Origin of the sequence: Brevundimonas sp. UBA7506 (genome assembly GCF_002479495.1) — a bacterium.
Taxonomy (GTDB): Bacteria; Pseudomonadota; Alphaproteobacteria; order Caulobacterales; family Caulobacteraceae; genus Brevundimonas.
In genome coordinates this window covers 103,773-160,293 of sequence record NZ_DLNQ01000005.1, presented here as the reverse complement: position 1 = coordinate 160,293, position 56,521 = coordinate 103,773, and the positions used below count along the sequence as shown (strand labels likewise).

Here is a 56,521-nt window from a genome sequence, read left to right as displayed (position 1 = left end):
AGCCAATGTTCGCGGATCTGGATCAGGGCGGCATCGCCATCGCCCACAATGGCAACCTGACGAATTTCAAATACCTGCACGCGCAGTTGGTCTCTGAAGGCGCCATCTTCCAGTCCACGTCGGACTCTGAGGCCATCCTTCACCTGATCGCCCGCAGCCGTAAGGCCAAGATCGTCGACCGGTTCATCGACGCCCTGGGCCGGATCGAAGGCGGCTACGCCCTGGTCGCCCAGACCCGCTACAAGATGATCGGCGCGCGCGACCCGCTGGGCATCCGCCCGCTGGTGCTGGGCAAGGTGGGTGAGGCCTGGGTGCTGGCCTCCGAGACCTGCGCGCTAGACACCATCGGCGCCACCTTCATCCGCGACATCGAACACGGCGAAGTCGTCGTGATCGACGAGGACGGCCTGACCTCGATCAAGCCCTTCCCCGCCCGCGCCGCCCGTCCCTGCCTGTTCGAGTATGTCTATTTCGCCCGCCCCGACAGCGTGGTGAACGGCCGCTCGGTCTACAACGTCCGCAAGGAAATGGGCCGTCGTCTGGCGCGCGAGTTCGAGGTCGAGGCAGACATTGTCGTGCCTGTGCCGGACTCGGGCGTGCCTGCCGCTCTCGGCTACGCGCAAGAAAGCGGCATTCCGTACGAAGTGGGCATCATCCGCAGCCACTATCTGGGCCGCACCTTCATCCAACCCAGCCAGGGCGCCCGGCAAAAGGGCGTGCGAATGAAGCACAGCCCCAACCGTTCGGCGCTGGAAGGCAAGCGTGTGGTCCTGATCGACGACTCGATCGTTCGCGGCACCACCTCGCTGAAGCTGGTTCGCGCCGTGCGCGCGGCCGGCGCCAAGGAGGTCCACCTGCGCTCGGCCAGCCCGCAGATCCTCTTCCCCGACTTCTACGGCATCGACATGCCCGAGCGGACGCAACTGATGGCCGCGACCCACACCATGGACGAGATGCGCGCCATCCTGGAGGTCGATTCGCTCGGCTTCCTGTCTATCGACGGCCTCTACGACGCTCTGGGCGCCGGGCCGCGTGACGCCGCCAATCCACAGTTCACGGACCACTATTTCACCGGCGACTATCCCACCCGCCTGCTGGACCGCGAAATCGAAGAAGGCGGCCGCGATGCGAAGGGCGGGCAACTTTCCCTGCTGGTGACCGCTTAAGGCGGTATGATCCAACTCGGCTACTTCACCCTCGACACCCCTGACATCGAAAGGGCTCGCGCCTTCTACGCGGGCCTGTTCGACTGGACCTTCGACGAAGCCGCCTCGCACCCGGCCTATGCCCATGTGAAGGACTCGGACCCGGCCTTTGGAATCACCAAGAGCGAGCACCGGGCCTTTTCGCATCTCTACTTCCGCGTGGACGACATTCACGCCGCCTGCGACCGCGTCCGGGCGCTGGGTGGACACGCGGCCATGCCGGCCGAGAGCCCGTCGGGCCTGTCCGCCATCGCCAGTGACGATCAGGGCGTCAGCTTCAGCCTGTGGCAACCGGCGCCGGGATACTGAAGCGAGGCTGAGCCTTTCGCCCGACGTCGGGGCGCGCTATCAGCGGGCCATGTCCGAACACGCTTCCCTCCCCCTCGCCAACCGCATCGCCCTGGTCGTCGGGGCCTCGCGCGGCATCGGTTACGAGACCGCCCTGGCTCTGGCCAAGGCCGGCGCCCACGTCGTGGCCGCCGCGCGTACCCAAGGCGGTCTGGAAGAGCTGGACGACGCCATCTTCGCCGCCACCGGCCAGCACGCCACCCTGGTCCCGTTCGACCTGGTGGACGGCGGCGCCATCGACCGCCTGGGCGGCGCCCTGTTCGAACGTTTCGGCAAGCTAGACATCTGGGTTCAGGCCGCCGCGACCATGGGCCCGTCGGGTCTTACGCCGGTCGCCCACGCCGAACCGCGCGAGTTCGCCAAGGTCGAGAAGATCAATTTCACTGGCGTCTATCGCCTGATCCGCTCGCTGGAACCGCTGCTGCGCGCCTCGGACGCCGGGCGCGCCATCTATCTGACCACCAGCGTCGCTGCTGACCCGCGCGCCTTCTGGGGCATGTACGCCGCCACCAAGGCCGGGGCCGAGAACCTGGTGAAATGCTGGGCCGACGAAGTCGAAAGCACGCCCATCCGCGTCGCCGTGGTCGATCCGAGCCGTATGCGCACCCAGTTGCGCGCCCAGGCCTTCCCGGGCGAAGATCCCGAAGTCCTGCCCCATCCTTCGGAGATCGGCCCCCTGATGGTCCAACTGGCCCGCCCCGACCTCACCCCGCCCCTGACCATCAGCTTCAAGGATTGGAAGCTGGGCCGGTCGGCGGACGCCCTGGTCTAGGCTCGTCCATGTCGATCCAGTCGCCGGGGGGGCGACTATCAGGACCGACGAGGCCAAACCTTCGATTGACGCCTGATGCGACGTCGCGTCCCGCCCCCGTGGCGCGCGCGACCCCCTATAGCGACATCCTGGCCTTTCTGGCCTCGGTGCTGATCGTTCTGATCTATTCCCAGGCCTGGGCTGCGCCGATGACCGGCTATGGTCTGAGGTCGGCCGACTTCCTGCGCAACGGCTTCTACCCCGCCTACGCCCTGGCGGTCGGACTGTTTCTGATCCGACCCGGCACGGCGCTGAGGGCGCTTGCTTGCTCTCCCCTGCTGATCCTGCTGTTGCTGTTGACGACCGCCTCGGTGGCCTGGTCGATCATGCCGGACGTGACGCTGCGCCGGGTGTTCGCCCTTGTGTTCACCACCTTGGGCGGCGTGGCGCTGGCGGCGCGCTGGCGCTGGGCCACGCTGACCGAGATTCTCGCCTCGGCCATGGCCGTGATGATGGTCGCCTCCCTCTTCCTCGGCGCCCTGCTGCCTGACTGGGGCCGAATGCATGAACTTTTCCCGGGGGCCTGGCGCGGCCTTTGGCTGGAAAAGAACGCCCTCGGCGAGAACATGGGGCTGGCCGCCATCTGCATGACCGCCGCCGCAGTCATGGTCCCGCAGCGACGTCGGCTGTGGCTGGTCTGCGCCGCCATCGCCTCGGCCCTGGTGCTCCTGTCGACCTCCAAGACGGGACTGGTTGTGCTGGTGCTGTCCTTCGCCAGCATGGGCTTCGTCGCCCTTGTTCAGGCCGGGCCCAAGCGCGCTATCGTCGGCACGTGGCTGGCTGTCGTGGTCGTTTGCGCCGCCCTCCTGATCGTCGCCACGCGCAGCGATTTGATCTTCGACCTGCTCGGCAAGGACGCCACCCTGACCGGCCGCACGGAGATCTGGAGCGGCATCATGCACCAGATGCAACAGCGACCGTGGACCGGTTTCGGCTACGGCGTGGTCTGGGACGACGCCTCGCCCGGGGGGGCCAAGGCCTGGATCGCCCACGAAGCCAGGTTCAGCGCCGCCCATGCCCACAGCGGCTGGCTGGAAGTTTATCTGGCCCTGGGCATACCCGGCGTCATCCTGCTTGCGGCCTGGATGATCGAGATGTGGGGTCGGGCCCTGTGGGCGGCCTACGCCCGGCCATCGGGCTGGCTGCTGATGCCGATGATGACGGCCTACACGCTGACCATGCTGACCGAGAGCATCACCATGAACTGGCACAACATCCGGTGGGTGCTGTTCGTGGCCCTGGCGCTAAAGGCGGTCATCGGCGATCAGGACTCCCCCGCCCGCGTCGTCCCGGCGAACACGCGGACGCGCAGGACACGACAAGGGTCCGCCTGACCGTCGAAGCATCTCGACCCGTCTACGCCGTTGAGCCACGAAAAAGAAAAAGGGCGAGCCGTCGTCGCTGACCGCTCGCCCTAATTTTTCCCAGACTGCGCGCCCTACTTCTTGGGCGCGTGCTTCTGACCGGTGCGGATGCGGCCAGAGCGCGAGACCTGTCGGGCGCCGCCACGCGCGCCCTTCTGGACCGCGATGCTCTGGCCAGCCTTCTTGCTGGCGCCGGCTTTCAAACCGCCCAAGGCCTTCACCTTGGGCTTGATGCCCGACTTCTTCTGCTCCAGCGCCTTGCCGGGAAGATTGGACAGGGCCTCCGCGGCCTTCTCGGCCTTCAGCACCTTGCGCGGCGCGGTCTTGGCCGTGCCCTTGTAGCGCTCGGGACCGGACTTGGCGCCGCCCTCGGCATAGGGGTTGGCCGAGCCGGACTTGACCGTCAGCCGGATCGGCGTGCCGGGCAGATCGAAGCTCTCGCGCAGGCTGTTCACCAGATAGCGCTTGTAGTGCTCGGGCATGTCGCCGGCGCGGCTGGCCATCAGCACGAAGGTCGGCGGACGGGCCTTGGTCTGGGCCATGTATTTCGGCTTCACGCGCTTGCCGTCGACGGCGGGCGGCGGGTGCCTCTGGGTGGCCATGGACAGCCAGGTGTTGAGGTCCTTGGTCTTGACCTTCACCGACCAGGTTTCATAGGCCTTGATGACGGCCGGCATCAGCCGATCCACGCCGCGTCCATTGTGCGACGACAGGGCCACGAAGGGCGAGCCCTTCAATTGCGGCAGCTTGTCCTCGGCCAGGCGCTTCAGCTCGGCCATCCTGGACTGGGGCTCTTCTTCCAGATCCCACTTCGACGCCACATAGACCAGGGCGCGGCCTTCGCGCTCGACCAGGTCGGCCAGTTGCAGGTCCTGGGTGTCGAAGGCGTCGTCCTTGTCCATCACCAGCACGACAACCTCGGCGAAGGTGATGGCGCGGATGGTGTCGGCAACCGACAGCTTCTCCAGCTTCTCCTGGACGCGGGCCTTGCGGCGCATCCCGGCGGTATCGACGAAGCGGATCGCCTTGCCTTCGTATTCCCAGTCGACTGAAATGGAGTCGCGGGTGATGCCGGCCTCGGGACCGGTCAGCAGGCGGTCTTCACCCAGCAGACGATTGATCAGCGTCGACTTGCCCGCGTTCGGGCGGCCGATGATGGCGATGCGGATCGGCTTGTCGGTCTCTTCCTCTTCCTCGATGAAGACATCTTCGGAAGCGACCACAAGGGCCTGATACAGGTCGGCCATGCCCTCGCCGTGTTCGGCCGAAATGGCGACCGGCTCACCGAAGCCCAGGCTGTGGGCCTCGCCCACGCCGCCCGAGCTTTCGCGGCTCTCGGACTTGTTCGCCAGCAGGATGACCGGCTTGTGCACCTTGCGCAGACGGTCCGCGAAGATGCGGTCCAGTTGGGTCACGCCCTCGCGGGCGTCCATGGTGAACAGGATGACGTCGGCGTCCTCGATGGCCGCCTCCGTCTGTTCGCGCATGCGCGCTTCAAGGCTTTCGTCGGTGACGTCTTCGTAGCCGGCCGTGTCGATCAGCGTCAGGTCCATGTCGCCGATATTGCCGTCGGCGTAGCGACGGTCACGGGTCACGCCCGGGCGGTCATCGACCAGCGCCAAACGCTTGCCGACGAGTCGGTTGAACAGTGTCGACTTGCCCACGTTGGGCCGGCCGACGATGGCGACTTTTAGAGCCATGTCGGCTTTCTAACTCAAATTCAGAAAAAAGATCAGCGGATGCTGACCAGTTCGCCCTTGTCCGTCAGGACATAAAGGGCGCCGTTGTAGGCGGCCGGAGCGATATAGGCCGCCGCGCCCAGCCGGACGCTGGACTGCTGCGCGCCGGTTTTCGGATCAAAGGCCACGGCCTCGCCGTCCGAATTGACCAGCACCAGACGGTTCGAGGCCAGGATCGGACCCGACCAGGTCGGACGCACGGTGCGTTTGCCGAAGCCCAGGACGCCGCCTTCCTTGCGGACGCGGCCCTCGTTCAGGTCGCGGGTCCAGTAGACTTGACCGGTATCCCGGTTGACCACGGTCAGTTCGCCCGTCTTGGACACGACATAGACGACGTCGCCAACCGGCAGAGGGGCATTGACGCCGGCGACCGGCAGCGACCACTTGGCCTGACCCGAGCGGATGTCCATCGACTGCAGGACGCCCGACTGGCTGATAGCGTAGACGAAGCCGCGGCTGACGACCGGACGACCGGCGATGTCGCGAATTTCCGACAGGGCGCTGGTGCGGCTGGTGCGTGACAGGACTTCCTGCCAGACGGGCTGGCCGTTCGACGCTCGCAGCGCCACCAGTTCACCCGAGGAGAAGGGCGCCAGGACCGTGTCGCCGCTGACCGCCGGGCTGGAGGCGCGCATGATGCGGGCCGGCTCGGTGATGCCGCGATAGGACCAGTCCTGCTGGCCCGTATTCACATTGAAGGCGATCAGCTGGTTGTCGACGTCGATGACGAAGACGCGCTGACCCTGGACCGTCGGGGCGCCGTGGATCGGCAGATCGACCTTCGACGTCCAGACCACCGCCCCCGTCGCGGCGTCCAGCGCCGTCATGGAGCGATAGCCCGAGGAGACAAAGACCTTGCCGCCGCCGACGGCCACGCCGCCGCCGAAACCGCCGCCGCCTGCACCGCCGCCGAAGCCGATGCCCAGGAAGCGCGAACCACGGTCGGCCTCATCGACCTTGACGTCGGCCTTCCACAGGACCGCGCCCGTACCGGCGTCGACGGCGGTCACGCCGGCTTCGCCGTCCAGAACAAAGATCTTGCCGTTGTCGGCCACGACCGGAGCCATGACCTGACGCGTCTTGCTGGAGCCGGCGCCGATGTTGCGCTTCCAGGCGACGGTGAACTCGGGCGCGGCGATGACGTGTTCGACCGCGTTTTCGGCGTTTCCGCCCGGCTGGGTCCAGGCCGTGGCGGCCTGCGGACCCGGCAGGAAGAAGTCACGACCCGACAGAGCCGCCGAGGGCGCGAGTTGCTGTTCGAACTCCAGGATCGAGATGCGCTGACCTTCGGTCGCCTTGGCGGTGTCTTCCTTTTGTCCGCCCAGACCGAACGGCAAGGCGCTGCGCACCGTGCCGCAGGAAGCGACGGTCATGGCCAGACCGCACAGCAGGGCGACTTTCAGCGTTCGGTTCATGCGGGGCGTCCTGAAAGCGTCGATTACGGGCGAGCGGCGGCGGGCGCCGCTTCGGCAGGCGAGGCGGCCGGGGCCGCAGCCTGGGCTTGAGCCGGAGCGGCGGTCGGCGTCGGCAGGGCGACAGCGGCGCGAACGATGGCGGCCAGGCCAGCGGCCGTGCCGGCGTCCACCGCCTGTACGCCCGCCTGGGCGCGCTGGCGGATGTCGTCCGGCACGTTCTGACCCAGTTGCAGCTGAACGAAGATCTGACGCGCTTCGGCGGTCTTGCCATGCTGCAACAGGGCCATGGCCTGGGCTTCCTGCGCGAAGGCGTGCAGCGGGCGCTTGTCGTTCGCCAGAGGCTCCAGACGCTTCTGGATATCGGCCAGCGGAGCGGTGTCCATCAGCAGGAAGACAGCCTTGATCGCGGCGGCGTCGGCGATGATCGGATCGCCGGCGGCCTTGGCGGCGTCGTCGAACAGCTTGACTGCATCCTCGGTCTTGTTGGCCGAAACGGCGATTCCAGCCTGCTGCATCAGGGCCAAGGCCTTGTAGGCGCCGTTGCCCGACTTGGCGGCTTCGGCGAAGGCAGCGTCAGCGCCCGACGGATTATTGGCCTGCAGGGCGATCATGCCGCGATCATAGGCGGCCGAGGCCTTGTCGGCCTGATTCGTCACATAGCTCTGCCAGCCCCACCAGCCCAGGGCGGCGACCAGGGCGACCGCCAGCAGACCTGCGCCGATCGGCAGCCAGGTGCGGGCCATACGCTTGTATCGATCGGAGCGAAGCTCCTCCTCGACCTGTTCGAAGACATCAACCACGAAACGTCGCCCCAAAAACCGCTGCCAAGACTGGTCGCTAAACCGGCGCGACCCTAGAGGGTCGTCGTCCTGCCCGCAACGCAGGCGTTTGCGCCGCGACCTGAAATTTCAGCAGTAGGTCGCGACTTCGGCAGGAAAACGGCGCTCAGATTTCCTGCGACAGCTTCACGACCCCGGCCGCAAGCAGCGCGACCAGAACCCCGGCCGTGGCCCAGAACATCTGCATTCCGCCCATGGAGCTCATATCCACCCCGGCCAGACCGACCCGATCCAGCAAGGACTGGAGGGCCTGAGCGCCATCCACGCCCGCCATGCTCAATCCCTGAACGACAGGCTGCGCGCCCGTCGACGCGGACGCCGACGACTCGGTGAAGTTGAAATTGACGTTCAGAACCTCGCGCACGGCGATGACGCCGCCGACCAGTCCTGCGATCGACAGGGCCGCGGTCCGGAAACGCGAGGATTTATTCAGCTTCGCCGCCAGGGCGGCCTCGAACTGGGCCGAATCGGCAAAGGCCGGAGCCTTGGCGAACAGGCGCTCGATGGCAGGGTCGAACTCATCAACCGACATGGGACGCGCTCCCGTGAGCAACCGGTTCCGGTTGGAGCCGGGCCCGAAGTTTATCCAGACCACGCTTGACATGAGATTTCACCGTTCCAAGCGGCAAATTAATGGCGGCCGCGATTTCGGGATGGGACAGGCCCGCCCCGTGGCACAGGGAGACGCACAGGCGCTCCGGTTCAGTCAGCCCCTTCATCGCCTCGTCCAGATCCATTCGCCCGGCGCTGTCGACATGAGGCGCGACCTCGTCGTTCTCGACCTCGGCCACGTAGCGGGCGTCCTTCGAGCGACGCTTCAGATACAGACGGGCGGCGATCCGCTTGATCCAGGCGCCGAAGGTCCCCTCGCCCCTGAACTCGGCGCACTTCTCGAACGCCAACAGAAAGGCGTCCTGGGCCACGTCGTCGGCCAGGGCGGGCTGCGCCCCCATCCGCCGCAGCAGGCCGCGCACCGCCGGACCGTGGCGACGCACCAGCTCCCCGAACTCGCGACGCCCGCCCGCCGCCGACAGGGCGGCGAGCTCGACATCGTGCAGATCGCGTAAAGGCTTGGCCATGACGGTCTCCCCTCTCGACCCGCCTCAACCCTTGTTCTTGTTGAAGATGCTCAGAATGATGAAGGCCAGACCGATCATGCCGGGCACCGCGGCGCTGCCGGCGATCGGATAGAAGGCGTCCATCTCGGCGAAGCTGACCATGTAGCCAAAGAGGGCGACGCCCAGGCTGACCGCCAGCAGGATGACGCCGACCCGCAGGTCGCGCGCCGCCGAAGCCGGGGGCTTGATGTTGTCCTTGCTCAGCGAGTCGATGACTTCCGGCGGCAGCGGCTGGCCCTTTTCGATGGCCGAGCGCAAAGTCGCCTGCATCTCCTTGCGCTCCTTGCTCTTCAGCCAGCTCGGCACGATCACGATCGCACCGATCATGATGAAGAATGCAACGGGAATGAACTCTTCCATGGGTTTCGCCCCTTCTTGAACAGTGGAGCCGAGCGTGACGCTGCGGCCTTCTGATAACAAGAGGTGATGAGCGCGCCGATCAGATGCAGGATCGCGCATGAACTCTTTGTAAGGTGGCGCTGACGTCACCACAGCGTGACTCGACAGCGGCTCAAGGGCGGTCAACGGTGGCTGTGCGGCGTCGTTCGCGCGTGCAGTGGCCTTGATCCTTCCTCCTGAACCTGAGGTGTCCGCCATGCTGCCCCAACTGTCTGCGCTGGGCTGGTTTCATACGCTCGGCAGCTTGCCCGCCGTCCCCATCGGCCTGATCCTGCTGCTGATGCATGGACGGATCGACCCCGCCACGCGGTGGGGCAAGGCCTATCTGGCTTTCATGTTCATCGGCGCCATCTCGGCCATTTTCGTCATCAAGACCCCGCCGGGCGCGGCCGTCGCGGCGCTCAGCCTGATCTCGCTGACGGTCGGAGCGACGGTGGGCTTCATCAAGCCCCTGGCCCACTATCGCTGGTCGATCGAAACCATCGCGCTCAGCGTCTCCTACTTCACCCTGCTGCTGCCCAGCGTCACCGAGACCCTGACCCGACTGCCGGCCGGCGATCCGGTCGCCTCCGGCGTCGAGGACCCGCTGGTGGTCGGTTTCCAGCTGACCCTGCTGGTCCTGCTGATCCTGGGCGTGACCCTGCAGCTTCTGTCCCGCCGTCGTCGCCTGTCGGCGACGGCCCTTGCCTGAAGGAAACCGCGTGACCCGTATCGTTTATCGCATCGTCCCCCACGACGGCGGCTGGGCCTACAAGCTGGGCGACAGCTTCTCCGAGACCTTCGCCACCCATGACGCCGCGCGCGCCGCCGCTGTCGCCGTCTCGCGCGAGCAGCAGGTGCCGGACCGCACTTCGTGGATCGAGTTCGAGGATACGTCGGGCCAGTGGATCACCGAGCGCGCCGACGGCCACGACCGCCCGGAAACCGCAGTCGAGGATTAGGCGGAAAATGCCTCGGCGTAGCGTTCGGGCTTGAAGCCGACCAGGGTCCGCCCGTCGCCCAGGTCCAGCACCGGTCGCCTGATCATCGACGGCTGGGCCAGCATCAGGGCGACCGCCTTGTCGGCGTTCAGGTCGACCTTGTCCGCATCCGACAGCTTGCGGAAGGTGGTCCCGGCGCGGTTCAGCACCGTCTCCCAACCATGCTCGGCGATCCAGCGCTCCAGATCGGCCTTGTTCGCTCCCGCGGCCTTGTAGTCATGGAAGGCGTAGTCCACGCCCTGCCCGTCCAGCCAGACACGCGCCTTCTTCATCGTGTCGCAGGCCTTGATGCCGTACAGGGTGATGGTCATGGGGCGCTCCCTCGCTTGCTGAGGGCCGCGATCTGGCATCGGGAAGCGGAGGGGTCAAATTCCAGTTTCTCGCTTGCGCTCGAAGATTCTAGGCATGCTCGCGCTTTCACCGCATGGTGACGCCATGCGCTCGATACTCATTTCGGTTCTCATGGTTCTGGCGATGTGCGGAGATGCGTTTGCGCAAGTCCGCATGGAGGCTCGTCGAGCCTGGACCGACCCTGACCTTGGCGGCGCCATAGTCGAGGGAATCGGCAAGGGGAATGATCTCTGGCTTCGCGGGGCGTCTAAAAAGGTCGTGCGATTTGACAGACGGACCGGCGAACGCGTGGTTGCCGCTAGCGACGCCATCGATGTGATGGCCGATGGCCCGCACCTCTGGGCGCTTGTCGCCCTGAACGCGAATGAAAGCCTAGTGCGAGACCTTCTGGATACTGATCTGCCTGAGCGGCGCGTCTATTTCGAAGGAAGTCCCATCTCTTTGTTCTCGACGCCCGAAGGCCCCGGCGTCCTGACAACAACGACGGTGCTGATTCCGTCAGGTCAGGGCTTCACCCGTCTGCGTCTCGCCGCATCTCTCGAACCCTACGCACAGGTCTCGCCCCTGACGGGAAACGTGCTGTTCGTCGGTTATAACAAGGGCGAATGGGGTGGTGGCCTGCGTCGCGTCGATGTGTCTACCGGCACGGTCTCCATCGTGAAAGAAACGAGCGACCAACTGTGCGGAGGACGGCTGAATCCCGAGTGCGCCCCGATTGTCGGCATCATCCCTGACGCCGCGAACGCGGGCTGCGTATTGGTTGGGGCCAGCTTGGCGCACCTGAATGGACGGTACGGCGAAGTCCTGCGGGTTTGCGACGACAAGATCACGCCGGTCTTCAGCGCCCCGCTGCCCGTCGTGCCGAACTCTCTAATCAATCGCTCCGGCCAGACCTGGCCCTTCACAGGCTTGGTGGAGACTTTCAATGGCTGGGTCGCGGTGGGGCAAGAGCGCTTTGCTCGCGCGCGAGGAGCAGCCGCGACAATGGGAGAGGTTCCCATTCTTCGGCCCTGGGCAGGCCTTCAGATTTCCGATCCAGTGGACGGCATCATTTTTGTCGAGGCGGCCTGTTGCTGGGGCTCGGACACGTCCGTTCAATATCAGGTCGTGGCGATACCTCTCGATCAGTAGTGAAGAGCCCCCAATGAAGCTCTACGCCCATCCCTTCTCGTCCTACTGCCAGAAGGCGCTGATCGCGCTGTATGAGAACGACACGCCGTTCGCGTTCCGGCTGCTGGAGGGCGAAGCCGCCTTCGCGGAGTTGACGGCGCTGTGGCCGGTGCGGAAGTTTCCGGTCTTGCAGGACGGCGACCGCACGGTCGTCGAGGCGACGGCCATCGTCGAGCATCTGGCCGTCCATCATCCCGGCCCGGTGCGGCTGATCCCCGACGATCCGGCCGCCGCCGTCGAGGTGCGGATGATGGACCGGGTGTTCGACCACTATGTCTCGAGCCCGCAGCAGAAGCTGGTGGCCGACGCCCTGCGGCCCGAGGGCGACCGCGATCCCTATGGCGTGGCCGAGGCGAAGCGGATGCTGGAAACAACCTACGCCTGGCTGGACGAACGGCTGGCGGGGCGGGAATGGGCCAGCGATCACGGCTTCAGCCTGGCCGACTGCGCCGCCGCGCCCGCGCTCTTCTACGCCGACTGGTCGCACCCCATCGACGAGCGGTTCGCGACGCTGAAATCCTATCGCGCCCGGCTGCTGGCGCGGCCGTCGATGGCGCGGGCGGTGGACGAGGCCCGGTCCTATCGCGCCTACTTCCCGCTCGGCGCGCCTGATCGCGACTAGGCCGCCTTCTGGCTCCACAGGTCCAGATCGGCCTCGCGCCCGATCAGGGCCAGGCCCGAGGCGATGGATTCGAACTCGCCGCCGGTCTCGATGCGGTCGGCGCCGAAGCGGCGGATGAAGATGTCGCGCACCGCCGGGACGAAGGAGGTGCCTCCGGTCAGGAAGACGCGGTCGATCTGCGTCCCGTCCAGACCCGACTGGACCATAGCCTCGTCGACGGCGGCCTCCATGGCCTGAAGCTCAGGCGCGATCCAGCCTTCGAAGTCGGTGCGCTTCACCGGCTTTTCGATCCGCACTGATCCGGCGACGAAGGAGAAGACCGCCTCCTCGTCGCGCGACAGGGCCTCTTTCAGGCCCGAGACGGCGCGGTAGAGGGCATAGCCGTGGTTGTCGTCCAGCACCTCGATCAGGCGCTCGATCTTCTCGGGTTCCAGCGCCGTCGTGGCCAGGCCGCGAATGTCGCGCATGTCCTTGGACGCCCGCAGCAAGGCCAGCTGATCCCAGCGCGCGAAGGCGCTGTAGTATCGCTGCGGGATCGGCAGGCGGTTGTCGAAGGCCCGGTACAGGCTGCCCTTGCCCAGTTCCGGCGAGACCAGTTGGTCGATGATCCGATAGTCGAAGGCGTCGCCCGCCACGCCCACGCCCGAGCGCGCCAACGGCGTGGACTTCAAGGCGCCGTCGGCTCGTTCGAACCGCACGATGGAGAAGTCGCTGGTGCCGCCGCCGAAGTCGGCGACCAGGACATTGGCGTCCTGTTTCAGCTCGCGCGCAAAGAAGAAGGCCGCGCCGACGGGCTCGTAGGCGTAGCGGATGTCGGTGAAGCCCAGACGGGCGAAGGCCGCCTCATACCGCTCCAGCGCCAGGGCCTCGTTGGGATTGCCGCCGGCGAAGGTCACGGGCCGGCCGACGATGATGCGCGGCGGCAGGTCGTCCATCGCCCCGCCCGCGTGGTGCTTCAGCCGCAGCAGGAATGCCGACAGCAGGTCCTCGAAGCGATAGCGGCGGTTGTCGATCCGCGTCTCGGTGAAGGCGGCGCTGGCGGCGAAGGTCTTGAACGACTGGATGAAGCGGGTCTCCAGCGGGTCCTCGACGTAGGATTCGATGGCCCAGGGACCGGCCTCGATCACGCGCTCGGGCGAGCCGCCGTCGCGCGCCTCGTGCAGTTGGAAGCTCAAGGCCGAGCGGAAGGCGAACAGATCCTTCTCCTCGACCTGGAACCGCACCAGGGTCGCCGGGCCGTCGCCGTGGGTCAGCGACACCACCGTATTGGTCGTGCCGAAGTCGATGCCGATGGTGGCGGGCGTCGCGGACGTCATGGGGAGAACCTGCGGGGAGAAAGGCCGGGGTTCCTAGACCCCTGCCCGCTGACGTCAAGGGCGAGTGCACCGAGCGTGGAAATGGAGGCCCGCCTGCGCCACAGTGCCGGGATGCGCGATTCGTCCTCCTCGCCCCCCAGCTTCTATGAGTTCTTCGCCGGCGGCGGCATGGTCCGCGCCGGTCTGGGGCCTGCCTGGACCTGCCTGTTCGCCAATGATTTCGACGCCAAGAAGGGCTTCTCCTATCAAGCCAACTGGGGCACGGGCGGCGAACTGACGGTCGGCGACATCCGCGCGCTGGAGGCCGCGCAACTGCCGGAGACCGCCGACATGATGTGGGGCTCCTTCCCCTGTCAGGACCTGTCGCTGGCCGGCGCCGGGGCGGGCCTGAAGGGCGAGCGGTCCGGCACCTTCTACGCCTTCTGGGATCTGATCCACGGCCTGATCAAGGACGACCGCGCCCCGCGCATGGTGGCGGTCGAGAACGTCTGCGGCGCCCTGACCTCGCACGGCGGCAAGGATTTCGAGGCCATCTGCCAGACCTTCGCCAGGGCGGGCTATCGCTATGGCGCCCTGGTCATCAACGCCGATCTGTTCGTGCCGCAGTCGCGCCCGCGCCTGTTCGTCATCGGCGTGCGTGCCGACGTCGAGGTCGCGCCCGACCTGCTGTCGCCGGAGCCCATCGAGCCCTTCCACACCCGCGCCCTGCGTCGCGCGGTGGGGAACCTGCCTGATGACGTGCGTGACCACCTGCTGTGGTGGAACGTGCCGACGCCCGAGCGCCGCATCACCACCTTCGCCGACATCATCGAGGACCGCCCCACCAGCGTGGCCTGGCACACCCAGGCGGAGACCCGGAAGCTGCTCGACATGATGTCCCCGGTCCACCTGGCCAAGGTCGCCGCCGCCAAGCGCGCCGGGCGCCGCATGGTCGGGGGCGTCTATCGCCGGACCCGCGTGGACGAGACCGGCGCCAAGGTCCAGCGCGCCGAGGTCCGCTTCGACGACGTGGCTGGCTGTCTGCGCACCCCCTCGGGCGGGTCCAGCCGTCAGGTCATCCTGGTGGTCGAGGGGCGTCGCATCCGCTCGCGTCTGATCTCGGCCCGCGAGACCGCGCGGCTGATGGGGCTGAAGGAGAGCTATGTCCTGCCCCGGCAATACAGCGACGCCTATCACCTGACCGGCGACGGGGTCGCGGCCCCGGTCGTGCGCCATCTGGCCGAGCATGTGTTCGAGCCGCTGGTTCACGGCGTGATCGCCGTCGTCGGTGACGTTCGAGCCGCCTGACGGGCCCCGCCGTCTCGGACCTGACCGCCTGAGGCGCTTCGCCGCCTTCCGGTCCGCCCCGCGTCCAATCCTGTCCACACACCGAGCTTCCGGCGCCCGAGCGCCTGACCGTCGCCGCATTTCCGTCGAAATGCGGACGGAACCGCATGGCCGCACCGTTGGTTAACAGGTTCTTAATGTGCCGCTTACGCTTTCGGGAATTCCCGCTCCGGATGAATGCAGTCGTAGATCTTCTCGGAACAGATTAAAGACGCCTGATCACTTAGGATCGTAAGAGATGGTTGAAAATCGTCATTTCTACAATCGTAACGAGACCTTTTACAAATACGACAAAGCAACAATCATTGTTGCTGGTGGAGCAGGTTTCCTTGGATCGCATCTCTGTGCGCGATTAATCGAAAATGGTCACACAGTGATCTGCATAGACAACTTCCATACGGGAAGACCGCAGAACGTCGAACACTTGGAATCATCGGGTCGATTCACCCTGATCCATCACGACATCAACGACCCTGTTCCGGACGATCTGCCTGCCGTTGATCAAATATATAATCTGGCCTGCCCGGCGTCTCCTGTTCACTATCAGTATGATCGCGTCAAAACGGCCCTGACTTGCTCGCTCGGCACGCTCAATCTTCTGAACAGGGCCGCGACTGATCACGCGCGCTTCTTCCAGGCCTCGACGTCAGAGATCTACGGCGACCCCGAAGTTCATCCACAGACCGAAAACTACAGGGGCAACGTCAATACGGTCGGCCCCCGGTCCTGCTATGATGAGGGCAAGCGCTTCGCCGAAACCCTGGTCACGGACTTCGGCGCCCAGCACGGGCTGACGACGCGGATCGTGCGCATCTTCAACACCTATGGCCCGCGGATGCACCCCGACGACGGGCGAGTGGTGTCGAACTTCATCGTCCAGGCCCTGCTGGGCGAGGACATCACCATCTACGGCAGCGGCGAGCAGACCCGCTCCTTCTGCTTCGTCGATGATCTGGTCGAGGGCTTCGTGCGCCTAATGAACGCGGACGCCGACATCGACGGCCCCATCAACATCGGCAACCCCAACGAGACCACGGTCAATGAACTGGCCGAGCAGATCCTGGCCATGGCGGGATCCAGCTCCAGGATCGTCTATCACCCCCTGCCGGTGGACGACCCTCGTCGACGCAAGCCGGACATTTCACGCGCCCTGGCGCGCCTGAACTGGTCGCCGCAGGTGCCCCTGCATGACGGCCTGTCCAGGACCATCGCCTACTTCATGGACGAGATGAGAAACAGCGGCCGCAGCCCGACAAGCGCGTTCGCCTCCTGACGCACCCTAAGAGAAACGCACGAAACGACTGGAACGACACTCCAACACGGAAATCCTGGGCGGGCCTTTCGATGCAAAACTACAACGTTCCGACGATCCTGATCTGGCTGTTCGCCATATCCCAACTGCTTTACCTGGGCTGCTTCCTGCTCGAGATGTATTTCCGCGCCCTGCGCGTCAATCGCGTGGACATGGACGCCCCCATGCCTGCCGAAGCGAGAATGCCGTTCATCGTCCTGCTCTATCCGGTTCTGCGCGAACTCGAGCGCACGATGGAGACCACCTTCACCGCCCTGGCCAAGCTGGACTATCCGCGGGATCGGTATCGCGTCGTGGCCATCCCCAACGCTGACGACACAGAGACCATCGCCAGTCTGAGGCGGCTGACGGCGGCCTACCCCTTCGTCGAAATCCTTGAGGTTCCGCCGACGAGCGACCCGCGTTGGGATCCTGTCTGGAACGCCTGGGACGCCAACCCCAAGGCCTACTGGTGGCATCGCGGCAAGCGCTCCGGGGTCAAGGATCTGCCGCCCAAGAAGACCCGACAACTGATCTACGCCCTCTATCAGGTCGCCGAGACCTATCGGGACAAGGCGAACCTGACCCTCAACTACATCGACGCCGACAGCTGTCCGCCGGCCGACCACTTCAAGGCCGCCGCCATCGGCCTTCAGACCTATGACGTGCTTCAGGCCCGCAACGTCGCCGGCAATCTGACGGCCAGCCTGCCCGCCGCCTTCCACGCCTTCGACCACATGACCTGGGACGGGGCCAAGTACGGCCACCTGTCGGACCCCAAGCAGCCCTTCTGGGTCCTGGGCAAGGGACTGTTCTTCAAGGTCGATGACCTGATCGCCCTTGGCGGCTTCCACCCCTGGATCACCATCGAGGACCCCGAGGTCGGCGAGCGCTTCTGGAAGAACGGCAAGACGCTCGGCATCATCGACAACTCCCTGATCGAAGAGGTGCCAGAAACCTTCGGTGAAGGCATCACGCAGCGGAAACGCTGGGTCGCCGGCTTCTTCCAGAGCCTCGGCACGCCCTTGAAGGAGATGGACTTCACCTTCGGCGAGCGCCTGCGCGCCTGGACCAACTTCCTGCCCTGCATGTCCCTGTGGGTGAACACCCTGGGCATCCCGCTGGGGATCTGGGCCGCGTGGCGCTTCTTCAATGGCGACAACTTCCTGCCCCTGTGGCTGGTGATCCTGTCGATCTTCAACATCATCGCCTTCACCGTCTTGATCGTCGGCCTCTACATGCGGACCTGGACGCGGACCGGGCTGGTGCTCGAGCGCACGACCGACCGCATTGGCTATCTGCTGATGGTCAACCCGGTGTTCGTGATGATCTGGTGGTGCGTCTGGATCATTCCGCTGACGCTCGGCTTCGTCATGTACCTGAAGGACAGCGGCCAGGTCTGGCAACGCACCGAGAAGGTCGACGCCAACAACACGCTCGTCCGGTCCAAGCTGGACCAGTACGGCGTCCTTCGCCACGACCATTGAGCGGATCGATCATGGACAAGCATATCCTGATCACGGGCGGCGCCGGCTTCATCGGTTCGCACCTGACGGACGCCATGCTGGCGCGCGGGTATCGCGTCAGCGTGCTCGACAACCTGTCGCCCCAGGTCCACGCAGACGGCGAGATGGATGCGGACGGCTGGCCCACCTACCTCGATCCGCGCGCCCGCCGCATCAAGGGCGACCTGCTGGACGAGGGCGTGTTCGAGGCCGCGCTTGACGGCGTCACCCACCTGGCCCACCTGGCGGCCTCGGTCGGGGTCGGCCAGAGCATGACCAATATCGTCGACTACACCCGCAACAACGTCATGACCGCAGCCGTCATGCTGGAGGTGCTGTCGCAAAGGCCGCACACGATCCAGCGCATGGCCGTGGCCTCGTCGATGTCCATCTATGGCGAGGGCGACTACATCCGCCCCTCGACCAACACCCACGTCACCGCCGATGTCCGCCCGCACGCCCAGCTTGAGGCGCGACAGTGGGAAGTCATGATCGACGGCGAGGAACTGGAACCCGTCCCCACGGCCGAAGACAAGCTGCTGCAGCCCAACTCCATCTACGCCGTGAACAAACGCGACCACGAAGAGATGTTCCTCTCGGTCGGGCGGGCGCTTCAGATCCCCACAGTGGCCCTGCGCCTGTTCAACGCCTACGGCTCGCGTCAGGCCCTGAGCAACCCCTACACCGGGGTCGCCGCCATCTTCATCGCGCGCCTGCTCAACGACCAGCCGCCCCTGGTGTTCGAGGATGGACGGCAGATGCGCGACTTTGTTCACGTCCAGGACGTGGCCCGCGCCTTCGCGACTGTCCTCGACAGCGATCGCCAGACCTGGGACGTGTTCAACGTCGGCAGCGGAACCCCGATCTCGGTGAATGAAATCGCCGGCGTTCTGGCCCGCCTTCTGGGCAAGAACATCGCGCCCGAAGTGCTGAACAAGTATCGCGTCGGCGACATCCGCCACTGCTTCGGCGACATCTCCAGGATCGAGCAAGCCTACGGCTTCAAGCCTGAGCGGGACATGGAAACCGGGATGGCGGAACTGATCGACTGGGTCTCGCACACCAAGCCCCCGGTCGACCGCAGCGCCGAGAGTCTGGCTGAACTGGCGCGAGGAAAACTGGTCGTCTGAAAGTATTAACCAAAATGATCGAGCTTAGCTGAAGCGCCTTCCTCTGCGCCGCCGAGAACGCGACGCGCCGATACTATCGTCAGGGAAAGTTCATGACCGCCCATCGCCGTCGTTTCGCATCGAAAACCCTCTTCGCAGCGGCCCTGCTCATCCTCGGCGCAGCCGGCTGGGCCGGAAGCGCCGCGGCGCAGAGCGATGTGACGATCTTCGCCGGCGGCAAGCTGGACGTGGCGGATTCGGCCTATGCAGGCGCGACGGTCGGCCTGCCGGGCTCTGTCGACGGCAAGGGCTGGGCGGTGCGCGGGGCTGTCTATACCGGCGGCTATGACTATCGCAGCGGACCGACCACCATCGACGCGGACTTCACCGGCGGACAGGCGGAACTGATCTATCGCTACGGCTCCGGCCCGACCTGGGGCAGCGTCGGCGTCGGCTATCGCTATGTCGACACCGACCTCAGCCCGGCAGACCCCGGCAATCAACGCGACGGCGGCGAGGGCGAGGTCATGGTCAGCCTGGACGGCGGGCATGTGGCCGGCCCCTGGCGGGTTGATTGGTACGGCTCCTACGGTTTCCAGCTCGACGACTACGACGCCCTGGTCAGCCTGACCCATACGGTCGGCGCCTCGGGCCGCCTGCGCGCGGGCCTGGAAATCGCCACCGACGGGGATTCCAACTACAGCGCCTATCACGTCGGCCCCGTTCTGGGCGTCAAGATTGGCGAAGAGGCCGAGTTCCAGATCTCGGCCGGGCTGAGCGACGGGGATGACCGCGACTCCGACGGCTATGTTCGCGTCGGCTTCTACCGCAGCTTCTGATCCCTGACGATCAACCGGACATCGACAAGCTTAGCCTTAGAATAGGTCGCCAAACGGCGACTGCATTTCCGCCCTAAAACCACCCCTCGGCAATCGTTAACCCGGCGTTATCCCCGGGGAGCTTAACGATCACGCTTACTCTTCTCCGCTTCTTGAGAAGGCTAGGCGTAGTATGCTGACGCTTCCGTCACGACGATCTGTATTGGCTGGTCTTGCGCTGACGCCGGCGCTCGCCGTTGCGCCGCATGGCGCATGGGCTGAGGGAGAAGGCGCCGCCCTGCCCGACGCCTCCAGCGCCCTGCCCTCCCTGTCTCACGCCGCCCGCAGCGGCGGCCGCTACTATGGCGCCGCCGCCCGCGCCGACCATCTGCGCCAGGACAAGGCCCTGCGCGCCGCCATTCTGCGCGACTGCGAGGTGCTGACTCCCGAGATCCACCTCAAGTGGAACTCGCTGGAGTGGCGCAAGGGCCAGTTCCACTTCGTCCCCGTCGATGATCTGCTGACCTTCGCCGACGACAACGGCCTGCGCGTGCGCGGCCATACCCTGCTGTGGGATCAGAGCACGCCGGACTGGGCCAAGCACGAGATGCTGGAACGCCGAGACTGGCGGCTGATGTCCGAGCACTTTTCGCGCGTGCTGGGCCGTTACGGCTCGCGTATCGAAGAATGGGACGTGATCAACGAGCCCATCGACACCCAGGCCGGCGCCCGCACCCTGCGCCGCAACACCTTCTTCCGCGCCTTCGGCCCAACCTATATCGAGCGCGCGATGGAAGAGGCGCGGACCCATGCGCCCAAGGCCCATCTGGTCATCAACGACTACGGCTTCGAGTATGGCAATCCCGTCGACAAGGCCCGCCGCCAGGCTTTCGTCGCCCTCGCCCGTCGCCTGCGTGCGGCGAACGTTCCGCTGGACGGCGTGGGGGTTCAAGCCCACCTCGACCTGTCCAAGGGGCCGATCGACACGGTCGGCCTGCAGGAAATGGCCAAGGCCATGATCGACCTTGGCCTCGACATCACGGTGACCGAGCTGGACGTCAAGGAGTCGGAAGCCGCCGCCCCGACCACCGCACGTGATCAGAAGGTCGCGGACGAAACCCGCCGCTACCTCGACGTCATGCTGGCGTTCCCCGAGGTGCGCGGCGTGGTGACCTGGGGCCTGACCGACAAGTTCTCCTGGCTGACCGAACAGGTGGACGCCCACGTGCGCGCTGCACACGGCGTCAACCGCGGCCTGCCCTATGACGACGCCTACAGCCCCAAGCCCATGTACTGGGCCCTGAACGAGTCCCTGGGCGCCAGCGCCTGACCTCTGATGTCAGAACTCGTCATTTCTCCTGGCGAGCGCCACCGCTGGACAAGCTGCAAGTTTTTGCGGCAGGAACACGCACCCTTTCTGTCTGGCTGGCGTTAGGGAAGCGAAGCCGGGGGCAAGGTTGCGTACACTCGCCAAAACAATTGATCTGGTCGCCGCTTTCGACGCCTCGCCCAACCCCTATATGCTGCTGGACGCCCAGCTGCGCTATGCGGGAATGAACCAGGCCTATCTCGACGTGACCCATCGGCGGCGCGAGGACCTGCTGGGTCAACCCGTGATGCAGGAATACGACGCCGGACCGGGCAAGGAAGCGACGGAAAACGCTCGTCAGCTTCTGACCTCCTTCCAAAAGGTGCTGGCGTCGGGCCAACCCGATCATCTGGCTGTGCTTCACTATCCCATCCCGGTGCCGCAGGCTGACGGGACGACGATTTATGACGATCGGTACTGGAGCTGCACCCACACGCCGATCAAGGACGCCGAGGGTCGCGTCACCCACATCCTGCAGCACACCAGCGACATCACCGAACTGGAGCGGCTGCGCCGTCAGGTCGGGCGCCTGAGGCCCGAAGAACCGACCTCTGCTCTGGACAGCCTGATCGGCGGCGGGATGTTCCGCCGCGCCATGAGCGTGCAAGCGGACAATCGCCGGCTGGAGACCGAGCGGCGACAACTGCTCGACATGTTCATGCAGACGCCGGGGTTCGTGGCGGTGTTGAACGGCCCGGAGCACGTGATCCAGCTGCACAACGGCGCCTATGGCCAGTTGATCGGCCATCGCGACGTGGTCGGGAAGCCCATCCGCGAAGCCCTGCCCGAACTGGCGGGCCAGGGCTATTACGACTTTCTCGACGAGGTGCTGGCGACCGGCGAGCCGTTCCACGGCCGCCAAAGCCCGATGCAATTGCAGCAAACGCCCGACGCCGCCCTGGCCACCCGGTATTTGAACTTCATCTATCAGCCGATCCGCGACAACGGCGGCGAGATCGTGGGAGTCTTCGTCCAGGGCCATGACGTCACCGACACCGTCCTGGCCGCCGAACGCCAGAAGCTGATGATCGATGAGCTGAACCATCGGGTGAAGAACACCCTGGCCACGGTCCAATCGATCGCCATGCAGACCGCGCGCTCGCACGAGGATCCGCGTTCGTTCGCAGAGACCTTCCAGTCGCGCATCCTGTCGCTGTCGCACACCCACGACCTGCTGACCCGCAGCCACTGGGAAGGCGCCGATCTGCGCGAGGTGCTGGAGCACGAAACGACGGCCCACGGCCTGCATCGCCTGACGCTGAACGGCCCCAATGTCGCGCTGGACCCCGCCATGGCGGTGTCTCTGGGCATGATCTTCCACGAACTGGCGACCAACGCCGCCAAGTATGGCGCCCTGTCGCCGGGTGAAGGCCGGGTGCTGGTCGACTGGTCGGTCGCGGACCAGACCAATCCGCATCTCGGCATCGTCTGGCGCGAGACCGGCGGACCGTCGGTGGCCCAGCCGGAACGCCGGGGCTTCGGCAGCCGCCTGATCGAACGCAATGTGCGACATGATCTGGCGGGCACGGTTCAGATGCACTATCGCGACGACGGCTTCACCGCCGAGATCACCATCCCCCTGAGCAAGGAAGCCGCATGACCAACGCTTTGCAGGGCCGTCGCGTGCTGGTGATCGAAGACGAGTCCCTCGTGGCCATGCTGCTGGAAACCATACTGGACGACATGGGCTGCGCCGTGGTGGGGCCGGAATCCAACATCGACGACGGCTTGCGCGCCGCGACGACCGAAGGCGGGCTGGACGCCGCCCTTCTGGACGTCAACGTCGCGGGTCGCGAAGTCTTTCCGGTGGCCGAGGCGCTGAAGGCGCGCGGCGTGCCCTTCGTCTTCTCGACCGGCTATGGCGAGGCTGGCCTTCCCGAACACTGGCGCGGCAATCCGACCATCCAGAAACCCTTTACCGAAGGCGCCATCCGCGACGCCCTGATGAAGGCGATGAACATCAGCCTGGCCTGATCAGCGCGGCTTGATGTCCTTCAGCACGGCGCGCGCTGCGTTGTGGCCCGGCGCGCCGGTGACGCCGCCGCCCGGATGAGCGCCCGAGCCGCACAGATAGAGGCCTGGCACCGGCATCCGGTGATCGGCGTGGCCCAGCACCGGCCGGGCGCTGAACAGCTGATCCAGCGTCAACCGCCCGTGGAAGATGTCGCCGCCGATCAGGCCGAAGCGCCGCTCCAGATCGCGCGGCCCAAGCGCCAGCCGCCCGATCACCGAGGCCTTGAATCCCGGCGCATGGCCCTCGACCGTCTCGATCATCAGGTCGGCCACCGTGTCGCGATGCGCGTCCGCCAGATCGGGCGCGACGTGCTGGCAGAACAGGCTGGCGACGTGCTGTCCCGCCGGGGCCAGGCTGTCGTCCAGGGTCGAGGGGATCAACATCTCGACGATGGGCTTTGACGACCAGCCGTTCAGCCGCGCCTCGGCGTGGGCGCGGTCCATATAGGTGAGCGTCGGGGCGATGATGATGCCCGCCGTCAGATGATCCCCCGCCTGCGGCAAGGCGGTGAAACGCGGCAGTTCGGACAGGGCGACATTCATGCGAAAGGTGCCGGAGCCCGAGGCGTAGCGGCTCATCCGCTCCGTGAAGTCCGCCGGGACCACGGCCGGATCCACCAGCCGGTCGAACAGCAGACGCGGGTGCAGATTGGAGACGACGGCGCTTGCGCGAATGACGTCGCCCGCCTCGGTCACAGCCCCGACCGCCCTGCCCCGCTCGGTCATAACCTCGACGACGGAGGCGTCCAACCGGATGTCGACGCCCTGCTCGGCGCAGGCGGCGGCCATGGCCTGGGTGATGGCCCCCATGCCGCCGATGGCGTGGCCCCAGGCCCCCTTCTTGCCGTTCACCTCGCCGAAGACATGGTGCAGCAGGACATAGGCCGAGCCGGGCGTATAGGGGCTGGCGTAGTTGCCGACCACGCTGTCGAAGCCGAACAGGGCCTTGATCGGATCGCTCTCGAACCAGCCGTCCAGCCAGTCGCCCGCCGACTTGGCGAACAGGTCCAGCAGGTCGCGCTGCGCCGCCAGACCCAGCCCCGAGACCCGCCGACCCAGCGAGGCCGCCTTCAGCATTTCGGGTAGGGCCGCCAGCCAGCCGCCCTCCACGACGTTGGGCGGGGTGGTCAGGATCAGGTCGCGCAGGATGGCGGCGACCGTCTCCAGCCGCGCCTCATACTCGGGCAGGCGTTCGGCGTCGCGAGTGGAGAACTTGGCGACCTCGCCCTGGGTCCGCCCCTCGCCGGTCAGCAGGTAGCGCCCATCGTCGAAGGGCAGGAAGTTGGCCGCCCGGCGCTCCACCACACGCAGGCCATGTCGGGCCAGTTCCATGTCGGCGATGACGCGCGGGTTCAGCAGGCTGACGGTGTAGCTGGCGGTCGAGTTGCGGAAGCCGGGATGGAATTCCTCGGTCACCGCCGCCCCGCCAACGACGCCGCGCCGTTCCAGCACCGTCACCTTCAGCCCGGTCCGCGCCAGATAGTAGGCGCAGACCAGCCCGTTATGCCCCCCGCCCAGGATGACGACATCCGTCTGTGAATGCGTCATGCCTTCCGCCCCCGATTCCAGAAGCGAACGCTAGCATCACACCCGACGCGGGGTGAACCATCCGTCCGGAGTGCGCTGCACCGAGCCGGCCACGGCAAGAACCGCCAAGGTCTGTTCGATGCGATCCTCCATCCGCCGCCCGCGACGGCCGCTGAACCGCGCCGCCAGAGCGCGGGGACCGACCGGCATGCCTTCCTGCCTCAACGCGTTTAGCAGGGCGGAAGCCATGGGCCCTGGCGCCTCGGGCAAGAGCGGCAAGCTGGCGGCGACGTCGAGATTCGCCTCGACCTGCACCGCGCGACGGGAGGTCTTCACGCGCCCGGCCTGGAAGTCAGGCCGCAGGAACCGCACCTCGCCGCGCCCCTCCTCCACCGCCCGCTCGCGGTTCAGGGCGACAAGGCGCGTCACGGCCTCCTGTGCCGGGAGGTCGGCGGGCCAGCCATACGCATACAGCACCGCCGCATCGAGACGTCGATGCAAGTGATCCAACAGGCCGATGCAGCCGGCCTCATGCATGGCGCGCTCCGCCTCGGTCAGCGTCCCGTCGGCCGCCCACCGCGCCCGAGCATTGTAGAGGCCGGTCATGCTCAGGAAATCGTGCCGCTCCAGCACCTGGGCTCGCAGAGCGTCGATCTCATCCGCCAGGATCGCGATCTCGGCTCTGGCTCGCCCCGAAAGGTCGGGGAACGGGAAGGCGTCAAAACAGGGGCCTTTCGTATAGACAGGACGGTCTTCCAGCGTCCCGCCCTGCGCCAGCGCCCAGTCACCATGCAATCGCGACGACAGGACGCCCAGAACAGCCGCGTCATCCGACGCCATACAGATCAGCCGATTATCGGGCAGGATGTCCGCCTCGAGAAACCGGAACCACCGATGCTTGGCGGTTTCGACCGTGGCGATATAGCGCTCCAGCCCCTCAAGCGCCGGGCGCAACTCGCGGCGCGGCTCGCCAAAGACCCACCAGTTGTCGCGGTAAGAGGGGCGGTTGTTGCGGTCGCGCTCGGGCTTCACCGTCTCCAGCAGGTGCTGAAAGATAGCCGGGTGCCGCCGCCGCACCTCCGCCTCCTCCCAACCGAACAGGTCGATGACCTTCCCCCCCCGCGGTCGGTCCGCCAGATCCCGACCGTTGCGATAGGCGCGGATCGGCGAGACCGCCTCCATGTCGGACGCGGACAGCAGGGCCGCCGCCCGATCCGTCGCGACGATAAAGCCCGCGCCATGTAGCTTGACCCCCGGCGAACACAGCAGAGCGTTGGCCTTCAGTTCTACAGCCTCGGTCACGTCCACCCCCACGGTCAGGTCCGCCGCTATCGCGCCGCGCGCCTCCGCGAAGACGATCTCGGGCGCGTCGGTGTGCAGGCCCGCCTCCGAGACAACAGTCAAAAGCCTGCCTTGACCTTGCGCCTCGCCGCGTTCGGCCACGGTCATCGCGATCCGGACGGCGGCGCGATCCCCGCCCTTGATCCAGGGATGGTCCGGGATCGCGAAGACTAGCCGCATCGGCGGCGTGCCCTTCAGGTGATGTTCCAGAACACGCCGCGAAAAGGTCTGGGTGATCGAGTTGGTGGTAATGAAGCCGAAGCGGCGCAGGCTGGAGCCCTTCTCCGTCAGGATGTCCGCCGCCCGATCCCACCAGGCTGTCACCAGGTCGGCTGAGCGGAACCGCCCCTGGCGCACATGCCACAGGGCGTCGACGTAGCCGTCGCCCAGTTCGCGCCTCAGGTCCTTGCCGCCGATGAAGGGCGGGTTGCCGATGATGAAATGCACGTCCGGCCATGGCGTCGAACGCGGATCGATCAGGCGCACGACCTCCCGCTCATCATGGTCCGCGACGAACAACACCGGCGCCCCGTCATTCGGGCGTCGAGGCCTCGATCGCGTGACAGGCCGCCCTGCGGCGTCGCGAACCAACTCCTCACGCGACCACGACAGCAGGGCGTCCGTTTGCCGGATCTTCTCGAAGTTGCGCAGGATCGGTTCCGATGGCTTGGCGTCGCCATAGACCCGGAAATGCCACTGCAGATAGCCGATCCACATCACCATCTCGGCGATCCAGGCGGCGTAGGCGTTCCTCTCCAGTCCCCAGAACTGTTCAGGACTGACCGTATGACCGTCCAGCGCCAACAATCCCTGCGCTTCGCCCATCTCGGCCAGGACCGCCAGGACCTCGCCTTCCAGCTCCTTCATCATGCCCATGGCGACATAGAGGAAGTTACCGGTGCCGCAGGCCGGGTCCAGCACGCGGATCCGGCATAGATCGCGGTGGAAATCACGCACCAACTTGCGCGCGGCCTTCTGGTCGCCTGCCGCATAGAGGCCCAGCGCGCTGCCCTCGGCGGCCTCCCAATCGGCGCGCAAAGGCTCCATGATCGTCGGTTCGACCAGGCGCTCGACAAAAGCACGCGGCGTGTAGTGGGCGCCGAGTTCAGACCGCTCGTCCGGCGCCAAAGCCTGCTCCAGCAGGGCGCCGAAGATCGCCGGCTCGACGGACGCCCAATCGCGCCGGGCGGCGGCGATCAGGGCCTCGAGTTCGTCTTCCGTGATCGGGAGGGCCGCAGCATGGCGAAAGAGGCCCCCGTTGAACCGGCGCAGGGTCTGGCGAATGGCCGAGCAATGCCCGCCCTCGTCCATGCGCCGAAAGAAGTCACCCGCCCCCAGATGGAACTGATCGGCGTGGCCGCGATAGCTTTCCAGGAAGCGCCGGAACCCCTTGTCCTCGATCAGGCCGACGCTGTCGGCGAACATGGCGAAAATGCACTGCATGACAAACAGGGCCGTCTGGTTGGCCCGCGCCGCCTTGGCCACTGAATCAGGCCGTCCATCCTGGCCAGCCGGAACCCGCCCGCCGATTGAGCGCACCAACCAGGCCAGACGGGCGGCGATGTCGGTCGTCACCTCAGCCACGCGAGCGGCCGGGTCCAGGCTCATCGGATCGGACCAGACCCGCCTCAGCCGATGCCGCACCGCCTCGTCGCGCAACTGCGCCATCTCGATGCGATAGCGTGCGCGGTCGGGGAACGGGACATAGGCCTTGCCCTGCCGCCCGAAGTCGGACCACAGCTCGATGGCTCGCCCCACGTCCACGACGATGATGAAGGGCGGCCATTCATCCAGGGCCTTGGCGTAGTTCTCGGCCTGACGCTTGGCGTTGCGCATCAGAGCCTCAAGCGTGTGCGTCGGCGGCGGCGAAACCCTGCGCCCGCGTCCGCCGAACAAGGCCAGTTGGGGCTGCGGGTCCAGCGGCCCGCCCGCCCCGCGCTTGCCCGACTGCTTGGCCTCCAGCACGAAGGCGCCGCGCCGGTAGCAGTCGATATAGCCGGGGTGGCTGCCGCCGTCCTCGTGCAAGAACTTCACCGGGCGCTCGAAACAGTAGTCGAGGTCGCCTGTCCGCTCGTCATCCGGCGCCGCAACGCCGATCAGGCGGCACAACTGTGCGATGAAGGTCTGATAGTGGGCGCGCTCGCTTATCGGCGCCTCTGACCAGCGGCGAATGAAGTCGTCTGCATCCATGGATTGTCGGCCTCCCCCGCCAACAACCTTAGATTAGCATAACTATGAAATGCAACTTTTAGGTGATTTCATCACCGACGTAGCGTCGATGCAGCAGGGGCGCGCCCAGCCAGTAGCAGAGCTCAGCCGGGCGGGTGATGTCCCAGACGGCAAGGTCGGCGGCCTTGCCCGGCTCGATGGTCCCGACCTCGTCCTGCAATCCCAGGGCGCGTGCGGCGTTGCGGGTGGCGCCGGCGATGGCTTCTTCCGGGGTCAGGCGGAACTGGACGCAGGCCAGGTTCAGCGCAGCTGTCATCGAGGCGACAGGCGAGGTGCCGGGATTGCAGTCGGTCGCCACCGCCATGCGAACGCCGTGCTGGCGCAGCAGGGCCACCGGCGGCGCCTTGGTCTCGCGCAGCATCAGGAAGGCGCCCGGCAGCAGGACCGCGACGACACCCGCCTCGGCCATGGCCTGAACCCCCGGCTCGGTGGTGTGCTCGATGTGGTCGGCGGACAGGGCGTGATAGCGCGCGGCCAGGGCCGCGCCGCCGCCGTCCGACAACTGATCGGCATGCAGCTTGACCGGCAGACTCAGTTGCTCGGCCTTGTCGAACAGGCGGGCGACCTCGTCCGTGGTGAAGGCGATGGGCTCGCAATAGGCGTCGACCGCATCGACCAGACCCTCGGCGTGGGCGGCCGGCAGAAATTCATCCACAGCCTTGTCCACATAGGCGGCGCGGTCCGCCTTATGCTCGGGCGGGACGGCGTGCAGGCCCAGGTAGGAGGTGCGGACCCGCACCCCGGCATCCTTCCCGATGCGGCGGGCGACACGCAGCATCTTCAACTCGCTGTCGTGGTCCAGACCATAGCCGGACTTGATCTCAAGCGTGGTGACTCCGGTGGCCTTCAGCCCCTCCAGACGCTTGCAGGCCGAGGCGTATAGCTCGTCCTCGCTGGCCTCGCGCGTCGCCTTGACCGAGGAGACGATGCCGCCCCCGGCGCGCGCGATCTCCTCATAAGTGGCGCCCTCCAGCCGCCGCTCGAACTCGCCCGAACGGTCGCCGCCGAAGACCAGATGGGTATGGCAGTCGATCAGGCCCGGCGTGACCCAGCGGCCCTCCAGACGGTCGGTTTCCACAGCCTTGTGCACAGGCAGGTCGGCGCGCGGCCCGACCCAGGCGATGCGCCCGTCCAGGATCAGGATAGCGGCGTCCTCGATCGCGCCATAGGGGGCGCCGCCCTCGGTCATGGCGGCGACGTGGCAGTCGGTGATGAGGCGGTCGGCGAGGATCATCAGTTTTCTCCGCTCATCCCCGCGGAGGCGGGGACCCAGTTCTGTCCAGCGAGGCGCAGAGGTTTCAGGATAGTCGAACGCACAATCTCAATGGCTGCGTCTACAAGCCAAAGCACTGGGTCCCCGCCTCCGCGGGGATGAGCGGAAAGGGAGATCATCGCGCGGCGACTCCGCTGAGGATTTCACAGAACCAGCGTCCGGCAGTCAGAGAGCCGAGGTCGCCGACTTCGAGCGACGGGTCGTATTCGGTCAGGTCGACGGCCCGAACCTTGGGACAGGCCCCAATCGCGCGGGCGGCGTCGAAGAAGTCGTGGACCGAGACCCCGCCGGGGCGGGCGCCGGGGCTGGCGGGCCATTGGCTGCGGTCGATGACGTCGATGTCGAAGTCGACGTAGATGACCTCGCACAGGGACGACAGGCGCTCCAGTTCCTCGACCACCACGGTGGCCAGACCGCGCTGGCGGCACTCGCGGGCGGTGCGGACGCTGATGCCTGCGGCCTCGGCCTTTTCATGGGCGCGGCGGGTGTTGGCGAAGGGGGCAAGGCCGACCTGGCTGATGCGACGGCCGTCTAGCCCATCGTCCAGCAAAGCCTGAATCGGATTGCCGTTGGTCAGGCCCTGATCCGTGTCGCGCAGGTCGAAATGAGCATCCAGCGTCAGGACGCCGACGCGGTCGAGGCCGAACGCGTGGACGCCGGGCCGGGTGATGGCGTTGTTGCCGCCGACGAGGATGGTCAGGGCCCGGTGAGCCTGAGCCGCCACCGCGTCTCGCACATGCTCGAAGGCGTCAAACGGCGAGGCGGCCTTCAGCGCCACGTCCCCGGCGTCATGGACCTTGATCTCCAGCTCCAGCCCCGTCTCGACGTCATAGGTGGACAGGCGCGGCAGGACGGCGCGCAGGGTCTTGGGGCCGAGGTCGCAGCGGCCCGGCGTCAGCGACCGCTCGTTGAGCGGCGCGCCGATCAGGGCGACCGGGGCGTCGGGATGGTTCCCCACCAGATCGCCGACAGAGCGCCATCCCAGGGCTTCAGACGGTTGGCTCATCGGGGTCATCCTTTGGTCGGGGAAAAGCGCGCGACCAGATCATAGGCCGCGCCGGGAAAGGTCTGCCACGCCCAGGTCACGCCTTGACCGTCGCGCCAGGTGCGGCGCTCCAACCGCAAGCAAGCTGCGCCGTCGGCCAGACCCAGATGGGTCGCCGTCTCGGGGTCGGCGCCGACGGCGGAGATGCGATGCTCGGCCTCGGTCCAGGGCATGTGGGCCAGCAGCCAGCCGCCCGGCGGCTGGGCGGTGAAGTCGGCGGCCTCGGCCTCGGGCGCGGCGGTCAGGGAGATCAGACGGCGCTCGAAGACGAAGGGCCGGTCGTCGGCCAGATGCAAGGTTTCCAGCTCGATCACCCGCTGGCCCAGACCCTCCTCGGGCCGCGCCGGGCGGACGATTCGGCCCAGCAGACGGTGGGCATAGGCGAGCCCTCTGCCTTCGATCTCGGACTGGATGTCGGGAATGGCGACCAGGGCCGACGAATGCACCGGCGGGTGGGCCACGACCGTCCCGGCCCGCCTGCGCCGCACCACCAGAGCCCGCGCCGACAGGTCCGTCATGGCCCGCGACACCGTCATCCGGGCGCAGCCGTACTCGGCCATCAACTCGGCCTCGGTCGGGATGCGGAAACCCGGCCGCCATTCGCCCGAGGCGATGCGACGCTCGATGTCCCCGGCGATCCGTCGATGAAGCGGCTCTTGATCCATGAATCGAAACTGCCCCTTGCGCGCAATAATGTCTAGACATAACACTGAGCCCAACACACGACGGCGGCCGACGCCGCATGGAGGATTCGATGGCTACGCCCAACAACCGCATCATCCGCAGCCCGCACGGATCTGAAAAGACCGCCAAGACCTGGGCCGCCGAGGCGGCCATGCGGATGCTGATGAACAACCTCGACCCCGAGGTGGCCGAGCGCCCCGAGGACCTGGTCGTCTATGGCGGCATCGGCAAGGCGGCCCGCAACTGGCAGGCCTTCGACACCATCGTCGAGCAGCTGCAGAAGCTGGAGGCCGACGAGACGCTGCTGGTCCAGTCGGGCAAGCCGGTCGGCGTCTTCCGCACTCATGCCGACGCCCCGCGCGTGCTGATCGCCAACTCCAACCTGGTGCCCAAGTGGGCGACCTGGGAGCATTTCAACGAGCTCGATAAGAAGGGCCTGGCCATGTACGGCCAGATGACCGCCGGGTCGTGGATCTACATCGGCACCCAGGGCATCGTTCAGGGCACCTATGAGACCTTCATGGAGGCGGGTCGCCAGCACTATGGCGGCGACTGGTCGGGCAAGTGGATCCTGACGGCGGGCCTCGGCGGCATGGGCGGCGCCCAGCCCCTGGCGGCGACCATGGCCGGCGCGTCCTGCATCACCATCGAGTGCCAGCGCAGCCGCATCGAGTTCCGCCTGCGCACCCGCTACGTCGACGTCATGGCCGAGACCCTGGACGAGGCCCTGGCCCTGCTGGAGCAGTCGTTCAAGGACAAGAAACCCTTGTCGATCGGCCTCTTGGGCAATGCGGCTGACCTTTTGCCTGAAATGGTCAAGCGCGGCGTCCGCCCCGATCTGGTGACGGATCAGACCAGCGCCCACGACCCGGTCAACGGCTACCTGCCCTCGGGCTGGACCGTCGCCGAGTGGGAGGAAAAGCGCGTCAGCGACCCCGCCGCCGTCGAGGCCGCCGCGCGTCAGTCGATGGCCGTCCACGTTCAGGCCATGCTGGACTTCCACGCCATGGGCATCCCCACCACCGACTACGGCAACAACATCCGTCAGGTCGCCTTCGATCAGGGCGTGACCAACGCCTTCGACTTCCCCGGCTTCGTGCCCGCCTATATCCGCCCGCTGTTCTGCCGAGGGATCGGGCCGTTCCGCTGGGCCGCCCTGTCGGGTGATCCCGAGGACATCCGCAAGACGGATGAGGCGATGAAGAAGCTCTTCCCCGACAACGCCGGCCTGCACCGCTGGCTGGACATGGCCAGCGAGCGCATCGCCTTCCAGGGCCTGCCCGCCCGCATCTGCTGGATCGGTCTGGGCGACCGTCATCGCGCGGGTCTGATGTTCAACGAGATGGTGGCCTCCGGCGAACTGAGCGCCCCCGTCGTCATCGGCCGCGACCATCTGGACAGCGGCTCGGTCGCCAGCCCGAACCGCGAAACCGAGGCCATGATGGACGGCTCGGACGCCGTGTCCGACTGGCCCCTGCTGAACGCCCTGCTGAACACGGCCTCGGGCGCGTCGTGGGTGTCGCTGCACCACGGGGGCGGGGTCGGCATGGGCTACAGCCAGCACTCGGGCGTCGTCATCGTCGCCGACGGCACGCCGGAAGCCGCCAAGCGTCTGGAACGCGTCCTGTGGAACGACCCGGCCACCGGCGTCATGCGCCACGCTGACGCCGGATACGACATCGCCAAGGACGCCGCGCGCGAACACGGCCTGAACCTGCCCTCGCTGGACCTGTAAGCCTATGACCACCACCATCGAAATCGGCGCCGCGCCGCTCACCCTCGCCCAGCTTCGCGCCGCCCTGAACGGCCCGGTCGCCGTCAGCCTGACCGACGCCGCCTGGGCCAATGTCGAAAAGGGGGCGGCGGTCGTCGCCGCCATCCTGGCCGAGGGCCGCACGGTCTATGGCATCAACACCGGCTTCGGCCTGCTGGCCAACACCAGCATTGCGACGGAAGACCTTGAAACCCTTCAGAAGAACCTGGTGCTCAGCCACGCCTGCGGCGTCGGTGCGCCGCTGGACGAGAACGTCACCCGTCTGCTGATGGTGCTGAAGATCGCCAGCCTGTCCAAGGGCGCCTCGGGCGTGCGTCGGCATACGCTGGAGACCCTGATCGGCATGGTCAATGCGGGCGTCCTGCCGCTGATCCCGTCCAAGGGTTCGGTCGGCGCCTCGGGCGATCTGGCCCCGCTGGCCCATATGAGCTGCGTCCTAATCGGCGTCGGCGAGGCCCGCTATCAGGGTCAGACGCTGGACGCCGTGACCGCCCTGGCCAAGGCCGGGCTGAAGCCGGTCGTTCTGGGCCCCAAGGAGGGTCTGGCCCTGCTGAACGGCACCCAATGCTCGACGGCCCTGGCCCTGGCCGGTCTGTTCGCGGCCGAGGACGTCTTCGCCGCCGCCATCGCCGCCGGCAGCCTGTCGGTCGATGCGCTTCTGGGATCGGACGCCCCGTTCGACCATCGCATCCACGCCCTGCGCGGCCAGCCGGGTCAGATCGACGTGGCCCGCCGCCTGCGCGAACTGCTGACCGGCAGCGCCATCCGCGACAGCCACCGCCACGACTGCGCCAAGGTGCAGGATCCCTACTCGCTGCGCTGCCAGCCTCAGGTCATGGGCGCGACCCTGGACGTGCTGCGCAACGCCGCCGCCATGCTGGAGCGTGAAGCCAACGCCGTGACCGACAATCCGCTGGTCTTCATCGAAGACGGCGACGTCATCTCGGGCGGCAACTTCCATGCGGAACCTGTTGCTTATGCAGCAGATCAGATCGCCATGGTCCTGTGCGAGATCGGCAACATCAGTGAGCGCCGCACCTCCATCCTGGTCGATCCCAAGATGACCGACCTGCCCGCCTTCCTGGTCAAGGACAGCGGCGTGAACTCGGGCTTCATGATCGCCCAGGTGACGGCGGCGGCCCTGGTGGCCGAGAACCGCATGGTGGCCCACCCCTGCGTCATCGACACCGTGCCCACCAGCGCCAATCAGGAAGACCACGTGTCCATGGCCACCCATGGCGCGCGCCGCCTGTTGGACATGGCCGCCAATACGGCGACCGTCGTCGGCATCGAACTGCTGGCCGCCGCGCAAGGCATCGACTTCCGTCGTCCGCTGACCTCGTCGCCGGAACTGGAACAGACCTACGCTATCGTGCGCGAGGCGGCCGAACCCTACTCCGCTGACCGCTACTTCGCGCCGGACATCGCCCGGGCCACGGACGGGGTGCGGGCCGGTCGTTATCGGGCCTTCGCCGGCGACCTGCTGCCCTCGGCGTAGATATCGGCCAAGCCCCGCACATCGACGACAGACGTGTGCGGGGCTTGCACACTCCCCTTGATGGCGCGCCTGAGCCTGGACGACGCCTCTTCATCTCCCCCTTGGCAAGGCCGCAGAAACTCCGGCGTGAACCTCAGCCGCCTCTGACCCGTTGAGGACGTGCGCGGTGCTTTGGTCGCGCTGACGGGAGGCTTCTGAATGAAGGTCGTCGCTCTGAGCGGGCTGGCGCTCGGCATCATGACGCTGGGAGCCGGGGGTTGGGCGGCGTGGAACTCCACGGCCATCGCCCACCGCGACGTTGTCGGCGCCGCCATGCATATCGAGGTGGTCGCGCCCCAAGAACCGGACCTTCCACCCCCTACTGCCCTGGCCGTCGGCGACCTGCGGGATGACTATGTTCATGACCCGGAGCGGCTACGGCCGCCCGCAGTGCTCGATGCAGAATACGCCTATCTCGAAGCGGGTTGGTCCGACCCGCCTCCCGTAGAGGAGCCGCCGCTCGAGCGTACAGGCGGGCTAGTGTGGACCTTGCGCCCCGCACCGATCCAACTCGAGCCTCACGACTACAGCTTCGGCTTCGACCAGCCGCTACCGGCTCAAACGCGGGAGGACGATCGCTCGCCAACCCAGATCGCAGCCGCCGACACGGCCATCCGGGACGAAGGCGGCCTCGACTAGAACGGTCGAGGCCGCCGCGTCATCAACGGCGCGAGGTGACGCTGAGGGTGTAGTCGCCCTCTTCCGATGATCCGAGCGTATTGGCGCGGATCGAATAGGTTCCCGGACGCAGGGTCTGGACGATCTGGGCGCTGGTGCCGCCGCCGCTGTCGTCGTCGGTGGCCAGGGAGTCGCCGTCGCACTGCGGCCCTTCATAGAGGCCAAGGTAGGCGTCGAAGTCGCCGGAATCGAGACGGAGGGCGACCTGACCCGCACGCGAGATGGTCAGGGCGTAGCAGTCGTAGAAGGAGCCGTCGTCGGCGCGACGGTCACTGAACTCCAGACGCCCCGAGCGGCTTTCACCGACCGAGATCGGCAGCACCTGGGTCGTCGGTCGGATGCGCTCGCCCGCTGAGACGCGCAGTTCATAGCGGCCGGTCTCGCCCTCGCTCAGGGTATTGGCCTTGATGATCCACAGGCCGCCGCTCGAGGCGAAACGCAGCTGCGAGTTGGTGCCCATGTCGGGGCCGTCGTCGTTGGTGATCGAGGTGTCGTCGCAGTCCGCCCCCGCGCCGGCCGACAGATAGGTGTCGAAGTCCGACGAGCTGAGCGTGACCGTATAGGCCTCGTCCGGGTTGGTCTGAACGACGTAGCAACGGTAGTGCGAGCCGTCGCCCATGCGGGCGTCCTTGGCGGTGAAGTTGCCCTGTATGGTCTGGCCGGGGCGGATGGTGCTCTGGGCCGAGGCGGCGCCGGCGACGGCCAGAGCCGAGACCAGAACGGTCGTCATCAGAAGGGTGCGCATAGAGGGGGAGTCTCCGTGGGGTCCGAAACAGCGCCCTAACCCGAGCGCCTAAACACTTGATTTATTTTACACTTAACAAGGGAACGCGTTTCAGCGCCGCTACGCTGGCGGCGTTGGTGCAGAAGCAGACCGTGCGCAGCTGCCGGATCACGGTCTGGAAGTGGGCGACCACCGCCTCGGTCGACTCAGTCGCCGCCTGAATGACGCCCGAGGCCATGCCGACCACGTCGGCGCCCAGGCGGACGGCCTTGGCGACGTCGACGCCGTCGCGGACGCCGCCCGAGCCGATGATCAGGGCCTCGGGCAAGGCGTTGCGGGCCTCGGCGATGGCGCGGGCGCTGGGGATGCCCCAGGCGGCGAAGGCGGCGGCGTGGGCCTTGTCCGCCGCATCAGTGGCGCGCTCGCCCTCGATCAGCCCCCAGTTGGTGCCCCCGGCCCCCGCCACGTCGATCCCCGCTGCTCCCATGGCGATCAGGCGCTGGGCGGTGACGGCGGAAATGCCTGCCCCCGTCTCCTTGACGATGACCGGCGCGTCCAGATCGCGGATCAGGGCCTGAAGGGCTGCGCCCACGCCCCACCAGTCTCGGTCACCCTCGGGCTGACAGGCCTCTTGCAGCGGATTCAGATGCACCACCAGGGCGTCGGCCCCGATCATGTCCAACGCCCGCCTCGCCTGATCGACGCCAAAGCCGCGCGTCAACTGGGCCGCGCCGATATTGGCCAGAATCGGCGTGTCGGGCGCCCGGTCACGCAAGGACCGATCCAGTCCGCCGCTCGCCCCGCCCTCGATGGCCGCCCGCTGCGAGCCGACGGCCAGGGCGATGCCCAGATGCTGAGCCGCCTCGGCCAGACGGGCGTTGATGGCCTCGGCGCGAGCCGGTCCGCCGGTCATGGCGCTGATCAGCAGGGGCGCCTGCAGACGCCGCCCGAGCAAGTCGGCGCCGAGGTCGATCTTGGCGTGGTCCAGATCCGGCAAGGCCTCATGCACGAAGCGCCAGTCGTCGAAGCCGCTTGCCAGGGCGTGACGCCCGCCGCCGGACAGCACCACGTCGAGGTGCTGGTCCTTGCGGCCCAGGATCAGATCGTCGCTCATCGCGGCCTCCCCGTCAGCCTCAGGGCTGGCGCTCGACCGTCAGCACGTAATCGCCAGTCGAGGCGGCGGCGAAGCTGCGGGCGCGCACGACATAGGTCCCGTCGCGCGGCGCGGTCCAATCCAGCCGGGCGTGGGTGTCCGACAGGCTGTCGTCGTCCTCAGCCAGACTGCGGAAGTCGCCGTCCTTGTCCTCGCCCACCTCGACGAAAGCGTCGAAAGCGGCTGAGATCATGGTGAAACGCAGCTTCTCGTCCGCCTTGGCCTTGAAGGTGTAGGCGTCGAAAGAAACGCCCTCGTCATTCATGGCGTCGTTGTCGGTCAGGCTGCCGCGCGCCGTCGATCCGACCAGCAGGCTGCCCGCGCCCGGTTCGGGCCCACGGTCGGCGAACTCCAGCGAATAGAGCCCCTTGCCGCTGCTGGAATAGGGCAGAGCGCGGATCACATAGTCGCCGTCTTCCGGCAGGGTGAAGGTCAGGCGGGCGTCCGTGCCCTGACGCAGGCCGTCGTCGTCAGAGGCGAGTTCCTCGAATTCGTCGCCCGCCTTGCCGACCTGCAGCAGGGCGTCGAAATCGCCCGAGCGCATGATGGCCTGAACGCGCTGGCCCTCGGTCCCGCTGAAGGCGTAGCTGTCATAGAGACGACCTTCATCGTCGACCGCGCCGCCTTCCTTCAGGTCGCCCTGAACCGTCTGACCGAAACTGATGGCGGTCGGCGACGGCGGCGGCGCCACCTCTTCCAGTTTCAGATCGTAGCTGCCCGTGGCGTCCGAGAAGCCGCGCGCCTCGATCAGATAGTCGCCGTCGTCAGGCAGAACAAAGGTCAGGCGGGCGTTCAGTTCGCCGCCGCTGTCGTCGTCGGTGGCCAGGCTGTTGTGATTGGCGTCGAACAGTTCCAGGAAGCTGTCGAAATCGTCGGCCTTCAGGCTGATCGCCACGCGTTGGCCCGCGCGACCGGTGAAGCGGTACAGGTCAGCAGGCGCGCCGGCATCGCTCTGGGCGCTGTCGTCGTCCAGACGACCGCTGACCTCTTCGCCGATGGCGATGCTGCGCGCCTCGGGGGCGGGCGGCCCCTGCTCCAGCGACAGGCGATAGTCGCCCTCCGCGCCGCTGCTGACCGATGATGCCTGGATCACATATTCGCCGGCCTGAGGCGCGGTGAAGACCAGGTAGGAGTTCAACCCCTTGCCCGCGCCGTCATCGTTCTCGGCCAGCTTGACGAAGGAGCCGCCGACCATGCGGCCGATGCGTACCAGCGGGTCGAAGTCATCCGCTTCCAACAGGATCGCCACCCGATCCCCGGCGTTTGCGCGGAAGGCGTAGGCGTCGAAGGTGTTTCCATCCTCGTCTTCGGCGTCGCCGTTGGTGAGGCGGCCCGAAACGTCTCCGCCGACGGAAATCCGGCCGGGACGCGGCTGACGCGGCGCCACGCGCTCGCTTAGCGCCAGGGTGTACCCCCCGGTCTCCAGACCCGAATAGGGCCGTGCGCGAACAATATAAACCCCGTCACTCTCGGCCGTGAAGCGCAGGCGAGCGTTCATTCCGCTGCCGGCGCCGTCGTCGTCGGTCGCCAGCGGCTCGTCCGAGGTGCGGCCCTCCGCGTAAATCGCCAGGAAGGAATCGAAGTCGCTGCTGCGCAGTTCGGCCTGCAGACGCTGTCCTGCACGAAGCTGCACCCGGTAGTCGTCATAGCGGTAGGCGTCGCTGCCCCGGGTTCGCGCATCCCCTTCTTCCAGTCGTCCGCGAACCTCGGCGCCGATGCGGATGTCCGTCGCGCTCTGGGCGAAAACGGAGCCGGACGACAGCAGGGCGATGGCGCTGACCGCCCCGAACAGGGCCGCGAACTGAGAATGACGCATGAAAACCTCTTTGCTGGCGCTATCATAGACGCCGAACCGCAGCGGCTGTAAATCGCGCCCACGCTTTCACGTTCCCAAGCCCTTGGAGCCGATCATGGCTGACGAACCCGCCCGCGCCTCGCTCATCGACGGCAAGGCCTTCTCGCAGACCCTGGTCGAGCGCGTGGCCGCGGCCGCCGCGCGCCTGGAAGCGGCTCACGGGGTCAAGCCAGGCCTGGCCGTGGTCATCGTCGGCGAAGATCCCGCCAGCCAGCTTTATGTCCGCAACAAGGGCGAAACGACGCTGAAGGCGGGGATGCGGTCGGACACCCACCGCCTGCCGGACACGACCACGCAGGCCGAGCTTCTGGCGCTGATCGCGGCGCTTAACGCCGACGCGGGCATCCACGGCATTCTGGTGCAACTGCCCCTGCCCAGGCATATCGATTCGGCCGCCGTCCTGGCCGCCATCGACCCGGACAAGGACGTGGACGGCTTCCACGTCGTCAACGTCGGGCGTCTGGCCGTCGGCCTCCCGGGCATGATCCCCTGCACCCCGCTGGGCAGCCTGATGATGCTGAAGGACCAACTGGGCGATCTGTCGGGCCTGAACGCCGTCATCGTCGGTCGCTCCAACATCGTCGGCAAGCCGATGGCGCAGCTGCTGCTCGGCGAAAGCTGCACCGTCACCATCGCCCACTCGCGCACCCGCGACCTGCCCGCCCTGTGCCGCACCGCCGACATTCTGGTGGCCGCCGTGGGCCGCCCCGAGATGATCAAGGGCGACTGGATCAAGCCGGGCGCCACCGTCATCGACGTGGGCATCAACCGCGTCCCCTCGAAGGACCCGGTCAAGGCCGCCGAGGGCAAGACCCGCGTGGTCGGCGACGTGGCCTTCGACGAGGCGGTCGAGGTCGCCGGGCGCATCACCCCCGTCCCGGGCGGCGTCGGCCCCATGACCATCGCCTGCCTGCTGGCCAACACCTACACCGCCGCCTGCCGAGCCGCAGGCGTGACGCCCGAAGACCTGAACAGCTAAACGTCTCGAAAAATCCAGCCTTGAAGCGGAGCCTTTCGGCCCCGATAGTCTTTACCGGATCAGCGGTCCTGCCGACCGCCCCAGAGGACATATCTCATGGCTGGATTCTCGCCCCGTCTCGCGGCTGTCGCCGCCGTCGTCGTCCTGACCCCCGCCGTGGCGGGCTGCGGCTACAACACCATTCCGACCAAGCAGGAACGGGCCGAGGCGGCCTGGGCCGATGTCCAGAGCCAGTATCAGCGCCGTTCGGACCTGGTGCCGAATCTGGTTGCTACGGTTCAGGGCGCGGCCATTCAGGAACGCACCACCCTGACCCAGGTGATCGAGGCCCGTGCCAAGGCCACCAGCGTCAACATCGACGCCTCCAACCTCGATAACGCGGCCGCCTTCCAGCAGTATCAACAGGCTCAGGGCGAGCTGTCGTCCGCCCTGTCGCGCCTGTTGGTGACGGTCGAGGCCTACCCCCAGCTGCAGGCCAATCAGAACTTCCTGACCCTGCAGTCGCAATTGGAAGGCACCGAGAACCGCATCGCCGTGGCGCGCCGCGACTACAATGAGGCGGTCCGCGACTACAACACGTCCTTGCGCACCTTCCCGACCGTGATCTGGGCCAAGACCCTGCATGGCGGCTCCAAGCCCATGCAGTTGTTCACCGCCACCGCCGAGGCCCAGAGCGCGCCAAGCGTGAACTTCAACCTCGGCGTTCCAGGCGCCCAGCCGGGCGGCGGCGCGCCCGCGACCGCGCCGGGGGCCGCGCCCGGTTCGACGCCGCCCGCAGCGGCGCCGGCTGCCGCTCCGGCGGCCTGATCCGCCTGACATGACCCCTTCCGCCCTCGCCGTGAGGGACAAACGAGCGTCGGGCCTGATCCCCGCGCTGCTGCTCGGCCTTGTCCTGTTCTGGGCGGCGCTGCCCGCCTTCGCCGCCGAGATCAAGTTCCCGGCCCTGACCGGACGGGTGGTCGATAACGCCCAACTGCTGAGCCCGGAACAGGAACAGGCCCTGACCGGCAAGCTGGCCGCGCTGGAACAGCAGACCGGCGATCAACTGGTCGTCGTCACCCTGCCCTCGCTGCAGGATCAGGAGATCGAGGACTTCGGCTATCAGCTGGGTCGTCACTGGGGCATCGGCCAGAAGGAAAACGACGGCGGCGCCCTGCTGATCGTCGCGCCGAACGAGCGCAAGGTGCGCATCGAGGTCGGATACGGGCTGGAAGGCGTCCTGACCGACGCCTACTCCTCGCTGATCATCCGCAACGACATCCTGCCCGCCTTCCGACAGGGCGACTACGCCGCCGGCATCATCGCCGGGACCGACGCCATCATCGCCCAGCTGACCGCCGATCCCGCCGAGGCCCAGGCCCGCGCGGCCGAGGCCAAGAGCGCGGCCAGCGAGCGCGCGAAGCCGATCCTGCCGGCCCTGATCATCTTCCTGATCTTCTTCTTCCTGTTCATCAGCCTGGTCGGGGCGGCGGCGGGCGGTCGCAGACGTCACGGCAAGGGCGACGGCCTGACCCCCATCCTGATCTGGGCCGCCAGCGAGGCGCTGAAGAACCAGGGTCGCGGGGGCGGACGCGGCGGCTGGGGCGGCGGTGGCGGCTTCGGTGGCGGCGGATTTGGCGGAGGCGGCGGCGGCTTTGGCGGCGGCGGCGCCTCGGGGGGATGGTGATGCAGTTCACGACCGACGACCACGCCCGCGTCGCCGAGGCCATCGCACGCGCCGAGGAGAACACCTCGGGCGAGATCTTCTGCGTCGTGGCGCGGCAGGTGTCCTCCTATCGCGACGTCAGCCTGGCCTGGGCGGCGGCGGCGGCCCTGTTGCTGCCGCTCGGCCTGATCCCCCTGGGCTTCGGGGCTCACTGGCTGCCCAATCTGGCGGGCCTGGGCAGCGCCGACTGGCAGGCGGCCCACGCCGCCGCGCGCGAGGCCGAGATCGGACAGGCTCTGGCGGCCTATGCTTTGGTGCAAGCGGCGGTCTTCGTCGGCGTCTTCCTGCTGAGCCTCATCCCCGCCGTGCGCCGGCTGCTCACCCCCGTCGCCTTGCGCCGCACCCGCGTGCGCCGCGCCGCCATGCAGCAGTTCCTGGCCCACGGCCTGCACGTCACCCAGGCGCGGACCGGGGTGCTGATCTTCGCCGCCCTGGCTGATCATCAGGTCGAGGTCATCGCTGACGAGGGCATCCACGCCTGCGTCAGCCCCGAGGTCTGGGCCGACGCCGTCGCGGCCCTGACCCAGGGTCTGCGCCGCGATCAACCGGTCGAAGGCATGCAAAAGGCCATCGCCCTGTGCGGTCAGGTTCTGGCGGAACAGTTTCCGCCGCGAGCCGCTGATATCAACGAGGTCCCCGACCGTCTGGTTGTCATCTAGGCCGTATAGACAGGCTGCGGGATCGACCGCGCCGATAAGGACCCATGCCCAGACTCGTCACCTATAATGTGCACCGCTGCGTCGGCGTCGATCGCAAGCTGGACGTGGCGCGCATCGCCGCCGTCATCGCCGAACTCGAGCCGGACATCGTCTGCCTGCAGGAACTGGACGTCGGCCGCGCCCGCACCAACGGCGTCGATCAGGCCCACGCCATCGCCGAGCGGCTTTCGATGGGCTTCCGCTTCCATCCGGCCATGACCATTGAGGCCGAGCTGTACGGCGACGCCATCCTGACGGCGCGACCAGAGCGGCTGATCCGCGCCGCCGCCCTGCCGACCCTGCCCAATCTGCGAGGCCTGGAGCCGCGCGGCGCCCTGTGGTCGGCCATCGACTTCGACGGAACCATCCTGAACGTCTTCAACACCCACCTGGGTCTGGTGCCGCGCGAGCAGAGGCTGCAGGCGGCGGCCCTGGTCGGACGGGACTGGCTGGGCGATCCGGCCTGCAAGGGCCCGACGATCCTGACCGGCGACTTCAACGCCACCTCGATCACCCGCCCCTATCACGCCCTGACACGACGGCTGGCCGACGCCCAGCGCGAACTGGGATTGAAGCCTTCGGTGAAGACCTTCCCCTCCAGCTTCCCGGCCATCCGCATCGACCACTGCTTCGTCAGCCCTGAGATCCGGGTGACGGGCGCGACGACGCCCCTGCACCCGCTGGCGCGGGCCGCTTCGGACCATCTGCCGCTGGCGATCGACTTCGAGTTTCAGCCCGGCGTTTGAGGCCCCTTGAGGCGGGGACGCTGCGAGCGATTCAATCGCTTCCAGGGCCGCCACGCATCCGTCGACGAGCCGGGATCACCCAGCTGCCATTCGGCGATCATCCGCTGGGCCTTGCTGGGCGGGTCCGAGCCCAGCACCGTCATCCGATCCGCGCCGAAGGTCTGGACCGCCTGCCCGACCGAACCCATGACCGCCTCGGCATGGGCGAAGTCCTCGCCCGATATACCGAGAAAATGGCCGATGGATTGCTGGCGGAAGCGACGGATCGCCTCGCGCCCCTCCTCCGTCGTCGGCTCGGCGGCCACGTCGCATTCGGTATCCAGGCCCTGCGAGCGGTTGTTCAGATTGGTCGAGCCGATCCGCAGCAAGCGATCGTCGATGACCGACATCTTGGCGTGGACGATGATCCGATCGCCCTCGATGGTGCGCGGACTGAAGGCGAAGAAACGGTTGTATTGATCCGCCTGCTCCAGCCGGTACAGGACCTCTGCGCGGGCCGTGTCCATCGTCAGACTGTCGAACCAGCTGGGACTACGCCCGGTCGAGACCAGCACCACCTCCGGCCCGTCCGGCTCGGCCAGCCGTTCAGCGAGAGCGGCGGCGATGACGGGCGAGGTGAAATACTGGTTCTCGAGATAGATCAGCCGCTTCGCCCTGCGGATCGATTCCAGATGCAGGGCCTCGTTCTCGCGCACCTGGGGCCGCCCTCGAACGCGCGGCTCGGTGCGTGCGATGCCGACAGGCACGTCGATCAGGCTCGGCTCCACGCCGTCCGGCCAGGGGTCGCTCTCGACCACGTCCGGCAGGGTTCGTTCCCAGGTGGCTCGATACCAGCGCTCCCGCGCCAGATCGCCCAGAGCCTTGGCCGCCGGCCCGTCCATGACGCACATGACCTCGTGCCGGGGGGCGCTGAACAGGCCGGACGGCTGGCAGCGGCGCGGGTCGTTGTCGAGATGCTCGGCGGTGTCCCAGCGGTCCGTGGCGATGTCCCCGCCGCCGCAAAAGGCCACCCTGTCGTCGATGACGATCACCTTCTGATGGTGGCAAGCCCCAAGGATGCCGGGGCTGTCGAGGCGGAATTCCACCGTGCGCTTGCGGAACCAGCGCTGGGCCTTGTGCGGATAGAAGCCCTGGGATGCGGCGATCAGCAACGGCGACTTCCAGATCAGCAGCCGCACGTCCAGATCAGGCTTTTCGCGCACCAGCATCCGCAACTGATGGCCGATCTCGCCGCGCCGGTCAGTCAGCGGGGATTCAGGGTCCAGCCGCGTCCTCGGGTCGAACTGCCAACCCAGGACGACGATGGAGGTCGTCGCCTTTTGCAAGGCCGAAGCCAGGGCGTCGAAGTAGGCGTTATTCTCCATCAGCGGTGTGAAACGGCTGGCTGTCGCCACGCGCCAGCAGTCGCGCCCGGGATCGAGCAGGCTGCCTTCATAAGTGTCGCCCTGGTCGTGCATGCGGCCTTAGCTGTCTGATTCGCGTGACGATCCGCCCAGCGTCCGATGTTACAGTGACGCTGCCACGATTTTCGTTCCACGACCGCCGGTCAATGGCTCCGCTTCATATTGCCGCCTCATTGTAATACGGCCCTGCGTCTGTCATAACGCCGACCATGCAAATGCTGCTGGAAATGCTGGCTGGCCTGATTGCGATGCTCGCTGCGGCGGCGTTGTCGCAGTTCGGCGTCGATTTGCACGCCCCGCGCAACGCTGATCGTGAGATCCAGCGCGTGCAGGACTGCAGCAAGGACAAGCCCGCCGCCGCCATCACCGTCGCCGCGCCCAGCGACTGCTGATACGGCCGTTTCAGCGGCGATCATCCCCGATCTTCCCGTTGAATCCCTGCGTCCGAGCCTTTGCGCGACCGGATCCAGCCGCTAGGGTTCAATCCCTCCGCGCGCCCTCGCCGCGTATCCGGCGAATAGTGATCGAGATCGACGCCCCATGAAGTCCAGCCATCGGCCGCCGCTCAACCTCTCCGACCCGGAACCGGGCGAGGGTCACGACGAGTCCAGTCCCTTTGTGACGTCCGAAGAGGATTCGGCGCTCGCTGCCGACGACTCGCTGGAACTCGAGCGGACGCTCGAGCCCGAACGCCCCATGTCCGAGCGTCGTCGTCGCCGCCTGCTCGAGGAGCAGCGTCTGGCCGAGGAGCGCGCCGCCGCGCTGCACGCCCAGCCCGAACTGTCCATTTCGGCCGATGCGCCCCCCGCCGTCGTCGATGACACGTCGCACCCCGCCCCTATCACCACCACTTCGAGCCGCCGCTCCGCCGCCGCGCGCCCCGGCGGCAACGCCTATATGATCGCCGGCCTGGCCTCGGCCCTCTGGATCGGCGGCGTGGCCTCCTGGTTCGCCTATGAGTTCGGATCGGGCGCGGTACAGTTGGAGCCGCTGCGGCTGGCCGTCTACGCCCTGATCGCTCTCGCCCCTGCGGGCCTCGCCATCATGCTGGCCCACGCCGTGCGTCAAGGCGCCAATCTGGCGGCTGAGACCCGTCGCGCGCGTGACATGGCCGAGTCCCTGGTCGGACCGACCGCCCTGGCCGCCCATCAGACGGGTCAGGTTCTGACCAGCCTGCGCGGCGACATAGATCAGGCGGCCCTGGCCGCCGAACGCGCCCGCAACGACATGGCCCTGCTGCGCGAGGCCCTGGCTCAGGAAACCGTCCGCCTGAACGAGGCCGCCGAGAGCGCCGGCCGCACCGCCCGACGTCTGGCCGACCAGTTGGGCCGCGAGCGCGAACAGATGGGCGCCCTCGGCGTGCAACTGGACAGCCAGGCGACCGGCGTCATCGACGCCGTCGAGCGCCAGTCGCGCATGGTGGTCGACGCCTCTGACCTGGCCCAGACCCAACTGCGCGAGGCCGAGGCCGCCTTGGCCGCTCGCGCCGCCGATCTGGCCGCCGCCGCCGGCGAGGCCCAGGACGCCGCTCGCGCCGCCGCCGACGACCTGGCCCGCCAGACCCTGCGTCTGGAAACCGCCGGAACCGGCGTCGCCGAGCAGATCCAGTCGGTCGAGGAAGGCTTAAGTCAGCAGCGCGCGTCGCTGGTCACCGCCGCCTACGCCCTGCGCACCGATCAGGAAGACTTCTCGGCCCAGATCGAGAGCCAACGCGCCCAGTTCACTGAGCAGTTGTCCCTGACCCGCAGCGCCGCCGGCGAGCTGACCCAGACCAGCGGCGACGTCAGCGACGCCCTGAAGGCCCAGGTCGAGGCCGTGACCGATCAGTTCCGCGCCCTGGTGGACCTGTCGCAGCGCGAGGCCGACGGCTTCGACCACGCCACCAAGCTGGCGTTGGACCGCTTTGAGGCCCTGGCCGCCGAGGCCCGCGATCTTCTGGTCGAGGAAACCCGCCGCGCCCTCTCGGCCCTGCAGGCCACCGCCGAGGAGCAGCGCGCCGCCGCCACCGCCGCCATCGAACAGGCCCAGATTCGCGCTGATCGCTTGGGCGAATCCCTGTTCGACGCCGCCCAGAAGGCCGACGAAGCCGCCGAGGCCCGCATCGACGGCGCCCGCAAGATCGTCAACCAGACCGCCGACATGGTCGATCTGACCGGCGAGAAGGTCATCGAGCGGCTGGAGGGCACGCTGGAGCGCATGACCGCCGCTCTGGCCCAGGTCGAAACCGTCGTCGCCGAAATGGACGACCGCGCCAGCCGCCTGCCGGAAGAAGCCGCCGCCCGCGTCAACGCCGTGCGGGCCTCGGTCGAGAGCGGCCTGTCGGCCCTGTCCGCCGCCTCGCGCAAGGCCGCTGAGGACACCGAGGCCCTGGAGTCGGGTTTCCAGGACCGCGTGCGCCGCAACTACGAGATGCTGACCGAGGCCGTCCGCGTCATGGGCGTAGTGTCGGGCGACACGCCGGCAAGCCGCCGCCGCGAGCCCCTGCTGTCCGCGGCCGCGCCGGAAACGCCGCGCTACAAGCCGCGCCCGATTGAGCCGAAGCCCGAACCCAAGCCTGAGCCCAAGGAGCGCGGCTTCGGCCTGCGCGGCCGCCTGCGGCTGGAGCCGACCGGCGACGAACCCCCGGCCGCGCCGCCCGCGCCGACGCCCGCCAAGGACGAGGCCCTGGACTGGAACGATCTGGCCAAGGATTACGATCAGGAGGCCTATGAAGCGCCGCTGGAGCTGGACGCGCCTGTCGCGGCGCCGGTCGACGCCGCCGCCCTCGCCGACCGCATCACCGCCGCCATACGCCGCATGGGGGTCGATCCCAATGCGCTGCTGCCGCGCGCCCGCATCGAGGAAGCCGCCCGCGCCCTGGCCGCACAAGACCCCGACCGGGCCCGCCAGATCGTGCGCCGCGTCGCCCCCGCCGCCGTGCGCAGCGTCTCGCGCCGCATTCTGGCCGACGCCGAACTGCGCGCCGACGCCGACGCCTATGTCCGCGCCTTCGGTCTGGAAATGCAGGATCAGGCGCGCCGCGGCGACGCCCACGACGTGCAGGCGCGACTGGCGACCGACGAGGGCCGCGCCTTCATGCTGCTGGACGCCGCCATCGGCGACCTCGGCTAAGCTTGCCGCAAAGCTGTCACATTTTGCCCCGGCGGGCTTGACCTTCCGCCGGGTTTGACCGCACCGTTCCGGCCGCTGTCGCGTTAGTGTCACACAGGGTGGACTCCTTGCTGGATATGGACAACGGGCTTCGCCCTGATCGGCGCCCCGCTATCGCCATCTGCGCCTGGGACCCGAGCTTCACGGCCTGGGACCCGGTCGAGGACCTGTCGGGCGATCCCTGGAACCCGATCGGCGCCCGCACCCTGCCCGTTGCCGGCTCGGCCGAGGCAGACGCCCTGGCCGCCCAACTCAGCGACCTGCTGGCCAAGGGCGAATGCGGCGCCCTCCTTCTGGTTGGGCGAACCGCCCACACCGGCGTCTTCCGCGTGCAGATGCGGGCCGAAAACCGACGTCTGGACGGGGCCGACCGGCTGGATCACACCGGCCCCGGCGTGGCCCGCGCCACTGCTCCGACCGCCGAGATCGTCCGTGACCTGAGCGCAGCGGGACTAAACGCCGTGGCCGCCTCGGACGCCGAAGAGGATGCGGGCAGCTATATCCTCTATCGCATTCTGAACGACCTGCCGGACGGCCCGGCCTCGCCCGCCATCGGCCTGATCCGCGCGCCGTCCGATGTCACCAACGCCAAGGTGCAATTGGCGGTCAAGACCGCGGCCTCGGCCATCGCGCGTCACCTGGCGCCCCTGCCCCGTCCCAGCGCCGCCTAGGCCTTCCTCAGTCGCATCTGCACGACCACGCCGGCCAGCCCTCCGCTCGCCGCCAACCCGGCCATGGCCAGATAACCCTTGAGGCCGAAAGCGTCATACAGGGGCCCAGACACCGCCGTCGCCAGGCCGATCAGCAGTCCTGCCGACAGTACGGAGCCCAGCGTCTGCGCCGCTGTATGATCGTCCGGCGGAGAAAGGCGCTCAACGATCTGCACCCCGGCCAGATAGGTGGCGGCGAAGCTGAACGCGTGCAGGGTCTGCAACGGCCACAGCGCCCACAGCGGCGGCGCGAAGGCCATCAACGTCCAGCGCACGACCGCCGCCCCCGCGCCGATGGACAGCATGAGCCACGGTCCGATCCCGGCGCGCCGTCGCCACGGCTCGACCACCCACATGAAGCCGATCTCGACCAGAACGGAAAAGGCCCACAGCAGGCCGGTCATGCTCTCGGCAATGCCCTGCGCCTTCCAGGCTATGGCCGAGAAGCCGTAGTAGAAGGCGTGCGCCGCCTGCACCGCGCCGATGGCGAAGACCGCAGCCATGAAGACAGGGTCAACGACCAGCCGCCCCAATCCCTTGAAGCGTTCCAGCCCCGGCAAGCGGGGACCATCCGTGACCGACTCGGCCGGCAGGACGCGCCACGCCGTTGCTGCGATCAGAACCGCCGCCGTCGCAATCCAGATGATGACCACGTCGGGCGAGGTGCGCGTCAGCAGGGCCCCCATGCCGATATTGGCGACCACGAAGGCCGCCGAGCCGCAGCCGCGCGGCAGGGAGAAGTCGAAGCCCTCGCGTTTGGCCACCCGCAAGGTCATGACGTCGCTGAGCGGGATCAGGGCCGCCGCCGCCGTGGCTCCAACGAACCAGCAAACCGCCCAGGCGGCGAAACCCTGCACCAGGCCCGCCCCCCCGTAGCCCAGGGCCATGGCCAGCCCCAGCAGGGCGATCGGCGTGCGCCTGTATCTGAACCCGTCCGCCCAGACCGCCAGCAGCGGGCCGGTCACGACCCGTCCCAGCATGGGGATGGCCAGCAGGGCGCCGATCTCGGCCCCGCTCAGCCCCTGCTCGCGAAACCACAGGCCGGCGAACGGCAGGGTCACGCCGCTGGCGGCGAACAGCAGGACGTATTGCAGGGCCATGCGCGGGGCGGACTTCATCGCTGCTGCGATAGCAGACTCCGGTAAAGTTGTGGTCTAGACATTAGGCATGAGCCATGACCGCAACCTGCTTGTCTTCGCCGCCTTCAACGGGGCCATGGCCGTGGCGCTCGGCGCCTTCGCCGCCCACGGCGCCGGTCCGGCGGTCAAGAGCCTGCTGACCACGGGCGCCCAGTATCAGATGGTCCACGCCGTTCTGGCGGTCGTCTGCGCGACCTGGACCGCGGGCGGCAAGATCGCGCGGATCGCCGGCTGGCTGGCGGCGAGCGGCGGGCTGATCTTCAGTCTGGCCCTGGCCATGATCGGCCTGCTCAGCCTGCCCGCCATGGGCATGGTCGCTCCGATCGGCGGAACCCTGATGATCGGCGGATGGATCGTGCTGGCGATCGCGGCGTTCCGCTCACACATCGTCAACGCCTGACCGGCCAATCTGAAAACCCCTCATTTCTGACATGGCGTTTCCCTTGACCGACACCCCCCGCCGCGACCTCTATCCCGAGTTGGAAGCCAATGCCTCGGGTTGGATGCAGACCGACAGCGTCCACGAGATCTATTACGAGGAAAGCGGCAACCCGCACGGCGTGCCGGTCATCGTCCTGCACGGCGGCCCCGGCGGGGCGGTCAATCCGGGGATGCGCCGCTACTTCGATCCGGCCAAGTACCGCATCGTCATGTTCGACCAGCGTGGCTGCGGCCTGTCGCGGCCCAACGCCTCGCTGGAAAACAACACCACCTGGGACCTGGTCGCCGACATCGAGCGCCTGCGTGAGATGCTGGGCATCGACAAATGGGTCGTCTTTGGCGGCTCGTGGGGGTCGACCCTGTCGATGACCTATGCCATCAAGCACCCGGACCGCTGCCGGGCCCTGGTCCTGCGCGGCATCTTCCTGCTGACCAAGAAGGAGCTGCACTGGTTCTATCAGGATGGCGCCTCGATGATCTTCCCCGACGCCTGGGAACGCTTCGTCGCCCCCATCCCCGAGGCCGAGCGCGGCGACCTGATGGCCGCTTACAACAAGCGCCTGCTGGGCGACGACATCGCCGAGCGCAATCGCTGCGCCGTGGCATGGTCCAGCTGGGAAGGCGAAACCGTCAGCGTCCAGGGCCCCTCGGGCAAGCCGGACAAGTTCGCCGAGCCCGAGTTCGCCGTGGCCTTCGCCCGGATCGAGAACTGGTACTTCACCAACGGCGGCTTCTTCGACAGCGAGCACTGGATTCTCGAGAACATCGACACCATCCGCCACATCCCCTGCTGGATCGCGCAAGGGCGCTTTGACGTGGTGACGCCGATCTCGGGCGCCTGGGCCCTGCATCGCGCCTGGCCCGAGGCCAAGCTGGACATCGTCGGCGACGCCGGCCACGCCTCCAGCGAGCCGGGCATCATCGACAGCCTGATCAAGGGCACGGACTGGGCGGCGACGCTTTAGATCGTCGCACCGCCTCCCTCGTCATCCCGGAAAGGGCGCAGCCCTTATCCGGGAGCGCCGGAAGCACAGCCGCCTGACCTCGGCTAACGGCAAACCGCCGCGTCCTTGGCGGTCCCGGCTCGGCGCGGCTTGCGCCGCTGGGCCGGGATGACGGTTCTATGCGGCCGGCTGCGGGTTGGTCTTCATCACCATTTCATTCAGCTGGAAGCCGATGCGGCGGGCCTCGCGCTCCTCGGGCTTCTTGATCGCAGCCAGCACCACATTGAGCTGGGTGTAGTGCTGGATCAGGCGCACCGGCTTGCCGTCGGCGTTGCGCCCGAAGAAGATGATAAGGTCCGGGCCCCAGAAACCGACATCGACGATCTGCATCGTGCCTTCGCCCGGCAGGCCGACCACGCGGGCGCCGATCTCCTCGTCCTTGTCCAGCTTGGCTTCGAACTCCTCGATCAGCTTGGACAGGCGCACAAAGGCCCATTCGGCCGGATTGTTGCGCATCCTCACGCCCTCGGCCAGGGCAGCCGCCTCGTTCTTGGGATCGGCCATGACCGGCTGCGGACAGGGCGTGTCGCCACAGTCCGAGAACATCGAGGGATCGGCTTTAGGGATAGCGTCGGGTTCGGGTGCTTTGTCGGTCATGGCTTCAGCCTAACGCCTGAAACCGCAATCAGAACAGTCCTTGCCCCTTCGGCAGTTCGACATAGCGGTGCACGTGGGTCGACAGGATCAGGCCGAAGCCGATCATCACCGTCATCATGGTCGAACCGCCATAGGACAGCAGCGGCATGGGCACGCCCACGACCGGCGCCAGGCCCATCACCATGGCTCCGTTGATCAGGATGAAGATGGCCAGAAAGGCGGTCATGCCCGCCGCGCTGATCCGGCCGAAATGGCTGTGCGACAGCGAAGCGATCCGCAGCGAGATCAGGATCAACGCCAGATAGCAGGCCAGAACGGTAAAGGAGCCGAGGAAGCCGAACTCCTCGGACACGGTCGAGAAGATGAAGTCGGTGTGGCGTTCCGGCAGGAACTCCAGCTGGCTCTGGCTGCCCAGGCCGTAGCCCTTGCCCAGCAGCCCGCCCGAGCCCAGGGCGATCTTGGACTGGATGATGTTGTAGCCCGTGCCCGAGGGATCGGCCTCGGGGTTCAGGAAGGTCAGGACCCGGTTGCGCTGATAGTCGTGCATGACGAACATGACGAAGGGCGGAATGATCGCCACGGCCGCCGCGGCGCCCGCCGCGATGACCCGCCAGCTCAGTCCCGCCATGAACATGACGGCCGCGCCGGTCAGGCCGATCACCATGGCCGAGCCCAGGTCCGGCTGCTTGGCCACCAGCAGGAAGGGTACGCCGATCATGCCCGCCGGGATCAGCAGCTTCCACGACCAGCGCGCGTCCTGGGCCGAGTGGCCGTGGTACCAGCGCGCCAAGGCCAGAACCAGGCCGATCTTGACGAACTCGGCGGGCTGGATACGGATGAAGCCCAGGTTCAGCCAGTTCTTGGCGCCGCCCGCCGTATAACCCAGCGGTGTGAACTCGATCATCAGCACCAGCAGCAGCAGGACGCCGTAAACCGGATAGGCCGCGTGGAACCACCACTTCGGGTGGACCATGGCCAGGCCGATCATGGCGACCAGCAGAACGCCGAAGCGCAACAGATGCTTCCACGCCCATGGCGACCAGCTGCCCCCGGCGATCGAATACAGCATGGCCGTGCCGATGCCGGCCAGGACGCACAGCAGGCCGATGACCCGCCAGTCCAGTTCGGCCAGCTTGCTGGAGATCCGGTCGCGTTCACCGGGACGGGACAGGGCGGAGGCGGTCACTGTACAGGCTCCGGCGGCGCGGCGGCTTGGTCAACGATCGGCGCCTCGACCGTCAGCCCGTCAACGGGCTCTCCGCGGGCCTCGGCCTCGCGAGCGCCGGCGTCTTCGGGGGCTTCGAAGCCCGCCTGTTCGATACGGGCGCGGATCTCGGGGTCTTTGAGCAGGGCCACCTTCATCACTTCACGCGCGCGCGGCGCGCCGGCCGTGCCTCCGCCCAAACCGCCGTGCTGCACGATCACGGAGACGGCGTAGCGGGGATTGTCGGTCGGGGCGTAGGCGATGAAGAGATTGTGGTCCTTCTGGGCCCAGGGGCGCCCCGCCCCCTTGCGCGATCCCGCGCCGTAGTTCTGCGCCTGGGCCGTGCCGGTCTTGCCGGCCATGCGCACGGCGCCCAGCCCCAGCTGGCTGTTGCGGAAGCCGGTGCCGCCCACGTCGGTCACCGCCTCCATGCCGTCGCGCAGCACCTGCAGCATGGCGGCGTCGAACGGCAGGTCCCCGAAGTCCGTTCCGGCCGTCTGCTCGACGCCGCCGATCGACTTGATCAGGCGCGGCGTCACCGCCTTTCGCCCATTGGCGATGCGGGCCGTATAGACCGCGAGTTGCAGGGCGTTGACGTTAAGGGCGCCTTGGCCAATGCCGTAGCTGGGCGTCTCGCCAGGATACCACTTGCCGTCGCCGCGCACGGGATTGCGCCGCCGCCATTCGCGGTCCGGCACCAGCCCCGCCTTCTGTCCCGTCAGGCCGATGTCGAAGGTCTGACCAAAGCCCATTTCACGCGCCGTCTCGGCGATGGCGTCGGGGCCGAACTCGGTCGCCACGGTCATGAAGTAGACGTTGCACGAAGCCTTGATGGCGCCGCGCATGTCCAGCGCGCCGTGCCGTCCCAGGCAGGCGAAGCGACGTCCCAGGAAGAAGCTGCCGTTGCAGACCACGCGGCGGTTCGGGTCCCAGCCCCGCTTCATCGCCGCCAGGCCCACCACCGGCTTGAACGTCGAGCCCGGCGCGAAGGTGCCGCCCAGAGCCTTGTCCAGCAGCGGCCGCCGTTCATAGTCGGCCAGCGCCCGATAGATCTTCGACGGAACGCCCGACACGAACAGATTGGGATCGAACGACGGCGACGAGACCATGGCCAGGATGTCGCCGTTGCGCACGTCCATGACGACGCAACTGCCGGCTTCCTCGCCGAACACTTCCAGCGCCCGGTTCTGGACGTCGTTGTCCAGGGTCAGCATGACCTCGGCGCCCTGAACAGGGGGCTTTGACCCGGCGACATCCTCGGCTACGACCCGGCCGCGCGCGTCCACCTCGACCCGCTTGCCGCCGGCCTCGCCGCGCAGATCGGTGTCCAGGGCCTTCTCGATGCCCTGCCGACCTATACGAAAGCCCGGATTGAACAGGATGGAGGGCGGCTGTTCGCCCCTGTCGCGGATCGCCTTGACGTCGCGGTCCGACACCTTGGCCACATAGCCGATCACATGGGCGTAAGCGCCGCCGAACGGATAGTAGCGGGCCTCGTTCATGTCGGCCATGACGCCGGGAAGTTCGGCCGCGTGCAGATTGACCTTGGAGAACTCCTCCCAGGTCAGGTCGGCCTTGACCGGCACCGGCGAAAAGCGAGGGGCGGCGTTGATCTCGCGGATCAAGGTCCGGCGACGCTCCAGGGTGTCCGGCAGCAACTGACCCAACAGGTCCAAGGTCTGGTCCAGATCCTTGGTCTCGTCACGCACGACCAGGACGCGGAAGCTGGGCCGGTTTCCCGCCACGACCACGCCGTTGCGGTCCTTGATCAGGCCGCGCGGCGGCGGGACTAGGCGGAAGTTGAACTGGTTGTTGGTGGCGAGGGTGGCGTATTCCTCGGCCTTGACGATCTGCAACTGCGCCAGGCGACCGACCAGGGCCACCGTCCCCAGCGCCATGCCCCCGCCCAGCAGGAAGGTGCGCCGCAGGAAGGACCCCTGCCGCTCATTGACGTCCGAAAAGAAGATATGAGGTTCGCTGCTCATCGGAACCGCACGTCGGCGTCGTCAAACCGCTGGATCAACCAATCGGCCAGAGGGAAGAGCAGCAGCGTCGGCACGACCTGACCCAGAACCGCGAGGATGCTCGGTGCATTCCCCAGGCTCAAGGTAGTGATGATGTAGGCCAGCAAGAAGGCGAAGCCCGTCGAGGCGGCGTAAAGGGCGAACAGGACGATGGTCGCCTGCCCCGCCATGAAGTTTGAGGCCAGCAGGACGGCGCCATAGACGGCCATCAGGCTCAGCGCCCAAAGGCCCATGGGGGCGCCCCAGAACAGATCCAGGAACAGCCCCAGGCCGAACAGGACCGCCGGCGCCAGCATCGAGGGCCGGATCAGCGGCCAGGCGAAGGCGAGGACGATGGGGAAGACGGGCTCGGGCAGGTTCAGACCGAACAGCCGGAAGGGAACGGCCAACAGCACTGTCGCCGCCATGGCGATCAGCGCCGGATAGACGATCCATTGCAGCGGGCCGACGACGCGGACCGTGATCGCCCGTCTCACTCTGCCGCTCCCGCTGGGGTCGCCGCGACGTCGGGCGTGACGGCGGGCTGAACCGGCGCGGGCGCCGTCGGCCGAGGCGTGGCCGGACGCGGTTGGGGCGTCGCCGGGCGGGTAGCTGCGGGACGGGTCGTCGTCGCAGGAGCCGTGGACGTCGGCGCCGGCGCAGCGGCTACGGGGGCGGGCGGCGGCGCGGCGTTGGCGGCGCGGACGCGCTCAGCGGTCGCCGCCGCTGCAGCGGCCCGGCGCGTAGCCACGTCCTGGATGGCGGCGGCCTGGGCCGGGGTCGGCGGCGGCGCGGCGGCCAGGCTGGCCAGCGGCGGCGCGTTCAGAGCGTTCTGGTCGGCCAGTTGACCGAAATCCTGGAACAACAGGACGCGAACATAGTCGATGGCGGTGCGATCGCTGAACAGCTTGACCCGCCAGGTCCCGTCCACGCCTTTGGCGGCCACGCCGATGGGCAGGCCGCGCGGGAAACCGCCGCCGTCGCCCGAGGTCATGATGCGGTCGCCTTCCTTGATCGACCCGGCGCCGCGCACATAGTCCAGACGCGGGCTGCCGCTGCCGTCGCCGGTCAGCATGGCGCGAGCGTCGGTGCGCTCGACCAGAACCGGCGTGCGCGAGGCCACGTCGGTGAGCAGCAGCATACGGCTGTTGCCCCCCGAAACGCCCATGATGCGGCCGACCAGGCCGTGCTCGCTCAACACCGGATTGCCGACGCGGATGCCCTTGGCGGCGCCGATGTTCAGCAGGCGCGACCGGGCGAAGGGCCCGCGCGCGTCGGTGATGGCCAGGCCCGTGACCATGGGGATCGGCGGCTCGGTCTTGACGCCGAGCATCTGTTCATAGCGGCCATTGATGTTCTTCAGCGCCAGCGCCTCGTCGCGCCAGGCGCTCAGCTCGACCACCTGCTGACGCAGCCGCCGGTTCTCCGACACGGCGAAGAAGTAGCCCTTGACGTAGTCAACGACGTTGCCGGTCCAACGGACGGGCGCGGACAGTCCGGCGCCGACCGGAGCCGCGCCGGCCTCGAAAGCCGCCCGCGCGGGGGCGTATCCGTCAACGTCCTGAGCGCCCCGGCGGTCGCCAAGCAGAAGCATGGCGGCGCCGATCAGGCCGACAATGACCACGACCGCCGCCGTCCAGGCCAGCGGCACCTTGATGTTCTCGAACGGTCCGTCGCGAAACGCCACGGCCAGCCTTCCTACCTAGAGATCCGGGACCGGCGAAGTCTGCTCCGCCGATGGTGAGAGCCTATCGCAAAAACCGATTCCCGAAGAACCTGGTCCCTACGACAGGCTGATCAGCCTCAGAGCGAGG

Annotated in this window: 53 protein-coding genes (2 of these 53 only partly in view); 29 read left to right on the top strand and 24 right to left on the bottom strand. The window is 67.4% G+C overall.

Annotated elements, in window-relative coordinates:
• From purF to B3K53_RS02505, 4 genes are all read left to right on the top strand, one after another.
• Positions 1–1,166: the 3' portion of an amidophosphoribosyltransferase gene (gene purF, locus B3K53_RS02520; protein WP_292082512.1), read on the top strand. Its footprint begins 340 nt before the window's first position; the window shows 1,166 of its 1,506 coding nt (coding positions 341–1,506); its start codon lies off the left edge, out of view; the stop codon is at positions 1,164–1,166.
• A gap of 6 nt (positions 1,167–1,172) precedes the next feature.
• On the top strand, positions 1,173–1,514 hold the full coding sequence (locus B3K53_RS02515; protein WP_292082511.1) for a VOC family protein: 342 nt from the start codon (positions 1,173–1,175) through the stop codon (positions 1,512–1,514).
• A 49-nt stretch (positions 1,515–1,563) separates the two neighbouring features.
• Complete coding sequence (locus B3K53_RS02510; RefSeq protein WP_292082509.1) at positions 1,564–2,325, top strand: SDR family NAD(P)-dependent oxidoreductase; 762 nt, start codon at positions 1,564–1,566, stop codon at positions 2,323–2,325.
• A 65-nt stretch (positions 2,326–2,390) separates the two neighbouring features.
• A complete protein-coding gene (locus B3K53_RS02505) occupies positions 2,391–3,698 on the top strand; it encodes an O-antigen ligase family protein (protein ID WP_292082508.1) in 1,308 nt (435 codons plus the stop codon).
• Between the two features lie 104 nt (positions 3,699–3,802).
• Here the strand turns inward: B3K53_RS02505 and der are convergent, their stop codons facing one another.
• The 6 genes from der to B3K53_RS16170 all read right to left on the bottom strand — a co-directional run bounded on the left by der (position 3,803) and on the right by B3K53_RS16170 (position 9,436).
• Positions 3,803–5,428, bottom strand: coding sequence for a ribosome biogenesis GTPase Der (gene der / locus B3K53_RS02500; RefSeq protein WP_292082507.1), 1,626 nt, complete (start codon positions 5,426–5,428; stop codon positions 3,803–3,805).
• A gap of 32 nt (positions 5,429–5,460) precedes the next feature.
• On the bottom strand, positions 5,461–6,882 hold the full coding sequence (locus tag B3K53_RS02495; RefSeq protein ID WP_292082506.1) for a PQQ-like beta-propeller repeat protein: 1,422 nt from the start codon (positions 6,880–6,882) through the stop codon (positions 5,461–5,463).
• Positions 6,883–6,905: 23 nt separating this feature from the next.
• Positions 6,906–7,625 carry a tetratricopeptide repeat protein gene (locus B3K53_RS02490; RefSeq protein WP_292082505.1) on the bottom strand — a complete coding sequence of 240 codons (720 nt, stop codon included), beginning with the start codon at positions 7,623–7,625 and terminating at the stop codon, positions 6,906–6,908.
• Positions 7,626–7,827: 202 nt separating this feature from the next.
• On the bottom strand, positions 7,828–8,253 hold the full coding sequence (locus B3K53_RS02485) for a hypothetical protein (protein WP_292082504.1): 426 nt from the start codon (positions 8,251–8,253) through the stop codon (positions 7,828–7,830).
• Complete coding sequence (locus B3K53_RS02480) at positions 8,243–8,800, bottom strand: RNA polymerase sigma factor (RefSeq protein WP_292082503.1); 558 nt, start codon at positions 8,798–8,800, stop codon at positions 8,243–8,245. The genes B3K53_RS02485 and B3K53_RS02480 overlap by 11 nt, the downstream gene beginning before the upstream one ends.
• A gap of 24 nt (positions 8,801–8,824) precedes the next feature.
• Positions 8,825–9,436, bottom strand: a complete 612-nt coding sequence (locus tag B3K53_RS16170) for a DUF6249 domain-containing protein (protein WP_313412913.1) — start codon at positions 9,434–9,436, stop codon at positions 8,825–8,827.
• Between B3K53_RS16170 and B3K53_RS02470 the strand changes: the two genes are divergently transcribed.
• Together B3K53_RS02470 and B3K53_RS02465 are read left to right on the top strand one after the other, a co-directional pair.
• A complete protein-coding gene (locus B3K53_RS02470) occupies positions 9,435–9,929 on the top strand; it encodes a hypothetical protein (RefSeq protein ID WP_292082502.1) in 495 nt (164 codons plus the stop codon). The two genes, B3K53_RS16170 and B3K53_RS02470, sit on opposite strands and share 2 nt — an antisense overlap.
• A 10-nt stretch (positions 9,930–9,939) precedes the next feature.
• Positions 9,940–10,179: a DUF2188 domain-containing protein gene (locus tag B3K53_RS02465; RefSeq protein ID WP_292082501.1), complete on the top strand. Its 240-nt coding sequence runs from the start codon at positions 9,940–9,942 to the stop codon at positions 10,177–10,179.
• Here B3K53_RS02465 and B3K53_RS02460 read toward each other — a convergent pair.
• Entirely contained in the window at positions 10,176–10,529 is a 354-nt protein-coding gene (locus B3K53_RS02460) for an ArsC family reductase (protein WP_292082500.1), read from the bottom strand. The two genes, B3K53_RS02465 and B3K53_RS02460, sit on opposite strands and share 4 nt — an antisense overlap.
• A 94-nt stretch (positions 10,530–10,623) precedes the next feature.
• On the opposite strand from B3K53_RS02460, the gene B3K53_RS02455 reads away from it, so the two are divergent.
• Both B3K53_RS02455 and B3K53_RS02450 read left to right on the top strand, forming a co-directional pair.
• Positions 10,624–11,700, top strand: a complete 1,077-nt coding sequence (locus B3K53_RS02455) for a hypothetical protein (RefSeq protein WP_292082499.1) — start codon at positions 10,624–10,626, stop codon at positions 11,698–11,700.
• 13 nt (positions 11,701–11,713) lie between these two features.
• Complete coding sequence (locus B3K53_RS02450) at positions 11,714–12,361, top strand: glutathione S-transferase family protein (RefSeq protein WP_292082498.1); 648 nt, start codon at positions 11,714–11,716, stop codon at positions 12,359–12,361.
• On the opposite strand, the gene B3K53_RS02445 is transcribed toward B3K53_RS02450, so the two are convergent.
• The gene (locus B3K53_RS02445) at positions 12,358–13,677 is read right to left on the bottom strand and encodes an Hsp70 family protein (protein ID WP_292082496.1); all 1,320 of its coding nucleotides are present in this window, start codon (positions 13,675–13,677) and stop codon (positions 12,358–12,360) included. The two genes, B3K53_RS02450 and B3K53_RS02445, sit on opposite strands and share 4 nt — an antisense overlap.
• 111 nt (positions 13,678–13,788) lie before the next feature.
• Between B3K53_RS02445 and B3K53_RS02440 the strand changes: the two genes are divergently transcribed.
• The 8 genes from B3K53_RS02440 to B3K53_RS02405 all read left to right on the top strand — a co-directional run bounded on the left by B3K53_RS02440 (position 13,789) and on the right by B3K53_RS02405 (position 23,069).
• Entirely contained in the window at positions 13,789–14,964 is a 1,176-nt protein-coding gene (locus B3K53_RS02440) for a DNA cytosine methyltransferase (protein ID WP_292082495.1), read from the top strand.
• A 277-nt stretch (positions 14,965–15,241) separates the two neighbouring features.
• Entirely contained in the window at positions 15,242–16,276 is a 1,035-nt protein-coding gene (locus tag B3K53_RS02435) for a UDP-glucuronic acid decarboxylase family protein (RefSeq protein WP_292082493.1), read from the top strand.
• Between the two features lie 71 nt (positions 16,277–16,347).
• On the top strand, positions 16,348–17,781 hold the full coding sequence (locus B3K53_RS02430) for a glycosyltransferase family 2 protein (protein WP_292082491.1): 1,434 nt from the start codon (positions 16,348–16,350) through the stop codon (positions 17,779–17,781).
• An 11-nt stretch (positions 17,782–17,792) separates the two neighbouring features.
• Positions 17,793–18,929, top strand: coding sequence for an NAD-dependent epimerase/dehydratase family protein (locus tag B3K53_RS02425; protein WP_292082490.1), 1,137 nt, complete (start codon positions 17,793–17,795; stop codon positions 18,927–18,929).
• Positions 18,930–19,021: 92 nt separating this feature from the next.
• Positions 19,022–19,747 (top strand): cellulose biosynthesis protein BcsS, encoded by a 726-nt coding sequence (gene bcsS / locus B3K53_RS02420; RefSeq protein WP_292082489.1) that lies wholly within the window; start codon positions 19,022–19,024, stop codon positions 19,745–19,747.
• A 202-nt stretch (positions 19,748–19,949) separates the two neighbouring features.
• The gene (locus B3K53_RS02415; RefSeq protein WP_292082488.1) at positions 19,950–21,056 is read left to right on the top strand and encodes an endo-1,4-beta-xylanase; all 1,107 of its coding nucleotides are present in this window, start codon (positions 19,950–19,952) and stop codon (positions 21,054–21,056) included.
• A gap of 127 nt (positions 21,057–21,183) precedes the next feature.
• Positions 21,184–22,695: an HWE histidine kinase domain-containing protein gene (locus B3K53_RS02410; RefSeq protein WP_292082487.1), complete on the top strand. Its 1,512-nt coding sequence runs from the start codon at positions 21,184–21,186 to the stop codon at positions 22,693–22,695.
• Positions 22,692–23,069: a response regulator gene (locus B3K53_RS02405; protein WP_292082485.1), complete on the top strand. Its 378-nt coding sequence runs from the start codon at positions 22,692–22,694 to the stop codon at positions 23,067–23,069. The genes B3K53_RS02410 and B3K53_RS02405 overlap by 4 nt, the downstream gene beginning before the upstream one ends.
• Here B3K53_RS02405 and B3K53_RS02400 read toward each other — a convergent pair whose 3' ends face one another.
• The 5 genes from B3K53_RS02400 to B3K53_RS02380 all read right to left on the bottom strand — a co-directional run bounded on the left by B3K53_RS02400 (position 23,070) and on the right by B3K53_RS02380 (position 31,188).
• Positions 23,070–24,656, bottom strand: a complete 1,587-nt coding sequence (locus B3K53_RS02400; RefSeq protein WP_292082484.1) for a phytoene desaturase family protein — start codon at positions 24,654–24,656, stop codon at positions 23,070–23,072.
• A gap of 36 nt (positions 24,657–24,692) precedes the next feature.
• Positions 24,693–28,166, bottom strand: coding sequence for a class I SAM-dependent DNA methyltransferase (locus B3K53_RS02395; RefSeq protein WP_292082483.1), 3,474 nt, complete (start codon positions 28,164–28,166; stop codon positions 24,693–24,695).
• A 58-nt stretch (positions 28,167–28,224) separates the two neighbouring features.
• Positions 28,225–29,436, bottom strand: a complete 1,212-nt coding sequence (gene hutI / locus B3K53_RS02390) for an imidazolonepropionase (RefSeq protein ID WP_409515778.1) — start codon at positions 29,434–29,436, stop codon at positions 28,225–28,227.
• Positions 29,437–29,593: 157 nt separating this feature from the next.
• On the bottom strand, positions 29,594–30,484 hold the full coding sequence (locus tag B3K53_RS02385) for an agmatinase family protein (RefSeq protein ID WP_292082479.1): 891 nt from the start codon (positions 30,482–30,484) through the stop codon (positions 29,594–29,596).
• A 5-nt stretch (positions 30,485–30,489) separates the two neighbouring features.
• Complete coding sequence (locus tag B3K53_RS02380; RefSeq protein ID WP_292082478.1) at positions 30,490–31,188, bottom strand: UTRA domain-containing protein; 699 nt, start codon at positions 31,186–31,188, stop codon at positions 30,490–30,492.
• 89 nt (positions 31,189–31,277) lie between these two features.
• On the opposite strand from B3K53_RS02380, the gene hutU reads away from it, so the two are divergent.
• The 3 genes from hutU to B3K53_RS02365 all read left to right on the top strand — a co-directional run bounded on the left by hutU (position 31,278) and on the right by B3K53_RS02365 (position 35,157).
• Positions 31,278–32,942, top strand: coding sequence for a urocanate hydratase (gene hutU, locus B3K53_RS02375; RefSeq protein ID WP_292082477.1), 1,665 nt, complete (start codon positions 31,278–31,280; stop codon positions 32,940–32,942).
• Between the two features lie 4 nt (positions 32,943–32,946).
• A complete protein-coding gene (gene hutH, locus B3K53_RS02370; RefSeq protein ID WP_292082476.1) occupies positions 32,947–34,479 on the top strand; it encodes a histidine ammonia-lyase in 1,533 nt (510 codons plus the stop codon).
• A 198-nt stretch (positions 34,480–34,677) separates the two neighbouring features.
• Positions 34,678–35,157, top strand: coding sequence for a hypothetical protein (locus tag B3K53_RS02365; protein WP_292082475.1), 480 nt, complete (start codon positions 34,678–34,680; stop codon positions 35,155–35,157).
• Between the two features lie 22 nt (positions 35,158–35,179).
• Here the strand turns inward: B3K53_RS02365 and B3K53_RS02360 are convergent, their stop codons facing one another.
• From B3K53_RS02360 to B3K53_RS02350, 3 genes are all read right to left on the bottom strand, one after another.
• On the bottom strand, positions 35,180–35,941 hold the full coding sequence (locus B3K53_RS02360) for a peptidase (protein ID WP_292082474.1): 762 nt from the start codon (positions 35,939–35,941) through the stop codon (positions 35,180–35,182).
• A 61-nt stretch (positions 35,942–36,002) separates the two neighbouring features.
• Positions 36,003–37,034, bottom strand: coding sequence for a type 2 isopentenyl-diphosphate Delta-isomerase (fni, locus tag B3K53_RS02355; protein ID WP_292082473.1), 1,032 nt, complete (start codon positions 37,032–37,034; stop codon positions 36,003–36,005).
• Between the two features lie 19 nt (positions 37,035–37,053).
• Complete coding sequence (locus B3K53_RS02350) at positions 37,054–38,889, bottom strand: PPC domain-containing protein (RefSeq protein WP_292082472.1); 1,836 nt, start codon at positions 38,887–38,889, stop codon at positions 37,054–37,056.
• A gap of 94 nt (positions 38,890–38,983) precedes the next feature.
• Between B3K53_RS02350 and folD the strand changes: the two genes are divergently transcribed.
• The 5 genes from folD (at position 38,984) to B3K53_RS02325 (ending at position 43,056) form a co-directional block, all read left to right on the top strand.
• Entirely contained in the window at positions 38,984–39,907 is a 924-nt protein-coding gene (gene folD, locus B3K53_RS02345) for a bifunctional methylenetetrahydrofolate dehydrogenase/methenyltetrahydrofolate cyclohydrolase FolD (protein ID WP_292082471.1), read from the top strand.
• A gap of 96 nt (positions 39,908–40,003) precedes the next feature.
• The gene (locus tag B3K53_RS02340; RefSeq protein ID WP_292082470.1) at positions 40,004–40,714 is read left to right on the top strand and encodes a LemA family protein; all 711 of its coding nucleotides are present in this window, start codon (positions 40,004–40,006) and stop codon (positions 40,712–40,714) included.
• Between the two features lie 10 nt (positions 40,715–40,724).
• Positions 40,725–41,573: a TPM domain-containing protein gene (locus tag B3K53_RS02335; RefSeq protein ID WP_292082469.1), complete on the top strand. Its 849-nt coding sequence runs from the start codon at positions 40,725–40,727 to the stop codon at positions 41,571–41,573.
• Positions 41,567–42,271 carry a TPM domain-containing protein gene (locus B3K53_RS02330; RefSeq protein ID WP_292082467.1) on the top strand — a complete coding sequence of 235 codons (705 nt, stop codon included), beginning with the start codon at positions 41,567–41,569 and terminating at the stop codon, positions 42,269–42,271. Before B3K53_RS02335 ends, B3K53_RS02330 begins: the two co-directional genes overlap by 7 nt.
• Positions 42,272–42,315: 44 nt before the next feature.
• Positions 42,316–43,056, top strand: coding sequence for an endonuclease/exonuclease/phosphatase family protein (locus B3K53_RS02325; RefSeq protein WP_292082466.1), 741 nt, complete (start codon positions 42,316–42,318; stop codon positions 43,054–43,056).
• Here B3K53_RS02325 and B3K53_RS02320 read toward each other — a convergent pair.
• Entirely contained in the window at positions 43,041–44,513 is a 1,473-nt protein-coding gene (locus B3K53_RS02320; RefSeq protein WP_292082465.1) for a phospholipase D-like domain-containing protein, read from the bottom strand. The two genes, B3K53_RS02325 and B3K53_RS02320, sit on opposite strands and share 16 nt — an antisense overlap.
• Positions 44,514–44,668: 155 nt before the next feature.
• Between B3K53_RS02320 and B3K53_RS02315 the strand changes: the two genes are divergently transcribed.
• From B3K53_RS02315 to B3K53_RS02305, 3 genes are all read left to right on the top strand, one after another.
• Complete coding sequence (locus B3K53_RS02315) at positions 44,669–44,851, top strand: hypothetical protein (RefSeq protein WP_292082464.1); 183 nt, start codon at positions 44,669–44,671, stop codon at positions 44,849–44,851.
• Between the two features lie 148 nt (positions 44,852–44,999).
• Entirely contained in the window at positions 45,000–47,570 is a 2,571-nt protein-coding gene (locus B3K53_RS02310) for a tipN (RefSeq protein WP_292082463.1), read from the top strand.
• Between the two features lie 116 nt (positions 47,571–47,686).
• On the top strand, positions 47,687–48,280 hold the full coding sequence (locus B3K53_RS02305; RefSeq protein WP_292083352.1) for a hypothetical protein: 594 nt from the start codon (positions 47,687–47,689) through the stop codon (positions 48,278–48,280).
• Here the strand turns inward: B3K53_RS02305 and B3K53_RS02300 are convergent.
• On the bottom strand, positions 48,277–49,437 hold the full coding sequence (locus tag B3K53_RS02300; protein ID WP_292082462.1) for an MFS transporter: 1,161 nt from the start codon (positions 49,435–49,437) through the stop codon (positions 48,277–48,279). The two genes, B3K53_RS02305 and B3K53_RS02300, sit on opposite strands and share 4 nt — an antisense overlap.
• A gap of 49 nt (positions 49,438–49,486) precedes the next feature.
• Here B3K53_RS02300 and B3K53_RS02295 point away from each other — a divergent pair, with 49 nt between their 5' ends.
• Both B3K53_RS02295 and pip read left to right on the top strand, forming a co-directional pair.
• Positions 49,487–49,858 (top strand): DUF423 domain-containing protein, encoded by a 372-nt coding sequence (locus B3K53_RS02295; protein WP_292082461.1) that lies wholly within the window; start codon positions 49,487–49,489, stop codon positions 49,856–49,858.
• 31 nt (positions 49,859–49,889) lie between these two features.
• Positions 49,890–50,864: a prolyl aminopeptidase gene (gene pip / locus B3K53_RS02290; protein ID WP_292082460.1), complete on the top strand. Its 975-nt coding sequence runs from the start codon at positions 49,890–49,892 to the stop codon at positions 50,862–50,864.
• A 156-nt stretch (positions 50,865–51,020) separates the two neighbouring features.
• On the opposite strand, the gene B3K53_RS02285 is transcribed toward pip, so the two are convergent.
• The 6 genes from B3K53_RS02285 to B3K53_RS02260 all read right to left on the bottom strand — a co-directional run.
• On the bottom strand, positions 51,021–51,500 hold the full coding sequence (locus B3K53_RS02285; RefSeq protein ID WP_292082459.1) for a DUF6173 family protein: 480 nt from the start codon (positions 51,498–51,500) through the stop codon (positions 51,021–51,023).
• 28 nt (positions 51,501–51,528) lie between these two features.
• Entirely contained in the window at positions 51,529–52,686 is a 1,158-nt protein-coding gene (gene rodA, locus B3K53_RS02280; RefSeq protein WP_292082458.1) for a rod shape-determining protein RodA, read from the bottom strand.
• Positions 52,683–54,689: a penicillin-binding protein 2 gene (gene mrdA / locus B3K53_RS02275; RefSeq protein WP_292082457.1), complete on the bottom strand. Its 2,007-nt coding sequence runs from the start codon at positions 54,687–54,689 to the stop codon at positions 52,683–52,685. The genes rodA and mrdA overlap by 4 nt, the downstream gene beginning before the upstream one ends.
• The gene (locus tag B3K53_RS02270; protein ID WP_292082456.1) at positions 54,686–55,204 is read right to left on the bottom strand and encodes a hypothetical protein; all 519 of its coding nucleotides are present in this window, start codon (positions 55,202–55,204) and stop codon (positions 54,686–54,688) included. The genes mrdA and B3K53_RS02270 overlap by 4 nt, the downstream gene beginning before the upstream one ends.
• Complete coding sequence (mreC, locus tag B3K53_RS02265; protein ID WP_292082455.1) at positions 55,201–56,394, bottom strand: rod shape-determining protein MreC; 1,194 nt, start codon at positions 56,392–56,394, stop codon at positions 55,201–55,203. The genes B3K53_RS02270 and mreC overlap by 4 nt, the downstream gene beginning before the upstream one ends.
• Before the next feature lie 116 nt (positions 56,395–56,510).
• A protein-coding gene (locus tag B3K53_RS02260) for a rod shape-determining protein (protein ID WP_292082454.1) crosses the window boundary here: on the bottom strand, positions 56,511–56,521 show its end. It continues 1,030 nt past the right edge of the window; the window shows 11 of its 1,041 coding nt (coding positions 1,031–1,041); the start codon falls outside the window, past its right edge — the gene reads right to left on this strand; its stop codon occupies positions 56,511–56,513.

What these genes read in the sequence shown, in the direction of transcription:
- B3K53_RS02515 (WP_292082511.1), top strand. Translation starts at nt 1,173, where the DNA reads ATGATCCAACTCGGCTACTTCACCCTCGACACCCCTGACATCGAAAGG.
- B3K53_RS02510 (WP_292082509.1), top strand. Translation starts at nt 1,564, where the DNA reads ATGTCCGAACACGCTTCCCTCCCCCTCGCCAACCGCATCGCCCTGGTC.
- der (WP_292082507.1), bottom strand. Translation starts at nt 5,428, where the DNA reads ATGGCTCTAAAAGTCGCCATCGTCGGCCGGCCCAACGTGGGCAAGTCG.
- B3K53_RS02495 (WP_292082506.1), bottom strand. Translation starts at nt 6,882, where the DNA reads ATGAACCGAACGCTGAAAGTCGCCCTGCTGTGCGGTCTGGCCATGACC.
- B3K53_RS02490 (WP_292082505.1), bottom strand. Translation starts at nt 7,625, where the DNA reads ATGGCCCGCACCTGGCTGCCGATCGGCGCAGGTCTGCTGGCGGTCGCC.
- B3K53_RS02485 (WP_292082504.1), bottom strand. Translation starts at nt 8,253, where the DNA reads ATGTCGGTTGATGAGTTCGACCCTGCCATCGAGCGCCTGTTCGCCAAG.
- B3K53_RS02480 (WP_292082503.1), bottom strand. Translation starts at nt 8,800, where the DNA reads ATGGCCAAGCCTTTACGCGATCTGCACGATGTCGAGCTCGCCGCCCTG.
- B3K53_RS02470 (WP_292082502.1), top strand. Translation starts at nt 9,435, where the DNA reads ATGCTGCCCCAACTGTCTGCGCTGGGCTGGTTTCATACGCTCGGCAGC.
- B3K53_RS16170 (WP_313412913.1), bottom strand. Translation starts at nt 9,436, where the DNA reads ATGGCGGACACCTCAGGTTCAGGAGGAAGGATCAAGGCCACTGCACGC.
- B3K53_RS02460 (WP_292082500.1), bottom strand. Translation starts at nt 10,529, where the DNA reads ATGACCATCACCCTGTACGGCATCAAGGCCTGCGACACGATGAAGAAG.
- B3K53_RS02455 (WP_292082499.1), top strand. Translation starts at nt 10,624, where the DNA reads ATGCTCGCGCTTTCACCGCATGGTGACGCCATGCGCTCGATACTCATT.
- B3K53_RS02450 (WP_292082498.1), top strand. Translation starts at nt 11,714, where the DNA reads ATGAAGCTCTACGCCCATCCCTTCTCGTCCTACTGCCAGAAGGCGCTG.
- B3K53_RS02445 (WP_292082496.1), bottom strand. Translation starts at nt 13,677, where the DNA reads ATGACGTCCGCGACGCCCGCCACCATCGGCATCGACTTCGGCACGACC.
- B3K53_RS02440 (WP_292082495.1), top strand. Translation starts at nt 13,789, where the DNA reads ATGCGCGATTCGTCCTCCTCGCCCCCCAGCTTCTATGAGTTCTTCGCC.
- B3K53_RS02435 (WP_292082493.1), top strand. Translation starts at nt 15,242, where the DNA reads ATGGTTGAAAATCGTCATTTCTACAATCGTAACGAGACCTTTTACAAA.
- B3K53_RS02430 (WP_292082491.1), top strand. Translation starts at nt 16,348, where the DNA reads ATGCAAAACTACAACGTTCCGACGATCCTGATCTGGCTGTTCGCCATA.
- B3K53_RS02425 (WP_292082490.1), top strand. Translation starts at nt 17,793, where the DNA reads ATGGACAAGCATATCCTGATCACGGGCGGCGCCGGCTTCATCGGTTCG.
- bcsS (WP_292082489.1), top strand. Translation starts at nt 19,022, where the DNA reads ATGACCGCCCATCGCCGTCGTTTCGCATCGAAAACCCTCTTCGCAGCG.
- B3K53_RS02405 (WP_292082485.1), top strand. Translation starts at nt 22,692, where the DNA reads ATGACCAACGCTTTGCAGGGCCGTCGCGTGCTGGTGATCGAAGACGAG.
- B3K53_RS02400 (WP_292082484.1), bottom strand. Translation starts at nt 24,656, where the DNA reads ATGACGCATTCACAGACGGATGTCGTCATCCTGGGCGGGGGGCATAAC.
- B3K53_RS02395 (WP_292082483.1), bottom strand. Translation starts at nt 28,166, where the DNA reads ATGGATGCAGACGACTTCATTCGCCGCTGGTCAGAGGCGCCGATAAGC.
- B3K53_RS02385 (WP_292082479.1), bottom strand. Translation starts at nt 30,484, where the DNA reads ATGAGCCAACCGTCTGAAGCCCTGGGATGGCGCTCTGTCGGCGATCTG.
- B3K53_RS02380 (WP_292082478.1), bottom strand. Translation starts at nt 31,188, where the DNA reads ATGGATCAAGAGCCGCTTCATCGACGGATCGCCGGGGACATCGAGCGT.
- hutU (WP_292082477.1), top strand. Translation starts at nt 31,278, where the DNA reads ATGGCTACGCCCAACAACCGCATCATCCGCAGCCCGCACGGATCTGAA.
- hutH (WP_292082476.1), top strand. Translation starts at nt 32,947, where the DNA reads ATGACCACCACCATCGAAATCGGCGCCGCGCCGCTCACCCTCGCCCAG.
- B3K53_RS02365 (WP_292082475.1), top strand. Translation starts at nt 34,678, where the DNA reads ATGAAGGTCGTCGCTCTGAGCGGGCTGGCGCTCGGCATCATGACGCTG.
- B3K53_RS02360 (WP_292082474.1), bottom strand. Translation starts at nt 35,941, where the DNA reads ATGCGCACCCTTCTGATGACGACCGTTCTGGTCTCGGCTCTGGCCGTC.
- fni (WP_292082473.1), bottom strand. Translation starts at nt 37,034, where the DNA reads ATGAGCGACGATCTGATCCTGGGCCGCAAGGACCAGCACCTCGACGTG.
- B3K53_RS02350 (WP_292082472.1), bottom strand. Translation starts at nt 38,889, where the DNA reads ATGCGTCATTCTCAGTTCGCGGCCCTGTTCGGGGCGGTCAGCGCCATC.
- folD (WP_292082471.1), top strand. Translation starts at nt 38,984, where the DNA reads ATGGCTGACGAACCCGCCCGCGCCTCGCTCATCGACGGCAAGGCCTTC.
- B3K53_RS02340 (WP_292082470.1), top strand. Translation starts at nt 40,004, where the DNA reads ATGGCTGGATTCTCGCCCCGTCTCGCGGCTGTCGCCGCCGTCGTCGTC.
- B3K53_RS02335 (WP_292082469.1), top strand. Translation starts at nt 40,725, where the DNA reads ATGACCCCTTCCGCCCTCGCCGTGAGGGACAAACGAGCGTCGGGCCTG.
- B3K53_RS02330 (WP_292082467.1), top strand. Translation starts at nt 41,567, where the DNA reads ATGGTGATGCAGTTCACGACCGACGACCACGCCCGCGTCGCCGAGGCC.
- B3K53_RS02325 (WP_292082466.1), top strand. Translation starts at nt 42,316, where the DNA reads ATGCCCAGACTCGTCACCTATAATGTGCACCGCTGCGTCGGCGTCGAT.
- B3K53_RS02320 (WP_292082465.1), bottom strand. Translation starts at nt 44,513, where the DNA reads ATGCACGACCAGGGCGACACTTATGAAGGCAGCCTGCTCGATCCCGGG.
- B3K53_RS02315 (WP_292082464.1), top strand. Translation starts at nt 44,669, where the DNA reads ATGCAAATGCTGCTGGAAATGCTGGCTGGCCTGATTGCGATGCTCGCT.
- B3K53_RS02310 (WP_292082463.1), top strand. Translation starts at nt 45,000, where the DNA reads ATGAAGTCCAGCCATCGGCCGCCGCTCAACCTCTCCGACCCGGAACCG.
- B3K53_RS02305 (WP_292083352.1), top strand. Translation starts at nt 47,687, where the DNA reads ATGGACAACGGGCTTCGCCCTGATCGGCGCCCCGCTATCGCCATCTGC.
- B3K53_RS02300 (WP_292082462.1), bottom strand. Translation starts at nt 49,437, where the DNA reads ATGAAGTCCGCCCCGCGCATGGCCCTGCAATACGTCCTGCTGTTCGCC.
- B3K53_RS02295 (WP_292082461.1), top strand. Translation starts at nt 49,487, where the DNA reads ATGAGCCATGACCGCAACCTGCTTGTCTTCGCCGCCTTCAACGGGGCC.
- pip (WP_292082460.1), top strand. Translation starts at nt 49,890, where the DNA reads ATGGCGTTTCCCTTGACCGACACCCCCCGCCGCGACCTCTATCCCGAG.
- B3K53_RS02285 (WP_292082459.1), bottom strand. Translation starts at nt 51,500, where the DNA reads ATGACCGACAAAGCACCCGAACCCGACGCTATCCCTAAAGCCGATCCC.
- mrdA (WP_292082457.1), bottom strand. Translation starts at nt 54,689, where the DNA reads ATGAGCAGCGAACCTCATATCTTCTTTTCGGACGTCAATGAGCGGCAG.